Source organism: Streptomyces venetus, from assembly GCF_039540295.1.
GTDB classification, from domain to species: Bacteria; Actinomycetota; Actinomycetes; order Streptomycetales; family Streptomycetaceae; genus Streptomyces; species Streptomyces venetus.
Map to the genome: position 1 here is coordinate 228,710 of NZ_BAABET010000001.1, position 56,344 is coordinate 285,053.

The window sequence follows — 56,344 nt, forward strand, 5'->3', positions numbered from 1 at the left end:
CACGCGGGCGATCTCGTCGTGCCGGAGGGCGATGCCGTCCTTGATCCGGCCCACGACCTCGATCCGCTCGTCGAGGCTCATCCGCGGCCAGGGCCCCTCGTCGAAGGCCCGCCGCGCCACCGCCACGGCCCGGTCGACATCGGCCGTCGAGGCGTGCGGGACGCGCCCGACGACCTCTTCCGTGTGCGGCGAGATCACCTCGATGACGTCCTGGCCCAGGGGGTCGGTCAACTCCCCGCCGACGAACAGCTGTCCGTGTTCCACGAGCTCGGTCATGGCCGACTGCCTCCCCAGGAGCGCGTCTCTGACGAACCATCAGATATGCCCACTGATACCAGCCCCGACCCGAGGAGTCCACGGACGCACACCACCCGGAGACGGCCGTCGTCCTTCCGGGATCCCATTGGAACCGGTTCTAGTTATAGTGACGGGGACGCGGCGACAGGGGAGCCCATGACACAGGTGACCGACCACGGCGGAGGCGTCCGCTCCCTCCGCGTCCCCATCCCGGACAATCCCCTCGGCCACACGCTCGTGTACGTCGTCGACACCGACCGCGGGCCGGTCCTGATCGACACCGGCTGGGACGACCCGGAGTCCTGGGACACCCTCGCGGACGGCCTCGCGGCCTGCGGCACCTCGGCCGCCGAGATCCACGGCGTGGTCGTCACCCACCACCACCCGGACCACCACGGCCTCTCCGGCCGGGTGCGGGAGGCCTCGGGCGCCTGGATCGCCATGCACGCGGCGGACACCGCGGTCGTACGGCGGACCCGTGAGGCCCGGCCCGCGCGCTGGTTCACGTACATGACGGCCAAGCTGACCGCCGCCGGTGCGCCCGAGGAGCACATCGCGCCGCTGCGCGCGGCCCGCCCCCGTACCCTGCCCGGCCTCTCCCCCGCCCTGCCCGACCGCGACATCGTCCCCGGCGAACTCCTCGACCTGCCCGGCCGCCGCCTGCGCGCGATCTGGACCCCGGGGCACACGCCCGGCCACGTCTGCCTCCACCTCGAAGAGACCCATCCCGCACAACTCCCCGGCCACGGGCGCCTGTTCTCCGGCGACCACCTGCTGCCCGGGATCACCCCGCACATCGGCCTCTACGAGGACCCCGACGACACCACCATCACCGACCCGCTGGGCGACTACCTCGACTCCCTCGAACGCGTGGGCCGCCTCGCCCCCGCCGAGGTGCTCCCGGCCCACCAGCACCCCTTCCCCGACGCCGCCGCCCGCGTACACGAACTCCTCACCCACCACGAGGCCCGCCTCACCGGCCTGCTGACCCTCCTGGCCGAGCCGCTCACCCCCTGGCAGCTCGCCGAACGCATGGAGTGGAACCGTCCCTGGGCGCAGATCCCCTACGGGTCCAGGAACATCGCCGTCTCGGAGGCCGAGTCGCATCTGCGCCGCCTGGTGAAGCTGGGCCGGGCGGAGGCGGTTCCGGGGAGCGACCCGGTGACGTACGTGGCGGTGTGAATTCGGGTCGTGGGCCGGGGCCCCGGGTGCCGCGCACGACTCGGACGCTCCACCTGCCCTTCGGCGGCCCCACCCCGCGCGTGAACGCGCCTTTGGCATAGACCGGATGGTGGCGGGGCAAGGCCCCTAGGATGAATGCGCCGCGACTCTTCAGCGCGTGCGGAGTTGCGTTCCACCGCAAGGAGACATGCCCATGGGCACCGAAGAGGCCGCTCGCACATCGCCCTTCAACGGAGTCCTGGACGGGAGGTCGGCCGGGCCCATGGTGCCGCGGCTGGCGCTGGGGGCGCGGTTGCGCCGGCTGCGGGAGGAGCGCGGCATCGGCCGTGCGGAAGCGGGACACGTCATCCGCTCCTCCGCGTCCAAGATCAGCCGGATGGAGGGCGGGCGCCACGGATTCAAACTGCGGGACGTCGAGGACCTGCTCACGCTCTACGACGTCACGGACGAGGCCGAGCGCGCCACGCTGATGGTGCTGGCCGAGGAGGCCAACACCCACGCCTGGTGGCAGTACTACAGCGACGTGGTGCCCGCCTGGATGCAGACCTACCTCGGCGCCGAACAGGCAGCGAGCGTCATCCGCTGCTACCAGGTGCAGCGCGTGCCGGCGCTGCTCCAGACCGCCGACTACGCGCGGGCCGCCGTCCGGCTCGCCCATCCGGACGCCGGTGCGGAGGAGATCGACCGCCGGGTCGCGCTGCGGATGACCCGGCAGCGGGTGCTGCACCGGCGGCCCGCACCACAGCTGTGGGCCGTGATCGACGAGGCGGCGCTGCGTCGCCAGGTGGGCGGCCCCGCGGTGATGCGCGACCAGCTGAGGCATCTCATCGAGGTCTGCCGGCTCCCCCAGGTCACGGTCCAGATCCTGCCGTTCCTCTCCGGCGGTCACGCCGCGGAGGGCGGCCCGGTCACCATCCTGCGCCTGCCGGGCGGCGAGCTGCCGGACGTGGTCTACCTGGAGCAGCTCACCACCGCCCTGTACCCCGACAGGACGGCCGACATCGAGCGCTACTGGGACGCCATGAACCGGCTGGTGGTCGAAGCCCAGTCACCCGACGAGACTCCGACCATCCTGCACCGCGTCCTCCAGGAGACCTGAGCGGGGCCGCCGCACGGCTCGGCGCTTCAGCGCTTGAGGGCGACCCCGCCGTACTGGTGCACCTCCGCCGGCAGGCCCAGGGCCTCGGCGTCGGGGCGCCAGCGCGAGCACGACGTCACGCCCGGCTCCAGCAGCTCCAGACCGTCGAAGTAGCGGGCGATCTGCTCGGGGCTGCGGAGGATGTACGGGACCGAGCCACCGTCGTTGTACTGCTGGATGGCCCGGACGTACTCCTCGCTGGTGTCGGTGCTGTCGTACTGCACGAGGTAGCTGCCCGGGGGCAGGGCGTCCACCAGTTGCCGCACGATCGCGCGCGCCTCGTCGTGGTCCTCGATGTGGCCGAGGATGCCCATCAGCATGAGGGCGACGGGCTGGTCGAAGTCGAGTGTCTTCCCGGCCTCCCGGACGATGGTCTCCGGGTCGCGCAGGTTGGCGTCGACGTAGTTGGTGACGCCTTCCGGGGTGCTGGTGAGCAGTGCGCGGGCGTGGGCCAGCACCAGCGGGTCGTTGTCGACGTAGACGATCCGGCTCTCCGGTGCCACCCGCTGGGCGATCTGGTGGGTGTTGTCCACGTTCGGCAGGCCGGTGCCGATGTCCAGGAACTGGCGGATGCCCTCTTCGGCGGCCAGATGACGGACGGCACGGGCGAGGAAGTAGCGGGCGGCGCGGGCTCCGGTCTCGATACCCGGGAAGATCTCGCGGAACGCGTCACCGGCCACACGGTCGACTTCGTAGTTGTCCTTCCCGCCCAGCCAGTAGTTCCAGATCCGGGCCGAGTGCGGAACCGAGGTGTCGATCTTGGTGAGCGGCTCCTGCCCGGAGTTCTCCGCCTGATCAGTCATGGACGCTCCTGCGTGTGGTCGTGGAGGCCCACGTTAGCTTGTTTGCCTGAGAGACAGGATCAACTCCCCGGCCGCATCGAGCAGTTCGACCGGGGACCGAAGCTACCCTCGGCCGCTTCGTTACGTGCGGGTACAGTAGGCGGGTCGTCATCACCCGTACGGGGGGAAGCCGGTGCAATTCCGGCGCTGACCCGCAACCGTGAACCGCCGCCAAGGTGGTGAGCCGGATCGCCCCGCACGGTTCGTGACCGGCTCGCGTGCCCGGCAGCCCGCCGGTGCGCGGCACCGTCGAGGTATACGGAGCCGAGCCGCCGGGGTGTCCGGTGCTGCCCGGCTCCCCGCAGGGAGAGGCACCCGCCGATCATGAACGTCCGCCGCAGCGCCGCGGTCCTGGCCGCCGTCGCCGTGATCGGCGCCGCCACCCCGGCCGTCGCCGAGCCGTCACCTTCTCCGTCCCAGGCGTTCCCGTCCGCGCTCTACGGCGACAAGGATCCCAAGTTCGACGGCGTCTGGCGGCAGTCGCTCGCGCTGCTCGCCCAGGACACGGTGGGGGTGCGGCCCGCGCCGAAGTCCGTCGAGTGGCTGGCGCGGCAGCAGTGCGCGGACGGCGGGTTCGCCGCCTACCGCGCCGACCCCACCACCGCGTGCGACGCCAAGACCATGCTCGACACCAACGCCACCTCCGCCGCCGTCCAGGCCCTCGCCGCGCTCGGCGGACACGACACCGCCACGGACAAGGCCGTCGGCTGGCTCAAGTCCGTCCAGAACCAGGACGGCGGCTGGGGCTACGCGCCCGGCGGCGCCAGCGACACCAACTCCACGTCCGTCGTCATCGGCGCGCTCACCGCAGTCGGCGAGAAGCCGGACCGGGTCGAGAAGGACGGCAGGTCGCCCTACGACGCCCTGCTGAAGCTGACCCTGGGCTGCGACGGCGACGGCGCGGGCGCGTTCGCCTTCCAGCCGGACAAGAAGGGCGAACTGGCCGCCAACGCGGACGCGACGGCGGCCGGTGTACTCGGCTCACTGGGCGAGGGCATGGTGGTGAAGCCCGGCAAGAAGTCCGGCCAGGCCTGCGCGAAGGCCGGTACGCCGGAGCAGGCGGCGTCCAACGGAGCGGCATACCTCACCTCCGCCCTCGCCAAGGACGACGGCCACCTCACCTCCGCCCTCGCCGGTTCCGACCCCCAGCCCGACTACGGCAACACCGCCGACGCGGTCGTCGCCCTGGCGGCCCGGGGCGAGACCGCCCAGGCGGAGAAGTCCCTGCGCTGGCTGGAGAAGAACTCCGCGACCTGGGCGGCCCAGAGCGGTCCCGCCGCCTACGCCCAGCTGATCTTCGCGGCCCACGCGACGGGCGCGAACCCGCGTGCCTTCGGCGGCGCGGACCTGGTGAAGCAGCTGAACGCGACGGGCCCGGCCCCGCGCACGGCCGCGAAGGCCGGAACGGCGGAGGAGAAGAGCGACTCGGGCTCGGACTTCTTCGGCGTCTGGTGGTACGTCGGCGTCTGCCTCGTCGCCGGTGCCGGCATCGGCTTCCTCTTCAGCGGCGGCCGCAGGAAGAAGCAGCAGCCGTGATCCGCCGAGCCGTTCTCCTCCTCCTGGCCCCGCTCCTGCTGTGCGCGGGTGCGGGCCAGGCCCAGGCGGCCGGTTACCGCTACTGGGCGTTCTGGGAACGCGACGGCGACCACTGGGTCTACGCCACCCAGGGCCCCTCCACGTCCCGCCCCTCGGACGGCGACGTCCAGGGCTTCCGCTTCGCGGTGAGCGAGGACTCCGCGGACGCGGCCCGACCGCGTGGCGAGGCCGACTTCGGCACGATCTGCGCGAAGACGCCCGCGCGGGACGGCAAGAAGCGCGTGGCCCTGCTCCTCGACTTCGGCACGAAGACGGACGCCCCGCCCGGCGAAACCCCACCCCCCACCCGCACGGCCTGCGCCCAGCTCTCCCCCGACGCGACCACGGCCGAGGCCCTGGCATCAGCGGCCAAGCCCCTCCGCTACGACACGAACGCGCTGTTGTGCGCGATCGCGGACTACCCGGAGAAGGGCTGCGGAGAACAGGTGAAGTCCAAGGAGCAGCCCTCGACCACCCCGAAGCAGCACAAGGGCCCGTCCCTCGGCCTGTGGACAGGAGCCGCCGCGATAGCCCTCCTGGCAGCAGCAACAACCTGGCAGGTACGCCGACGTGGTCACTCGTCCTAGCTGCGGGCAGTCGTGCCGCCCCAGCTGCGGGCAGTCGTGCCGCTGGGGCGATGGGGGTCCCCCTTGCTCGAGCGAAGCCGAGAGCTTGGGGGAGGGTGGGCGCAGCGGCACCCCGCAGCGCCGGGCTGCGCAAACGCCCCGACCCCAGCACCAGCGCCGAGGACAACTGCACCCCGGCGCCTGGTGGCTCTGGTCCCTCTCCCTCGGCACCGCAGCCACCCGCACCACCAACCCCCTCCTCCTCACCCTCCTCATCACGGTCTCCGCCTACGTCGTGGCGACCCGCCGCCCGAACACCCCCTGGTCCCGCTCCTACGGCGCCTTCGTCAAACTCGCCCTCGCCGTCCTCCTCATCCGCCTCCTCTTCGCAACCGTCCTCGGCTCCCCCATCCCCGGCACCCACACCCTCCTCACCCTCCCCGAACTCCCCCTCCCCGCCTGGGCCCAGGGCATCCGCTTCGGCGGCGAGGTCACCGCCGAAGCGCTCAGCTTCGCCTTCTACGACGGCCTGAAACTGGCCACCCTCCTCATCTGCGTCGGCGCCGCGAACGCCCTCGCCAACCCCTCCCGCCTCCTCAAGTCCCTCCCGGGCGCCCTGTACGAACTGGGCGTCGCCGTCGTCGTGGCCCTCACCTTCGCGCCGAACCTCATCGCCGACGTCCAGCGCCTGCGTGCCGCCCGCCGCCTGCGCGGCCGTCCGGACAAGGGAGTTCGCGGGCTGCTGCACGTGGGCCTGCCGGTCCTGGAGGGCGCGCTGGAGCGCTCGGTGTCGCTCGCCGCCGCGATGGACGCCCGCGGCTACGGCCGCACCGCCCAGGTCCCCGCCGCCGTCCGCCGCACCACCGCCGCCCTCACCCTCGGCGGCCTGCTCGGCGTCTGCGCCGGAACGTACGGCCTGCTCACCGCCGAGGCCGGGACCTACGGCCTGCCGGTGCTGCTCACCGGCCTCACCGCCGCCCTGGCCGGTCTCCGGCTCGGCGGACGGCGCTCACCGCGCACCCGGTACCGCCCGGACCGCTGGGACGTGCGCGCCTGGCTGGTCGTCGCCTCCGGGGTCGCGGTCGCCGCACTCCTCACGATCGCCGCCACCCGCGACCCCGCGTCCCTGCACCCGGGCGTCGTCCCCCTGGTCGCCCCCACCCTCCCCCTCTGGCCCGCCGCCGGCGTACTCCTCGGCCTGCTGCCGGCGTTCGTCGCCCCCGACCCCAAGGAACCGTCGTGATCCGCTTCGAGGATGTATCCGTGACCTACGACGGTGCCGCGGAACCCACCGTCCGGGGCATCGACTTCGAGGTGCCGGAAGGTGAACTGGTCCTGCTGGCCGGCCCGTCCGGCGTCGGCAAGTCGACCGTCCTGGGCGCGGTCGCCGGACTCGTGCCGCACTTCACCGGCGGCACCCTGCGGGGCAGGGTCACGGTCGCCGGCCGCGACACCCGCACCCACAAGCCGCGCGATCTCGCCGACGTCGTCGGGACCGTCGGCCAAGACCCGCTCTCCCACTTCGTCACCGACACCGTCGAGGACGAACTCGCCTACGGCATGGAGTCGCTGGGCCTCGCCCCGGACGTGATGCGCCGCCGCGTCGAGGAGACGCTCGACCTGCTCGGCCTCGCCGCCCTGCGCGACCGCCCGATAGCCACCCTCTCCGGCGGCCAGCAGCAGCGTGTCGCGATCGGCTCGGTCCTGACACCGCACCCGAGCGTCCTCGTCCTGGACGAGCCGACCTCCGCGCTCGACCCGGCCGCCGCCGAGGAGGTCCTGGCGGTGCTCCAGCGACTCGTGCACGACCTCGGCACGACGGTCCTCATGGCCGAACACCGCCTGGAACGCGTCATCCAGTACGCCGACCAGTGCGTCCTCCTGCCCGGCCCGGGCGAACCCCCGGTCCTGGGCACCCCGGCCGAGGTCATGGCCGTCTCCCCGGTGTACCCCCCGGTGGTCGCCCTGGGCCGCCTGGCCCACTGGTCCCCCCTGCCCCTGACAGTCCGAGACGCCCGCCGCCGAGCCACAGACCTACGGCAACAACTGGAGGCACAAGAGACCATCGCCCTCAAGGGGCGCGGGGAACTGCGCGATCAGCCCCACACAGCCCGCACCCGCACGGACTCCGAACCCCCCACCCCCGTGGGCGAACTACGAGCCCTCTCAGTAACCCGCGCCCGCATCCAAGCCCTGCACGACATCACCCTCACCATCACCCCCGGCGAAACCATCGCCCTCATGGGCAGAAACGGCGCCGGCAAGTCCACCCTCCTCAACTCCCTGGTCGGCCTCGTCACCCCCAGCTCCGGAACCGTCCGCCTCGGCGAAGCCACCCCCCACCGCACCGCCCCCAAGGACCTCGTCCGCAAGGTCGGCCTGGTCCCCCAGGAACCACGCGACCTGCTCTACACCGAAACCGTCGGCGCCGAGTGCACCGCGGCCGACGAGGACGCGGGCGCCGCACCCGGCACCTGCCGCGCCCTGGTCTCCGAACTGCTCCCCGGCGTCACCGACGACCAGCACCCCCGGGACCTCTCGGAGGGCCAGCGGCTCGCCCTCGCGCTGGCCGTCGTCCTCACCGCCCGGCCCCCACTGCTCCTGCTGGACGAACCGACCCGCGGCCTGGACTACGCGGCGAAGGCCCGCCTGGTGATCGTGCTGCACGGCCTCGCCGCCGAGGGGCACGCCATCGTGCTGGCCACGCACGACGTGGAGCTGGCGGCCGAGATCGCCGACCGGGTGGTGCTCCTGGCCGACGGGGAGGTGATCGCCGACGGGCCGACGGCGGACATCGTGGTCTCCTCCCCGTCCTTCGCCCCGCAGGTCACCAAGATCCTGGCCCCGCAACACTGGCTCACGGTCTCCCAGGTCCGCGCGGCGCTGCGCCACGCCCCTCACTCACGGGCCGACTCGTGAACACCCGGAAGCAGGCCCGGGCCGTCCGCCTCGGCCCTCGCTCCCTCGCCGCCCTGGTCCTCGTCAGCGCCGTGGGTGTGGTCGGCTTCGGCTGGCCGTTCCTGACCCCGCCCGGCTCGCGGCTCAGCGCCCACGCGCAGGACGCGCCCTGGCTCTTCGCCGGTCTGCTGGTGCTGCTCGTGGCGGTGGTGGCCGCGGCGATCTCGGAGTCCGGTCTCGGCCCGAAGGCGGTGGCGATGCTCGGCGTCCTGGCCGCCACGGGGGCGGCGCTGCGGCCGATCGGGGCGGGTACCGCCGGTATCGAGCCGATGTTCTTCCTGATGGTGCTGAGCGGGCGGGTCCTCGGTCCGGGCTTCGGATTCGTCCTCGGCTCGGTGACGATGTTCGCGTCCGCGCTGCTCACAGGCGGGGTGGGGCCGTGGATGCCGTTCCAGATGCTGGCGATGGGCTGGTTCGCGATGGGCGCGGGCCTGCTCCCCGGCCCGGACCGGCTGCGCGGCCGTGCGGAGCTCGTGATGCTCGCGGCCTACGGCTTCCTCGCCGCGTTCGTCTACGGCACGGTGATGAACATGGCGGGCTGGCCGTTCATGAGCGCCCTCGCCTCGAACGTGGCCTTCGACCCGCATGCGGCGGTCGCCACGAACCTGGCCCGTTTCCTCGCGTACTGCCTGGCCACCTCGCTCGGCTGGGATCTGGGCCGGGCCGTCGTCACGGTCGTGCTGACGCTGCTCGTCGGCCCGGCCGTGCTCAGGGCGCTGCGGCGGGCCACGCGCCGGGCGGCCTTCGAGACGCCGGTCACGTTCGAGGCGCCCCGGCAGTGAAGCCCCCCACATGACCCACGTCACGTACGAAGCGAGGTCGTAGGAACAAGTCCCCGGTCACACGGGTGGAGCCGCGCCCGACATGCGGCCCGGCCTAGTAAAGGGGGGCTTTGCGGGCACGGGCCGGCCCTGTTTCTCTGGTCGGCAAGGCGGCGGCCCCCCGATCCCCGGGGCCGCCGCCTTTCCCCTGTCCGCCGCTCTTCCCCCTGTCCGGCCCGGTACGTCAGCCCGTGCTCACCCGGAGTTCCTTCACGCCGTTGATCCACGCCGACCGCAGCCGGCGCGGGTCCTCGACCAGCCGCAGACCCGGCATGGTGTCGGCGACGGCGTTGAAGATGAGGTCGATCTCCAGCACGGCGAGGGACTTCCCCAGGCAGTAGTGCGGGCCGCCCCCGCCGAAACCCAGATGCGGGTTGGGGTCGCGGGTGACGTCGAAGCCGTCGGGCTCGTCGAACACCTCGGGGTCGTGGTTGGCGGAGGCGTAGAACAGGCCCACCCGGTCGCCCTCGCGAATCAGCTTGCCGCCGAGCTCGGTGTCCTGGGTGGCGGTGCGCTGGAAGGCCGCGACCGGGGTCGCCCAGCGCACGATCTCCTCGGCCGCCGTCGCCGGGCGCTCCCTCTTGTACAGCTCCCACTGTCCGGGGTGGGTGAGGAAGGCGTGCATGCCGTGGGTGATGGCGTTGCGGGTGGTCTCGTTGCCCGCGACGGCCAGCATCAGCACGAAGAAGCCGAACTCGTCGGAGCTGAGATTGCCCTCGTCCTCCGCCGCCACGAGCTGACTGACGATGTCCTGGGCCGGGCACTGCTTGCGGTCGGCGGCCATGTTCATCGCGTAGGCGATGATCTCCGTGGCCGACTCGGCGCCGACCTCCTCCGTGATGGCGTACTCAGGGTCGTCGTAGGCGATCATCTTGTTGGACCAGTCGAAGATCTTGTCCCGGTCCTCCTGCGGGACGCCGATCAGCTCGGCGATCGCCTGGAGGGGCAGTTCGCAGGCCACCTGGGTGACGAAGTCGAAGGGCTCGGTGTGCGCGCGGGCCTTCTCGACGATGGCGTGGGCGCGGTTCCGCAGCCTCTCCCCGAGGGCGCGGATCGCCCGGGGCGTGAACCCGCGCTGCACGATCTGCCGCACCCGCGTGTGCTCCGGCGGGTCCATGTTGAGCAGGATGAACCGCTGGGCGTCGATGGCGTCGCGCTCGATGTGCTCGTTGAAGCGGATGATCGCCGTGTTGAGGTACGACGAGAACAGCTCCGGGTGCGTGGAGACGTACTTGACGTCGGAATGCCGGGTGACCGCCCAGTATCCCTCGTCCTGGAAACCGGCGAGACCTCGCGGCTGCGGCACCCAGCAGACCGGCTCCACCCGGCGCAGCTCGGCGAACTCCGGCAGGGGCACGCGGTGGTGCAGCAGGTCGGGGTCGGTGAAGTCGAACCCGTCGGGCAGCGCGGGACAGGGCATGGGCGGCTCCCACCACTCGTACCGACTCTGAGTCTGACGGCCCATCAGCTGTGCGGAGTTGCGGTGACGGTAGTAACGGGTTCTACAAGTAGCAAGAGGCACGAGCCTCCCAATTGCCCGCACAACCCTTGCGATCGACGAGCAGCCCTCAGCACACTGCTGACAGAACTAGAACGCGTACTAGTTCCGCTGAGCCTCCCGGAGAGGACCCGCACCCATGGCTGCCGAACCCGTGATCGTCGAAGCCGTACGCACCCCGATCGGCAAGCGCGGCGGCGCGCTCGCCAACCTGCACCCCGCCTATCTGCTGGGCGAGACGTACCGCGAGCTCCTCGGCCGCACCGGCATCCCCGCCGACTGCGTCGAGCAGATCGTCGGCGGCACGGTCACCCACGCCGGCGAGCAGTCCATGAACCCCGCGCGCACGGCCTGGCTCACGATGGGACTCCCCTGCGAGACGGCCGCGACGACCGTCGACGCGCAGTGCGGGTCCTCGCAGCAGGCCTCGCACATGGTGGCCAACATGGTCGCGGCGGGCGTGATCGACGTCGGCATCTCGTGCGGGGTGGAGTCGATGTCGCGGGTGCCGCTGGGGTCGGGCTCGAAGCACGGGCCGGGCAAGCCGTTCCCCGACGAGTGGAACGTGGACCTGCCGAACCAGTTCGAGGCGGCGGAGCGGATCGCCCGTCACCGGGGCCTGACGAGGGAGAACGTCGACGCCCTCGGGCTCGCCTCCCAGGAGCGGGCCGCGCACGCCTGGGCGGAGGAGCGTTTCAAACGAGAGACGTTCGCGGTCCAGGTCCCCACGACCGAGGAGGAGCAGCACGCCGGGCAGGGCATGTGGCGCCTGGTCGACAGGGACGAGGGCCTGCGCGACACGACGGCGGAAGCGCTGGCGTCCCTTAAGCCGATCATGCCCACGGCGGTCCATACGGCCGGCAACTCCTCGCAGATCTCCGACGGGGCGGCGGCGATCATGTGGGCGTCGAAGAGGATGACCAGGGCCCTGAAGCTGAGGCCCCGGGCCCGGATCGTCGCCCAGGCGCTGGTCGGTTCCGACCCCCACTTCCACCTCGACGGCCCCATCGACGCGACCAGGGCGGTACTGGGCAAAGCCGGGATGTCCCTGAAGGACATCGACCTGGTGGAGATCAACGAGGCGTTCGCGTCGGTCGTGCTGAGCTGGGTGCGGGTCTTCGAGCAGGACCTGTCGAAGGTGAACGTCAACGGCGGCGCGATCGCACTCGGGCACCCGGTGGGAGCGACCGGGGCCCGTCTCATCACGACGGCACTTCATGAACTTGAGCGCACGGACAAGGAGTTCGCGCTGATCACCATGTGTGCGGGGGGCGGGTTGGCCACCGGCACGATCATTCAGCGGTTGTAGATGTCCAGTTGATGAAAGTGGTGAAGGCGGCGGGATCGAGGGTGAGGATCGGTCCCGCCGGGGTCTTGCTGTCGCGTATGGCGACGGTGGCGTGCGGGGATTTGGCGATCTCAAGGCATTCGCCACCTTGGTCACTGCTGTGTGCGGACTTGCGCCAGGGCAAGGTGCCGATCGCCGCGCATTCCACGCAGTTGCCGCCCTGGTCGCTGCTGTAGCTGGACTTACGCCACTGGATCCCCGTCGGAAGCACGTTGCTCTCCATAGCGTTCCTCCATTACCCGCCGAATCAGCACCGCCGAGTCCCTGAGGGAGAGGGCGGCGGCTTGGAGATGATCGTAACGGAGCGAGCAGTCCTTGACGGTGTCTGGGTTGGCGGTGGGATGCGCGCTTCCGTAACCCTCCGTATAGACAATGGCGGGGTCACTCGCGAAGCGATAGAGGTCGAATGAGCCTGTCAGCCCGGCGTGCGCTCCAGCAGAGAACGGCAGCACCTGGATGTTGATGCGGGGAGTGCCCTCGAACGCCAACAGGTGGGCCAGTTGCTCCCGCATGGTTTGAGAGTCACCAATCTTCTGACACAGAGCAGCTTCGCTGAGGATCGCCCAGAAGACAGGGGGATCATTCTTCTCGAAGATGCGCTGACGGGCCAGGCGAACTGCAACGCGGTCGTCAAGGTCGGTCTGGTCAACCAAGCCGAGCACCGCACGGGCATACGCCTTGGTCTGGAGCAGCCCATGAATCATCTGCGGCTCGAAGGAGTAGATCTCGCCGGCCCGCGCCTGAAGTTCTGCCACCTGCTGGAACCAGGCCGGAAGCCGACTCCGCAGCACCAGTTCCACGAGTCGGGAGAACATGCCGTCCGTGCCCAGCGCCGCGTCGGCCCGTTCACTGAACTCCGGCGTCGGGATTTTGCGAGCCGTCTCGATCTGGCCCACCAACGAGCCCGTGTAGTTGACGACTTCCCCGAACTGCTTCTGTGTCAGCCCGGCCGCCTCTCTGTGCCGCCGCAACTCGAAGCCGTAGTAGTCGAGCGGAGATGCACCCGGGTCAAGGGCGTTGATGTGGGTCACGGCAGAAGCCCCTCTCACGCAACGCGGCCCACAACGAGACCGGTTGTATCCGTTCTGTAGCCGAGAGTAGTCACCGCACGTCAGCCTCGTCTCGTGAACGACTACATTCCCGCCCAGTACACGATGCGCCTCACCGTCGGCGAGCACGCCCCTCGGCACGTCCGTCGTATCGTCCGGTCCTTCCTCGAAGAGTGGCGCATGCCCGAGCTGTCCGACGCCGTCGAACTGGGCGTGACGGAGCTGCTCGCGAACGTCGTACGGCACGTACCGGACCGGCGCTGCGCGCTGCTGTTGCTGCGGCAGCGAAACGGCGTACGGGTGGAGGTCACGGACGGCAGCGATGAACTCCCCCGCACGCCCGCCACGCCGGACCCGGACTCCGAGAACGGACGGGGACTGCTCCTGCTCGACGCGATGGCCGACAAGTGGGGCGTGTGCCTGTGGTCGGGGGGCGGGAAGACCGTGTGGTTCGAATGCGGAGCCGAAGCCGTCGCTCTAGAGTGAACAGTCCAGTTGGGCTCGGGGGACGGGTGCGATGGCGCGGATCGTTGGTGTGCACGGGGTGGGGAAGCAGCGGTTGGGGAGCAACACGCTGCTGAAGGACTGGGAGCCGGCGCTCGCCGACGGCCTGGACCGGGCGGGCGGCCCGAAACCGGCGCCCGGTGACCTTCACATGGCGTTCTACGGGGACCTGTTCCGGCCCGCCGGGCAGACGCTGGGCGTGGGCGACCCGATGTTCACGGCGGACGACGTGGACGGTCCGGAAGCCGAGTTGCTGCTGGAGTGGTGGGCGGCGTGCGCCCGGGTGGATCCGGCCGTGCCGCCACCCGGCGGCGACACGCTGGCCCGCTCCCCGCGTGCCGTGCAGACGGCTCTGCGGGTGCTCCAGCACTCCCGCTTCTTCGCCGAAGTGTCCCTGCGGGCCCTGGTCTTCGACCTGAAGCAGGTCCACCGCTATCTGACGGACGACGATCTGAGGGCCGCAGCCAGAAGCCGTGTGGAGGAGGCGATCGGCCCCGACACGCGGGTCGTCGTCGCGCACTCGCTCGGCTCGGTCGTCGCGTACGAGGCGCTGTGCGCGCTGGACGGGCACGGCGTGCGGGCGCTGGTGACGCTGGGGTCGCCGCTGGGGATGCGGATGGTGGTCGACCGGCTGCGTCCCGGGCCGGAGACGTGGCCCGGGACGTCGTCGTGGACGAACGTCGTCGACGAGGGCGATGTCGTCGCCGCGGTGAAGGACCTGTCCCTGTTCTTCGGGACGCGCGTGGTCGGGAAGGTCGTGCACAACGGGTCGCACGCGCACGACGCCACCTTCTACCTGACGGCGAAGGAGACCGGCGAGGCGGTGGCGGGGGGCCTGGCATGAGCGGGACCGAACCCCGGCGCTTCCTCATCGCGACCGCGGTCAGCCACTACACGCACGCTCCCGAGTGGGACCGCCCTGGCCTCGTCGAGGCGCGCCGCAACGTGGTGGAGTTGTTCACCGGACAGCTGGGGTACCAGCACGTGTCCGACCTCGGAGCCAACCCCACTCAACAGCAGCTCCTGTGGGAGCTGAGGGAGTTCAGCCGGGCACCCGACCGCCGCCACGACGACATCGTCGCCGTGTACATCGCCGGACACGGCGAGGTCGTCGACGCTGACTACGTGCTGCTCACCTCCGACACCGACCCCGACGATCTGCATGACGCGCTTCAGCCGAGCACGCTGGCGCGCAAGATCCTGGCCGGAACCAAGGTGCGCAAGCTGCTGCTCATGCTGGACACCTGCTACTCGGGGCAGGGGGGCAACGAACTCCTCGCCACCATGGCGAGGCTGAAGAACGAGTGGCGCGAGGGAAACGGCGGCCTCGCGGTGATCACGTCGGCACAGCCGCTCCAACTCGCCGAGACGGGCGCCTTCCCGGAGCTGCTGTCCGAGGCGGTGACCAGCCTGGCCACGGCGGGTTACACACCGGAGACCCTCGCCCTCGACGCGGTCGTCAACGCGACCCTCAACAACCCCAAACGGCCGGATCACCAGCACATCGGACTGGAGATCATCGGCCTGACCGGCGAGGTCCCGCCCTTTCTGCCCAACGCCAAGCACAGCCCGCAGCTGTCCCACACGGACATGGCGTTGCAACAGGCCGCCGAGTGGGATCAGCAGGACCAGCGACGGGACGTGGAGTTCCGGACGCGATTGCTGCGCCGGGCCATGGGGCACCGTGAGGAGGACCGTGTCGGCTGGTGGTTCTCCGGCCGCCATCAGGCGCTCGAGGACATCACCGGCTGGCTGAACGAGCTGCCCGACGCCCGGAAGACCCTGGTCGTCACCGGAGCCCCGGGCTCGGGCAAGACGGCCGTTCTCGGTCTCGTCGCGGCGGTGAGCGATCCGGAATACCGCCGGACGGTGCCGCTGAGCAGCCTGGGCCTGTCGGGACGGCAACTGCCCGAGGAACGGGCGATCCGCACCGCGATCTACGCGCAGAGCCTGACCGATGAACAGGTCGTGCGTGCTCTGGCCGCGGCACTGCGGTTACCGGTCGCCGAGTCGGTGGCGGACCTCCTGAACCACCTCGGCAAGGGGCCCGTACCGAGCCGCCCCCATGTCGTCCTGATCGACGGCCTGGATGAGGCGGTGACTCCGACCACGCTGTGCAGCCAGGTTCTGCGCCCCCTGGCCGAGCTGGCTCCCCAGCGCCTCCGTTTGATCCTGGGCACCCGCCCTCACCTCTTCACGCCGCTCGGGTTGCAGCGTGCCGACCACATCGATCTGGACGCGCCCCGCTACGCCGACCCCGAGGCCGTGCTGGCGTACACGGTCCGCAATCTCCTCGACGCACATCCCGACTCCCCGTACCTCCACTGTCCCAACACCCTGCGGATCGGGGTGGCGCGTGCGGTGGCGGCGGCCGCCGGACACTCGTTCCTGGTCGCCCGTATCACGGCCGGTACCCTCGCGGCCACGCCCACGCTGCCCGACCCCCAGGACTCCGACTGGCTCCGGTCGCTGCCCAGCGCCGCCGCTGACGCGATGCACCGGGACTTGGAGCAGCGCTTCGGAGCGGGCGCGCAGCGGATCCTCGATCTCCTGCGTCCGCTCGCCTACGCGCAGGGCCAGGGCCTGCCGTGGGAGGACGTGTGGGCCCCGCTGGCGTCGGAGATCTCCGGCCGTCGGTACACCAACCACGACCTGCACCGTCTGCGGCGCGAGGCGGGGGCGTACGTGGTCGAGGCCGCCGAGGACGGCCGGTCGGTCTATCGGCTCTATCACGAGGCGATGGCGGAGTTCCTTCGCCGCGACCAGGATGCCGAGGCGGTGCACCGGGCCTTCACCACAGCTCTGCTCCGGACGGTGCCGTACAGCCTGGACGGCTCGCGCGACTGGGGGCGCGCCCATCCGTACGCCCTGCGGCATCACGCGACGCATGCCGCACGAGCGGGCGAGCTCGACGTGCTGATGAACGACCTGGAGTACCTGGTGCACGCGGAGAGCGACACCTTGACGCTCCACCTCTTGCAGTGCCGCGACCGCATCGCGCGTCTGCATGCCGCGATCTACCGCACCTCGATCGATGTGCACCGCCGGCTCGACCCGGCCGGCCGTCGGCAGGTCCTGGCCCTGGACGCCGCGCGCTTCAACGTGCCCGAGGTTCTTCAGGCGCTCAACGGCAGGGCGGGCAAGCGGGCTTGGAAGCCGGTCGCGGCGTCCGGCTCACGGGTCTCGGGCAACCTGCGCCACACCTTCACCGGTCACACCGGCCACGTCGAGGCCGTCGCCTGCACGGTGCTGGACGGCCGCGCCGTCGCCGTCAGTGGCGCGGAGGACGCGACGGTACGGATGTGGGACCTGGCCACCGGCCACCGCAGCGAGCCACTGACCGGCCACACCGGGCCCGTAGAGGCCGTGACGTGTACGGAGCTGGACGGCCGTCCGGTCGCGGTGAGCGCTTCGGCCGACGGGACCGTGCGGGTATGGGATCTCGCCCCCGGCCGGCCCGTCGGAGCACCGCTCACCGGTCACACCGCCGCTGTGCACGCGGTGGCCTGCGTCGAGCTGGACGGTCGCCCCGTCGCTGTCACGGGGTCGGACGACAAGACGCTGCGGATCTGGGATCTCGCCACGGGCACGCCCTCCGGACCCCCGCTGCCCGTCGACAGCGGCGTGGTGGCGGTGGCGTGCGCACGGGTGGGGGACCACGTCAACGCCATCAGCGCGGGACGGTCCGGGCTGGTCGTGTGGGATCTGGTGACGCTGAGGGAACGGGGGCGGCTGGAGCGGACGGTGCAGAACCAGATTCTGGCCGTCGCCTGCACGACGCTGCACGGCCGTCCGGTCGTCGTGGGAAGCTGCGCTCGCGGCCGGCTGCATCTGTGGGATCTGGACACGCTGCGGCACCTCGCCGAGTGGGAGGGGCACGGCAATTACTGGACTCCCGCGCTGGTGTGCACCGAGCTGGACGGCCGACCGGTCGCCATAACGGGCGCCCACGACGGCGCACTGGTGATCTGGGATCTCGTGGAACGTCGGCCGGTGGGAAGGCCCCTCACCGGTCACAGCAGTGGAGTGCTGTCGGTGGCGTGCACCTCACTGTCCGGTGGGCCGATGGCCGTCTCCGGCTCGTTCGACCAGACGGTCCGCGTCTGGGACCTGTCCGCCAGTCAGGTCTTCGGTCACCCTCTGATCGGCCACACGAAGCCGGTGTCCGACATGGACCTCACCGTGGCCGACGGTCGGCCGGCCCTCGCCACGTCCTCCGCCGACGACACGGTCCGCGTCTGGGACCTGGCCACGGCTCAGCCCGTGGGGACGCCCCTGCGAGGGGAGGGCGACATCCGCAAGATGGCGTGCACGGTGTTCGAGGACCGGCAGGTCGCCGTGAGTGTCACGCGGAGCGGGGCGGTGTGGTCCTGGGATCTCGGAACGGGCCGGCCCATGGGACCGCCCCTGCGCAGACTCGGAGAGGCCAGGCCCAGCCTCTCCGCCGGCACCCTGGGACGGCGGTTGGTCTGTGCCGCCAGTGCCCCGCGCGACGCGGTGCAGGTCTGGGACGTCGCGAGCGGCCTCGACCTGTACCCGCCGCTCAAGGGCCACACCAAGCCCGTGTCGGCGGTGGTCTGCACCGTGCTGGACGATCTCCCGGTGATCGTCTCCGCTTCGAAGGACGAGACCTTGCGGGTCTGGGACCTGGGCAGCGGGAGACCGCTGCACCGGATCCCGCTCGGGCTCTCTCCCACGGTCATGGCGTGCACGGAGGTCGACGGCCGCCAGGTGGCGGTGACCGGCTTTCGCGACGGGCCCCTGCGTCTGTGGGATCTCGCGACGGGCCGGCCGCTCAGGAGAGCTCTGAAGGGCCACACCGAGTACGTCCTCTCCGTGACGTGCGGTGTACTCGACGGGCGGTCGGTCGCCGTCACCAGTTCCCTGGACAACACGGTCCGGATCTGGGACCTCCTGCGTCGCTCCGTCATCGATGTCCTTCACGTGCCCGGAGCGAGCGCGGCGTTGATCTCCTCGGACACGGGTCTCCTGGCCTGCGCCTTCGGCAACGACGTGGCCGTCTTCAGCCGGGAGTGACACCCCGGCGGACTGCGGCCGGTTCCCGGTCGGGTCCCGCCGCGGTGGCCGTGACGGCACGGGGACCGGACAGCAGGTAGGTCAGCGCGAAGCCCGCACCCACCACCACCGCTCCCCCGGCCGCGTCCAGCACCCAGTGGTTACCGGTCGCCACGATCGAGCAGCCGGTGAGCAGCGGGTGCAGCGCCCCCAGCGCCTTCAGCCACCACCGGCGTGCCAGGACGGCGATCACGACACCGCACCACAGCGCCCAGCCGAAGTGCAGGGACGGCATGGCCGCGTACTGGTTGGTCAGGTGGGTGAGGGTGCCGTAGTCGGGCTGGGAGAAGTCCTGGACGCCGTGGACGGTGTCGACGAAGCCGAGTCCGGGCATCAGGCGCGGCGGGGCCAGGGGGTAGAGCCAGAAGCCGGCCAGGGCGAGCAGGGTGGCGAAGCCGAGGGCCGAGCGGGCCCAGCGGTAGTCGGCCGGGCGGCGCCAGTACAGGCCGGCGAGGACGGCCAGCGGGACGACGAAGTGGAACGACACGTAGTAGTGGTCGAGGAGCTCCCGCAGCCAGGCGGTCCCGGCGACCAGGTGGTTGGTCCAGCGCTCGACGTCGATGTGCAGGGTTCGTTCCAGGTGCAGGATCTGGCGGCCGTGCTCCTCGGCCCCGGCCCGGCCGGCGAAGTTGCTGCCGCCGGTGGCGGCGAGCCGGATCTCGGAGTAGGCGGCGTAGGCGACGCGGAGGAGGAGCAGCTCCAGGAGGAGGTTGGGCCGGTCGAGAACCCTGCGCAGGAACGGCACCAGCGGCACGTGGCGGAGTCGGGCCGGGGCGGGTGGGGCGTACTGGGCCGGCAGGGGCGACCGGTAGTACGGCGACGCGCGGGAGAGGAACGGCACGGCCACGGCGGCGGCGACGGCGGCCAGCAGGACGAGGTTGTCGCGCAGCGGGTCCAGAGACGACATCTCGGGCAGCAGCATGCCGGCCGGCAGAGTCATGACCAGGACGACGGCGACCGGCCACACGTACCGGTCGCAGGCCCGTCGGCCGGCCCGGCCGACGACCGCGAGCAGCAGCCACAGCAGCTGGTGCTGCCAGGCCGTGGGCGAGACGACGATCGCGGCGCAGCCGGTGATGGCGACGGCGAGGAGCAGCTGGCCGTCGTCGAAGCGGCGCACGGCGCGGCGCAGGGCCAGGACGGCGACGCCCGTGCCGAGCGTCAGGAAGAGCGCGACCTCCAGGGGGCCGGTCAGGCCGAACCGCAGCAGGGCGCCGTGCAGGGACTGGTTGCCGAGGCCGTCGGCCCGGCCGCCGAGGCCGACGCCGGCCAGGTGGTGGACCCAGTAGGTGTGGGAGTCGTGCGGCATCGCGGCCCAGGCGAGCGCGGTGCAGGCGGCGAAGGTGACGCCGGTGGAGAGGGCGGCGCGCCGGCGGCCGGTGCACCACAGCAGGGGCGCGAAGAGCAGCAGGGTGGGCTGGAGCGCGGCGGCGACGCCGATGAGCAGTCCGCTGGTCCGCTGGCCGTGGGCGACGAAGCAGCCGAGCAGGACGAGCAGGACCGGGATGATGCTGGTCTGGCCGAGCCACAGGGTGTTGCGCACCGGCAGGGACAGCATGAGCAGGCCGATGGCGACGGGGGCGGCCAGCAGGGCGGTGCGGCGTCCGACGGGCGGGGGCAGTGCGCGGGCGGCGATCAGGCCGAGGGCGGCGACCAGCAGCAGTGTGCCGAAGGTCCAGCCCCAGCCGAGGGCCTGTTCCGCCGAACGGGTGAGGGGTTTGAGGACGAGCCCGCTGAAGGGGGTGCCGGTGAAGCGGGTGGAGTCGTAGAGCGAGCCGTTCACGTGCAGCACGCCGTTCGGCCCGACCCAGGTCTCCAGGTCCGTCAGCCGCTTCCCGCGCGGGGTGCCGAGGACGACGGCCATCTGCCGTGCGGCGAGGGCGGCGACGGCCAGCCACAGCCCGAGGCAGACCGCGCGCAGGCCTGTGCGGGCTCCGCCGACGGCAGTCGCTCCGAGGGCTTCCGCCGGCCGTCCGCTGCGCTCCGCATTCGTCACACCCCGTTGGCCTTCTACCCGGTATGACCCCCTTCGTCCGGTTGACGATAGTGCGCGCGGCGTGCGGTCGCCTCCCGTGAACGCGAGAAGGATCACATCAAGATCATGTGGGAACCATTCCCGGCCGGGCATACGTGCCTGCACAACCGGCGTTTAGATGCACCCTGCAACGAGAGATATACCGCCCGTGAGCGGGCATTCTCCGCCTATCGTCGCTTTTTCGGCCCGTACGACAGCGCCGCCGCGCGGACCGCGTCCCTGTCCCCGTCGAAAGGTAGGCGAGCGAGTCTTGTGACTGCCTCAGTCATCGCTCCTACGTCCCTGATCAAGAGCCGCACCGCGAAGGCCCACGACCCCACCGTCACCGATCCCGCGCTCGTCAAGCGCGCCGTGAAGGCGGCGGCGCTGGGCAACGCGATGGAGTGGTTCGACTTCGGCGTCTACAGCTATATCGCGGTCACGCTGGGCAAGGTCTTCTTCCCCTCGGGCAACCCCACCGCGCAGCTGCTGTCCACGTTCGGCGCCTTCGCCGCGGCCTTCCTGGTCCGTCCCCTCGGCGGGATGGTCTTCGGCCCGCTCGGCGACCGCGTCGGCCGCCAGAAGGTCCTCGCGCTCACCATGATCATGATGGCGGCGGGCACCTTCGCGATCGGTCTGATCCCGTCGTACGCGACGATCGGTGTCGGCGCGCCGATCCTGCTCCTCGTGGCCCGACTCGTGCAGGGCTTCTCCACCGGTGGCGAGTACGCGGGTGCCTCCACGTTCATCGCCGAGTACGCCCCCGACAAGCGGCGCGGCTTCCTCGGCAGCTGGCTGGAGTTCGGCACCCTCGCCGGTTACATCGGCGGCGCGGGCCTGGTCACGCTGATGACCGCCCTGCTCTCCGCCGACGACCTGACCTCCTGGGGCTGGCGCATCCCGTTCCTGATCGCGGGCCCGATGGGCATCATCGGCCTCTACCTGCGGCTGCGCCTGGAGGAGACTCCGGCGTTCGCGGCCGAGGTCGAGAAGGCCGAGACCGAACGGCCCAAGGTGCCGCTGCGCGAGATGGTCACGGGCCAGTGGCGCGCGCTGCTGCTCTGCGTCGGCCTGGTGCTGGTCTTCAACGTCACCGACTACATGCTGCTGTCGTACATGCCGAGCTACCTGACCAGTGAGCTCCACTACGACGAGACGCACGGTCTGCTCGTCGTCCTCGGTGTGATGGCGCTGATGATGATCGCCCAGCCGTTCGTCGGCGCGCTGACCGACCGGATCGGCCGCCGCCCGGTGATCGCCACCGGCTGCGCGGGCTTCCTGCTGCTGTCCGTCCCGGCCCTGCTGCTGATCCGCCAGGGCAGCCTGCTCGCCGTCGGCCTCGGCATGGGCGCCCTCGGCATGCTGCTGGTGTGCTTCACGGCGGCGATGCCCTCGGCGCTCCCGGCGCTGTTCCCGACCCGGGTCCGCTACGGCTCGCTCTCCATCGGCTTCAACGTCTCCGTGTCCCTCTTCGGCGGCACGACGCCGCTGGTGGTCACGGCCCTGATCGGCGCGACCGGGAACATGATGATGCCCGCGTACTACATGATGGCGGCGGCCGTGATCGGCGGTTTCGCGGTGTGGCGCATGGCGGAGTCGGCGGGACGTCCGCTGCCGGGCTCGGCGCCCTCCGTGGAGCAGTGAGACACGCCGGGTGAAAACCCGCTGACAGTCGACGCGCGCACCAACTATCTTCGTCGGCGCCACTGGTTAGGGAAGCTAACTATGCGTACGAAAGGTACAGGTGCATGAGCGAGTCGCACGTCTGGGACGAGGTCGACGCCTACTTCACCGCTCACCTCGCCCCGGACGACGAAGCCCTGGCGGCGGCCCTGCGTGACAGCGACGCCGCCGGGCTTCCCCACATCAACGTCGCGGGCAACCAGGGCAAGCTCCTTCAGCTCCTGGCCCAGATCCAGGGTGCCCGCCACATCCTGGAGATCGGCACGCTCGGCGGCTACAGCACCATCTGGCTGGGCCGTGCCCTGCCCGCCGACGGGCGGCTGGTCTCCCTGGAGTACGACCCCCGGCACGCCGAGGTCGCCGTCCGCAACATCGCCCGCGCCGGCCTTGACGAGCTCGTCGAGGTGCGGGTGGGACCGGCCCTGGAGTCGCTGCCCAAGCTGGCGGACGAGAACCCGCCGCCGTTCGACCTGGTCTTCATCGACGCCGACAAGGTCAACAACCCGCACTACGTGGAGTGGGCCGTGAAGCTCACCAGCACGGGCAGCCTGATCGTCCTCGACAACGTCGTACGGGGCGGCCGGGTCGTCGACGCGGCCAGCACCGCCCCGGACATCACGGGCACCCGCACCGCGATCGAACTGATCGCCGACCACCCGAGGCTGAGCGGCACGGCGATCCAGACGGTCGGCATGAAGGGCTACGACGGCTTCGCCCTGGCACGCGTCCTGGCGTGACGCCGGCAGCCACCGTCGGCCGTCCCCGGCGGTCACGCCGAAGGCCTTCCACGTCCGTCCGCCGCGCGGGCTGTCGCGCTGCGGGCGGTACGCCGAAGGCCCCCGCGCCGCAGGCGGCCACACCGAGGCCTCGCGCCGCGACCCATCACGCCGCAGGCGGTCACGCCGACGGCCGTCACGCCGCAGGCTCTCCGCGTCAGGCTCTCGCGCCGAAGGCGGTCACGTCTCGTGGAAGAAGCCCACGTTGACGCTGCGTGGGGCGGTGCGGTCCTGGATGATGATCTCGCCGCTGCCGCCCCTGGGCAGTGGGACGGTGCCGCCGTAGGTCAGGGGCTGGGCGTACTCCCCGATCGTCAGCCGGACTTCGGAGGACGGGTCGGGCTGGGAGCCGCGCAGCCAGGTCAGCTGCCAGGTCCCGTCGGGGCCGCACAGGAACTCCAGGTGGACGCGGGAGACGAACAGCCAGTCGTCCGGCGTGGTGAGCCGGCACACCGACTTGTCGCGGCCCACCCGCAGCACGGCGCCCGGCTCGCTGGGCGCGTCGGCCATGAGCATGCCGGCCGTGGCACCCTCCTCCGCCGCGGACACGGCGGCCATGGTGAGTTCGAGCACGTGCGCTCCTCCTGAGACGTCCCGATAGGTCTGCGAAGCCCGCCGCATGATAGAACGCCCGGCCGGGCGGTGTCCGGCACAATGGCCTCATGACCGAGCGAAAGCCACCCGGCGTCGACTTCGAGTCCTGGGTCGACCGGCAGATCCGGGCCGCGGAGGCGCGCGGGGAGTTCGAACGGCTGCCGGGAGCGGGCGAGCCACTCCCGCGTGACGTGGAGAGCACGTACGACGAACTGTGGTGGGTCAAGCGGAAGATGGCCCGCGAGGGCTTCTCCGTGCTCCCGCCCGCACTGGCGTTGCGCAAGGAGGCGGAGGACGCGCTGGAGGCCGCCTACGCGGCCCCTTCCGAGCGGATCGTCAGGAAGATCATCGGCGAGGTCAACGACAAGATCCGCGAGATGATGTTCAAGCCGCCGCCCGGCCCCCCGCTGGGAAAGAAGCCGTACGACGTCGAGGACGTCGTACGGCAGTGGCGGGAGCGCCGGGCGGAGCAGCAGCCGGGTGGTTCGCCCCGGTCAGACGTGTAGCAGTCGTTCCGCCAGTTCCCGGTAGTCCTTCAGGGCCAGCCGCAGCTGCTCGGTGTCGGCGCTCGACACGGGCTTGCCCTCGCCGCTCTCGACGGACTGCCAGGAGTGGCGCAGGGTGCGGCGGCGCTTCGTCACGGCCTCGGTGAAGCGGGCCGCGATCTCCTCCAGCACGTGGTCGGCCTCCTCGACGGCGGCCCGGGGCCCGTCGACGAACCCGGCGACGGCGTGCTGCAACTGCGAGCCGAGTTTGTCGGTCTCGTCGTGGGCGAGGAGGTGGGAGCCGGTGGCGCCCTCCGGGCCGGTGCCGTAGGAGTCGCGGCGGGGCGCTTCCGTACCGTGCAGGTCCGTGGCGTGCACGTCCGTGCCGTGCCTGCCGGTGCGGTCCGTGTCCCTGCCACGGTCCGGGCGCGGTTCCGCCGTGCCGTGGCCGGTGCCCAGGGCGGTCTCGCCGCGGGCGTCAGGGGCGATGGGGTCGCCGGCGGCGGAGGCGTCGCCGGGCTGGCGGGTCAGGTCGGACATGGCTCAACTCTCCTTCGCCTGGCGTCGGTGGAGCGCCCACGGCATGTGCCCGCCGCGGGCGGACGGGGCCTTGCGGCCGCCGTTCAGTCCGGCACGGTGCCGTCCGCTGTCCTCGCGTCCGTCCTCGTGCCGTACGCCGGTGTGGCCTCCGCCGTCGTGGCGGGCCGGCCGGACCAGCTCCTCGAACAGGGCGCGGGCCGCCACCATGGCCTCGCGCATGTCTTCCGTACCGGTGCCGCCGTCCCGGGCGTCCTCCACCCGCAGATGCGCGACACGGTGGACCCGCCGGTAGCCGTCGACGTGGTGGGCGTGGTGCACGGACAGCGCGGCGAGCTGCTCCTCGTACTGCCCGCCGTCCGGGAAGCCCCGGGCGCCGGCCAGCTCGGCGAGCAGCCGGTCCGCCTCGGCGACCGCCTCCCGCGGCGAGTCGACGAACCGCTCCTGAGCGGCCGTCCAACGCGCCTCGTACCGCTCGCGCTGCGCCGGCTCCAACGCCCGTTGGCGCAGGTCGCCGTGGCGCTGCACACGCTCGGTGAGTTCACGTTCGGCGGCCTGGGCGTCGCCGTCGTGCCGGGCGACGGCCCGGTCGTACTCGGGTCCGAAGCGCCGCTTGAGGCTCGGCCCACGCCGAGGCCCTCGGGCGCGCAGGGTCATGGCGGCCGCGATGATGACGACGACCGCCGCGATCACGATCAGAGCAATGATCAGGCCAGTGGACATGAATGCCTTCCGGGTTCTCGGCCCAACCGGCTGTCCTCGCGAGCCGGTTCGCCGATCGGGTAGCCCGGAAGCCCGCCTCCAAACGGCATCCGCGCCCCGCACGCGGCCCGCCCGCGCCCGAACACCCCCTGGTTTATTCGGTTGCGGGCGCGGTACGACGGCCGCCGAGAATGCCGGGCATGATCTGGACCGTGGCCCCGGAGCCGTACGACTCTCCCGTCGCCGCCGCCCTCTGGCGGGCGTACTACACGGAGGTCAGCGACCGCTGGTACCTGCTGCACGAGGGGCGCCGCACCGACCCGGACGAGCTGGAGCGGGAGATCGCCGCCCGGCCGGGCACCGATCTCGCGCCGCCGCGCGGGCGGCTGCTGGTCGCCCGGTACGGCGGTGAGCCGGCCGGCACCGCGGGGGTGCGGCTGCGGGACGGCTCGACCGGCGAGCTCACGCGGGTGTTCCTGCGCCAGCCGCTGCGCGGCAAGGGCGGCGCCGCGCTCCTGGTCCGGGCCGCCGAGGACGCCGCCCGGGCGCTCGGCGCCACCCGGATGGTCCTCGACACCCGCGGCGACCTCGTCGAGGCCCGTGCCCTCTACGCCCGCCTCGGCTACACGGAGACCGAGCCGTACAACGACGACCCGTACGCCGAGCACTGGTTCGCCAAGCACCTGGCCTGAACGCGGGCGCCTCAGCCGAAGCGTTCCGCGGCGGGCGGCTCCTGCGGGCGCTCCTGCCTCGATCCGCACAGTTCGCCGCTGAGCTCGTGGACGAGCTGCACCAGGTCGGTGGGCCGGTCGGGCCCCCACCAGTCGCCGAGCAGCTCGGCGAGCGACTCCTCACGGGTCCGCGCCAGCCGCTCGGCGACCTCGCGCCCCTGGCCGGTCAGGACCAGGTCGACCCCGTCGCGTACGACGAGCCGGCGCTCTTCCACCTGGCGTACGGCGTCCATGATCACACCGAGCGGGACGGGCATGCGCTCGGCCAGCTCGCTCGGCTCCACCGAGCCGCGCCACCGGATCCGCAGCAGCAGCCAGCCGGCCGCGGGCAGCAGGTCGTAGCCCGCCCTCGCGGTGATCTGCTGATAGATGTCGCGCCGCCCCGCGCGGGTGCCGAGCACCGAGAGCGCGCGGCACACCTCGTCGTAGGAGGACCGCTCCACGGGGTTGCTGGCCAGGGTCTCGGTGCCGTCGGGCGCGGTGACCGAGCCGCGCAGCCGGTCCTCCTTCAGGAACCAGGCCAGTACGAAGCCGAGGAGCGCGACCGGGGCGGCGTACAGGAAGACGTCCGTGATGGAGACGGCGTAGGCGTGCAGGGCCGGCGGGCGCAGGTCGGGCGGCAGGGCGGCGATGCCGCGCGGGTCGGCCTCCAGCGCGTCCACGGAGGCTCCGGGCGGGAGCCGCGCGCCCCGGAAGGCGTCCGTGAGCTGCTCGCCGAGCCGGCCGGCGAAGATCGTGCCGAAGACGGCGACGCCGAACGAGGCGCCGATGGAGCGGAAGAAGGTCGCGCCGGAGGTGGCGACGCCCAGGTCCTCGTACGGGACGGCGTTCTGCACGATGAGCACGAGGACCTGCATCACCAGGCCGAGACCGAGCCCGAAGACGAAGAAGTAGCCGCTCAGCTCGACGCCGGGACTGTGTTCGTCGATCTGGTGCAGCAGGAGCAGACCGAGGGTGGTGACGCCGGTGCCGATAACCGGGAACACCTTCCAGCGGCCGGTCCGGCTGACGATCTGCCCGGAGACCGTCGAGGCCAGCAGCAGGCCCAGCACCATGGGCAGCATGTGCACACCGGACATGGTGGGGCTGACGCCCTGCACGATCTGGAGGAAGGTCGGCAGGTAGGTCATCGCGCCGAACATGGCGAAGCCGATGACGAAACTGATCACGACGGCGAGCGTGAAGGTGCGGACGCGGAAGAGCGTCAGCGGCAGGACGGGTTCGGCGGCCCGGCGCTCGACGGCCACGAAGGCGACGGCGAGGACGACGCCCAGGACCGCGAGCGCGACGATCCGCGCGGACCCCCACCCCCAGGTGGTCCCCCCGAGGGAGGCGACGAGCACCAGACAGGTGGCGACGGCGGCGATGAGGAACGTGCCGAGGTAGTCGATGACGTGCCGCTGGGTCCGGCGCGGGATGTGCAGCGCGGTCGCGATCACGGCGAGCGCGACGACGCCGACGGGCAGGTTGACGTAGAACACCCAACGCCAGCTCAGATGCTGGGTGAACACCCCGCCGAGCAGCGGCCCGAGCACACTCGTCGCCCCGAAGACGGCCCCGAACAGCCCCTGGTAGCGCCCTCGTTCACGCGGCGGGACGAGGTCGCCCACGATCGCCATGGACAGCACGATCAACCCGCCGCCGCCGAGGCCCTGCACGGCCCGGAAGGCGATCAGCTGGGCCATGTCCTGCGCGGTGCCGCACAGCGCGGAGCCGGCCAGGAAGATCACGATCGCCGTCTGGAAGAGCCGCTTGCGCCCGTACTGGTCGCCGAGCTTGCCCCACAGCGGGGTCGCGGCGGTCGCGGCCAGCAGGTAGGCGGTGACCACCCAGGACAGGTGCTCCATGCCGCCGAGGTCGCTGACGATGGTGGGCAGCGCGGTCGACACGATGGTCTGGTCGAGGGCGGCGAGCAACAGGCCGAGAAGCAGGGCGCCGATGGAGACCAGCACGTCCCCGGAGACCCGCTCCTGAGCGGGGGTGCCCTGGTCAGGCGGTGTGGCGGCGCGCGCGTCCTCGTCCTCGAAGACCTCGTCCCCTGCCATGCGTCCTCCCAGGGCTGATGTGACGTTTTCCATCGTGACCGGTGTGACCCGCTATGGCCTGCCGAGCCCCTTTGGAAGCGGTCATTCCGGGGGCTCGCCGGCCGCGCTGTGGAGAAGATCTGGATAATCTCTGGAGTTCACGAGGGGAGGGAGTGACGCGTGGACCAGCCGAACGGCCACCCGTGCCCGGAGTGCGGCGCGCCCAGACGCCCGGACAACACCCCCTCCTGCGCCTGCACCCACCGCGCCGCGGAGGCCCTCCGCGACGCCCGTACGGCCCAGGCAGCGGCGGCGGAGGACTTCGACCCCCTGCGCATCCGGCCGTACGTCGAACTCGACCCGAAGACGGGGCCCGACCGGGCTACGGCGGACGGGGCCGCGCCGCGGCACCCCGCCGGGGACGGCCCGGCCGTCTCCGCGCGCGAGGAGCCCCCGGGCTCCGCACGTCCGGCAGGCCCGGCGCCCGAAGACGCCACGCGGCGCACACGGGTGGCCGGCCGGCCCGCACCTCGGCGGGCGGAGACCTCCCACGCCGGGCGGACCGCCGGAGACTCAGCGGGCCCCTCCGGCAGCGACGGCCTCACGTCGACGCCCGAAGGCTCCCAGCCGCCTCCTCGGGCGGACGCCCCGGCCGCGCCCCCGCACGCAGCCCACCCGAACGGCTCCGCCACACCTTCGCGCACGGAGCGCACGACGGAGCGCACCAAGGAGCGCGCACACCCGCGGGGACCCGCGCGGTCGCTGTCGGCGGAGGGCGGGGCCGCACCGCAGCACGTACGAACCTCGCCCGGCGAGGGTTCCGCCCGAGCGGCCGAAGGCGCCCCGCACCCGTCCCACCCGAACGGCCCCGCCACACCTCCGTCCGCGGAGGGCCCGCGCGCGGACGGTCCGGCCCGGACCCCCGAAGGCGGCCCCCAGGGGACCGTCGCGAACCCTGCCGACGCCTTCCGCGCCGAGGGCGCCGCCGCCCCGCCGCCCTCCCCCGCCGACACGACCATGCCCCTGCGCCCTGTCGACCCGGATGCCACCACCGTGCTCCCGGCCGCGCAGGACACCACCGTGCTCCCGGCCGCGCAGGACACCACCGCCCTGCCGGTCCCCCCGGACACCACCGTCCTGCCGACACCCCTGGCGCCCGCCGCGAGCGAGCCCAGCGTGACCGACCTGCGGCTGTTCGACGGTGCGGGGGCGTCGGAGGACGGCGCCCCAGGGGCGGCCGAGCCCGGCGGCGGGTCTGGTGGTCGGCGTCGTGGCGTGCTGCTCGCCGCTGCCGCCGCGGCCTGTGTCGCGGTCGTGGCGGTGGCCGGGTACGCGAGCGGGCTGTTCGCCTACGAGGCGCCGTCGCGGGACACCGCGCTGCCGGACGACATCCGGGCGAGCGTGCCGGACGGCCCGTCGAGCAGCGCGGCGTCCACGCCGGCGGAGCGGAGCGCCCCGAGCACGCCGTCCGCACCCGCGGCACCGCCGCCGTCGCCGTCGGCCACCAGCAGCCCGTCCGCCTCCCCGTCGTCGTCCGCGCCGAGCGCCTCGCCGAGCCCGTCGCGGTCGGCCACCCCCTCGGCGCCGCAGACGTCCGCCTCGCCGACCGGCCCGGGGCAGGCTCCGCCGGACAACTCCCGGCAGAACGGCGGTCCCACCACCCTGCGGCTCGGCGACCGCGGCCCGGAGGTCACCGAACTCCAGCTCCGCCTGCGCCAGTTGTCCCTCTACGACGAGGACGACGACGGCACCTACGACGAACGGCTGGAGGACGCCGTCCGCACCTACCAGTGGGCCCGCGGCATCCAGGACGACGACCTCGGCGTCTACGGCCGGGGGACCCGGACCAGGCTGGAGTCGGAAACCAAGGAGCCGTAGGCCGCCCCGAAGCCGTACGGTGGCGCGATGACCACTCAGGTGATCGTTCTCAACGGCGGTTCGAGTTCGGGCAAGTCGGGGATCGTACGGTGCCTGCAACAGGTGCTGCCGGACCCCTGGCTTGCCTTCGGCGTCGACTCGTTCGTGGACGCCCTGCCCGCGAGGATGCACGGCTCGGACGAGGGCATCACCTTCGCCGCGGACGGCGGCGTGCGCGTGGGAGCGGAGTTCCGCGCCCTGGACGCGGCCTGGACGGAGGGCATCGCCGCCATGGCCCGCGCCGGCGCCAGGGTCGTCGTCGACGACGTCTTCCTCGGCGGACCGGCGTCCCGGCAGCGCTGGGAGAAGGCCCTGGTGGGGCTCGACGTGCTGTGGGTCGGCGTCAGATGCGACAGCGCGGTCGCCGCGGGGCGTGAGATCGCACGGGGTGACCGGGTCGGCGGTATGGCCGCGTCACAGGCGCATCTGGTGCACGAGGGCATGCGCTACGACGTGGAGGTGGACACGACCCACACCGAGTCCCTGGAGTGCGCGCGCGTCATCGCCGCCCACGTCGGCCGGGGCTGACCGGCCTCGGACCACGGATGCGGGCGGCCGTCACCCCACGTGCAGGCGGACCGTTCCGTCCCCCACGGCCTCCACGCGTACCTTCGTGAGGTCCGCCACGACCACGTCGGGCTCGTGGGCCGCGGCGCGCGGCCCGACGCCGACGACCGTCATCCCGGCGGCGCGCCCCGCGGCGATCCCGGCCCCGGAGTCCTCGAACACCACGCAGTCCGCGGGTGCCACGCCCAGCTCGGCGGCCCCCTTCAGGAAGCCCTCGGGGTCGGGCTTGCTCGCCCCGACGGACTCGGCGGTCACCCGCACCTCGGGCTGCTCCAGCCCGGCGGCGGCCATCCGCGCCGTCGACAGGGCGACGTCGGCGGAGGTCACGAGCGCATGGGGCAGCCCCCGCAGCGAGGCCAGGAACTCCGGCGCCCCGGGGATCGCGACGACACCCTCGGTGTCGGCCGTCTCCTCGGCGAGCATCCGGGCGTTGTCGGCGTAGTTCTGCTCCATGGGGCGGCCGGGCAGCAGTAGTGCCATCGAGGCGTATCCCTGCCGTCCGTGGACGACCTTCATGACCTCGTCGCCGTCCAGCCCGTGCCGCTCGGCCCAGCGCCGCCAGACGCGTTCGACCGAGGCGTCGGAGTTGACGAGGGTGCCGTCCATGTCCAGCAGGAGGGCGCGGGCGGTGAGCGCGGCGGTGGCCGTCATCGGCAGCTCCAAGGCTCAGGGCGGGAGAGGCGCGCGACGGGTTCCACGGCCCCCGGAGGGACAAGGCGGCCCCGCCCGCCGGTCAGGGAAAACGGGCGAGGGCCACTTTGTTCCCCCACGGTACAAAACAGAGCCGCGATTGCGCCAGAGGCCCCGGCAGACGTTCATCCACCGTTCAGCTCCCTCCGGGCCGGCCCACCCGGCGACGACAGCCGGCCCAGTCGGCTCAGCCGGCCCAGTCGGCTCAGCCGGTCACGGCCTCCCACAGGCTCCACACCCCGAGCCCGAGCATCACGAGCGCCGCGATCTGCGTGATCAGCCGCAGCGGCACCTTCTTCATCAGGGCCTTCCCGCCGACGATGCCGATCCCGGCCACCGCCCACAGCGCGAGCACCGCACCCAGGGCGACGGAGAGCGGGTCGTCGTAGCGGGCGGCCAGGTTCGCCGTCATGATCTGGGTGAGATCGCCGAACTCGGCGACCAGGATGAGCATGAAGCCCGCGCCCGAGACCTTCCAGAACGACTGGTTCTCCGGCTTGCGGACCTCCTCCTCGTCCTCGCTCTTCTTCAGCAGCAGCACCGCGGCCCCACCCAGGAAGAGCACACCGGTCAGCGCCTGCACGAGCTGCTGCGGCAGCAGCGTCAGCACACTGCCCGCCGCGACGGCGAGCGCGACGTGCAGCGCGAAGGCGGCGGCGACACCGGCGAAGACGTAGGAGGCGCGGTAGCGGGTGCCGAGGACGAGGCCGGCGAGGGCGGTCTTGTCCGGCAGTTCGGCGAGAAAGACGACACCGAAGACGACGGCCGTCACGGTCAGGCTGATCAAGGGTTCCTCAATCGGTCGGGGCTGCCCCACCGAGAGTGCTGAACATCACACAAGACACCTCGGCACGGCAGCACACTCGGACCCGTGCCGTGGGGCACGGGCGTGCACTGCTTGCCGAAGGTCTCGCTGGCAGGTCCTGGAAGGACCGGCCTCCGGGCGCCGGCTCAGGCTGGCTGAGCAGTATGTCGACGGTCCGGCGAAGAGCTACTCCCCTTCTGCGCCGTCCATGGTACGTGACGCGCCAGGAGTGAAAAGTTCCGGCTTGAATCTTGTCATGTCATGGCCGCGTCACTAACTTCTCACCGGACGCACACCTCCCCGCAACACGGCGCGGCGAGCATTCTCCCGCTCGTCGCCCAACACCCCCACCCCACAAGGGAGTTCGTATGCCGAAGTTCTACGCGCGTCGACGACTCAGCGTGCTCGCCGGTCTCACCGGCCTCATAGCCTCGGCCGGACTGATCAACGGTCCGGCCGCCTCCGCCGCCCTCCCCACCCCCGTGAGCGCCGCCACCGCCCGCTCCTACCTCTCCTCGCTCACCGTGGCCACCGAGGACCGCACCGGCTACGACCGCGACCTCTTCCCGCACTGGATCACCCAGTCCGGCGCCTGCAACACCCGCGAGGTCGTCCTGAAGCGCGACGGCACCAACGTCCAGCAGGACTCCTCCTGCGCCGCCACCAGCGGCAGCTGGTACTCCCCCTACGACGGCGCGACCTGGTCCGCCGCCTCCGACGTCGACATCGACCACCTGGTCCCGCTGGCCGAGGCCTGGGACTCCGGCGCCGACTCCTGGACGACGTCGCGCCGCCAGTCCTTCGCCAACGACCTGACCCGTCCGCAGCTCATCGCGGTCACCGACAACGTCAACCAGGCCAAGGGCGACCAGGACCCGGCCACCTGGATGCCCTCCCGGACGGCGTACCGCTGCACCTACGTGCGCGCCTGGGTCCAGGTGAAGTACTACTACGGCCTCTCGGTCGACTCCGCCGAGAAGTCCGCGCTGACGAACTACCTCGCGAGCTGCTGACACACAGGTGATTCCGGTCGGCGTCTCGCCGCCGGCCTCCGTCGTTCCGTACCGTACGGGGCGACGGAGAGGGGATCACCATGGCCGGACTGCGCCTCGGACCACTGCTGAGGTACACCGACGGCTCGTCCGCGACCGTATGGGTCGAGACGAGCCGTCCGTGCACCGCCGAGGTGCGCTGCGCCGACGGCTCCGGCGGCACGGCCCGCACCTTCCAGATCGCGGGGCACCACTACGCCCTGGTCCCGGTGACCGGCCTCACGGCCGGTACGAGCACGACGTACGAGGTGCTGCTCGACGGCGGTCGGGTGTGGCCGCTGCCCGGCTCGCCCTTCCCGCCCTCGGCGATCCACGCGCCGGGCCCGGAGGGCGGCTTCCGTGTCGCCTTCGGCTCCTGCCGCTGGGCCTCCCCGCCCGCGGGCGGGCACGACCCGGTCGGCCCGGACGCCCTGGACGCGCTGGCCACCCGTCTCGCCTCCGACCCCGAGGGCGAGCGGCCGGACGTCCTGCTGCTGCTCGGCGACCAGGTGTACGCCGACGAGACCTCCGACAGCACCCAGCGCTGGCTGGCGGGCCGCCGCGACCTGAACGACCCGCCGGGCAACGGGGTCGCCGACTACGAGGAATACACGCACCTCTACTACGAGTCCTGGCTCGACCCGCGTATCCGCTGGCTGCTGTCGACCGTGCCCAGCTTCATGATCTTCGACGACCACGACGTCATCGACGACTGGAACACCTCCGCGGCCTGGCTCGCCGACATGCGGGCCACCGACTGGTGGCGGGAGCGGCTGCTGAGCGGGCTGATGTCGTACTGGGTCCACCAGCACCTGGGCAACCTCTCTCCGGAGGAGCTGGCGGCCGACCCGGTGTACGAGCAGGTCCGGAAGCTGCCCGACGGCACCGACGTGCTGCGCACCTTCGCCGCCCGGGCCGACGCCGACCCGGCCCAGGTCCGCTGGAGCTACCGCCGCGACTTCGGGCGCGTACGCCTGCTGATGGTGGACAGCCGGGCCGCCCGCGTCCTCGACGAGCAGGGCCGCTCGATGCTCGACCCGGGCGAGGAGGCCTGGCTGCGCGAGCAGGTGCTGGACTCGTCCGGGGCGTACGACCACCTCCTCGTCGGCACCTCGCTGCCCTGGCTGCTGCCGCATCTGGTGCACGACGCCGAGGGGTGGAACGCGGCGCTGTGCCGGGGCGAACGGGGCGCCCGCTGGGCCCGGTTCGGCGAGAAGGTGCGGCGGGCCGCCGACCTGGAGCACTGGTCGGCCTTCCCCGAGTCCTTCGCCCGGCTGGCCGACCTGCTCGCCGAAGCCGGCTCGGGGCCGGACGCGCCGGCGACCGTGTGCGTGCTGTCGGGGGACGTGCACCACGCCTACGTCGCCGAGCCCTCGTGGCCCGGCGAGGGGCCCGGCGCCCGGGTGGTGCAGCTGGTCTGCTCCCCGGTCCACAACTCCGTCCCGCTCTCCATGCGGATGGCCTTCCGCATCGGCTGGACCGCCGTGTCGCGCGGCCTCGGCCGCTGCCTCGCCCGGCACGGTCGTCTCGCGCCACCGCCGGTCACCTGGCGCAAGACCGACGGCCCCTGGTTCGGCAACCAGCTCATGACGCTGACCCTGCGCGGGCGTTCGGCACGGCTGCGGCTGGAGCGGGCACGGGCGCGAGAGGGCGCGGGCCCACGGCTCGCGACGCTCCTGGACTCCGAGCTTTCCCCTTGACGTGCTCCCTGGCTTCATGTCCAGGGGATCCGGCCTGGGTCGGCTGACCCTTCCGGGGTCTTCCTGCTTCACCGCGCTGTGCCGGGACTTTCGCCCTGGTCTTACCGGGGCTCCACGAGGCGTCTGGCGTCTCCGCCCGTCCGGCGGCGACGATGCGGCGTCCTTCGAAAAGGACGTTGCGAGCTGCGTATTGGTCCCGGTCGGGCACGGCGCCGCACCCGCCGCACGTCCACCGGCGGACGTGCAGGGGCATGGGACCGTCCCGGAATCCGCAGGCCGAGCAGACCTGAGAGGACGGGAAAGCACGCTCCGCCCGGGCGGTCCGGCTGCTGGCCGAGACAGAGGCCACCGGCCAGTCGTGCACCCTCACCCTGGTCGATCTCGGGCTCGGGCGTCCCCACTTCCCCGAACCTGCCGTCGTCGGCGTCGGCCCCGAACTCGACAAAGCCCTGGACCAGCCCGTTCCGCTTCAGAACGTTCCCGAGGGCTCCGCCTGCGGTCGGTCACCACCACGGAGGGCGGGATCGACGCCCGCTTCATCGGCCGCTCGGTCACCTTCCGCCCGGACTCGTCGTCCGCCCAGGTGCCGTCAGTCGAGGTCGGGGAGGGGGCGCCGAGCGACCTCGTGGGCGTCGTCCGCCGGCAGCCCCAGCATGCGCAGGACCATCTCGGCGAGGTTCACCGCGGCCTCGTCGCCGTCCACCTCGGGGCGGGCGAAACGCAGCTCCACCAGGGACAGCAGGGTTCCGCCCAGCGCGGACAGGGCGACCGCTGGGTCGAGGGTGGTGAAACGGCCGGAGGCGATGCCGACCTGGAGATCGCGCAGCGCCCGGCGAACCAGTCCGTTGTCCGAGTGGATGTGCCCAAGGCCGCGGCGGCGCAGGACCTGCATCAGCTCCGGGCGGGAATCGGCCATCCGGGCGCTGAGCCGGAAGCCCGCCGCGACGAGCTCCGCCGGGTCGTCGATTCCCGCCAGGCGCTCGTCGAAGTTCTGGCCGAACTCCTCCAGGGCGTCCACCACCGCCGCCTCGAACAACTCCGCCTTGGAGTCGAAGTGGTTGTAGAAGGAGCCGAAGCCCACATCCGCGCGCTCGGCGATCGCCTGGATGCTGACGCTCGTGTCCCCGGTCTCGGCGAGTACCTGCCGCGCCGCTCGCACGAGAGCCCTGCGGGTCTCCGCGCGGCGCCGCTCGAACCGGTTGCTGGGCAGGGCTGACGTAGACATGCGCAGAGTCTAACCGTCGGGACGATGACGATCACAGTCCTGATGAATTCATCATTTCCGTCACGAACGCCTTGACGATGAAACTGTCATAGTTGATGATTTCATCATCACGGCAATGTCGCTCGGAGGGCACCATGTCTGAAACCCGCGTCAACGGGGCCGACGTCATCACGGCCCACCAGGACCTCCACAGCGAGCAGGGCGCCCTGCGCGGCGAACACCCCGGCCGCTCCCGGAACCCGGTGATCAAGGTGGCGGACCTGGCCTGGCTGGAGTTCGAGAAGCCCGACCTGGACCGCGCCGAGGTCTTCGCCCGGGACTTCGGGTTCGGCGTCGCCGCCCGCACCGAGCGGGAGCTGTGGCTGCGCGGCACCTTCGCCGGCTCACCCTGCATGGTGATCCGCAAGGGGCGCATCTCCCGCTTCATCGGCCCGGCGTTCCGGGCCGCCGAGCGGGCCGACCTGGACCGGCTCGCCCGTGCCACGGGGACGGCGGTACGGGAGAGCGACGTGCCCGGCGGCGGCAGGGTGGTCGACCTGCTCGACCCCTCGGGCTTCCCGGTGCGGGTCGTGCACTGCGGCGAACAACTCCCCGCACTGCCGGAACAGCAGCCGCTGCTGCTCAACTTCGGCACCGGTCACCGTCGTACGAACGCCACGCAGCGGCCTCCGCGCGAGCCGTCCCGTATCCAGCGTCTTGGGCATGTGGTGCTGGAGACCCGCGTGTTCGCCCGGGCCCTGGACTGGTACCTGGACACCCTCGGGATGATCGTGTCCGACTTCCTGTTCCTGGACGGCCAGCGCGACCGCGGCCCGACGATGGCGTTCATCCGCTGCGACCTGGGCAGCCTGCCGGCCGACCACCACACCCTGGCCATGCACCTGGGCCCGGGCACGGGCTACGTCCACTCCGCCTACCAGGTCACCGACCTCGACTCGATCGCCGCCGGTGGCGAATACCTCAAGGAGCGCGGCTACAAGCGCAGTTGGGGCATCGGCCGGCACATCCAGGGCAGCCAGCTCTTCGACTACTGGCGCGACCCCGACCGCTTCATGCTGGAGCACTTCGCCGACGGCGACCTGTTCACCTGCGACGTCGACCCCGGCTGGGCTCCGATGTCCACCAGCGGCCTCGCCCAGTGGGGCCCGCCCGCCACCCGGGACTTCCTGGGCACGAGCCCGTCCCCGCAGCGGGTCCGCGACGTCATCGAGGCCCTGCGCGGCGACAACGAGATGGACCCGGCGCGACTTTTCGGCCTGCTCAAGGCCGCCAACTCCTGACCCTACGCACAGAGAGCCATGTCATGAGCACCAATGTCCTGCGCACCGCCGACGGCTGGTGGGTCGTCCTCCCCCGAACTCTCGACTCCGCCCGAGCAGGGGGTACCCCCATCGACCGGGCCGTCCTCGTCGAGACCAAGGCCGACACCACCGCCGAACTGGTGGCCGACCGCGCCTCCGTCCGTGAGGCCGCCGCCTCCGGCGAGCCCGGCACGCCCGTGGCCGACCTGGTCGCGCTCTCGCCGGTCACCACGCCCTGCCGCGTGGTCGCCCAGATGGTCAACTACCGCAGCCACGCCCGCGATTCCGGCTTCACCGGCGACATCCCGCCCGCCTTCTTCCGCAAGGCGTCCGGCTCGGTCAGCGGCCCCGGCGACTCCGTCGTCCGGCCCCCGCACGTGAAGTTCCTCGACTACGAGATCGAGCTCGGCCTGGTCATGGGCGCGCCCCTGCCCGTCGGCACCCGGGTCGAGGAGCGCGAGCTGCCGTCGTACGTCGCCGGGCTCGTCATCACCAACGACATCAGCGCGCGGGATGTCCAGCTGACCAAGACGCAGTTCTACGAGAGCAAGTCATACCCCACCTTCACCCCGACCGGGCCGTACCTCACCCTGCTGGAGCCGGACGACTTCACCCATCTCCTCGACCTGCGGCTGAGGTTGTCCGTCAATGGCGAGCTGCGCCAGGACCGCACCCTCGCCGACATGATCGTCCGCCCGGCGCAGGCCCTGACCCTGCTGGCCCGCTTCCAGACCCTCGACCCCGGCGACCTGCTGCTGACCGGCACACCCGGAGGCACGGCGCTCAAGGCGCCGCCGAAGCCGGTCGAGAAGATCGGCGCGCTGCTGCCGCCCGCCGTGAAGTGGAAGGCGTTCTTCAAGTCCCAGGCGAAGAACCCGCGCTACCTGAACCCGGGAGACGTGATCACGGCGACGATCGCGACCCCCGACGGCCGGATCGACCTCGGCGAGCAGCGCACGCCCGTCACGGACGCGAAATAACACCCGAGGTGAGCCGCACATGACCGTCGATGAAGCCGCACGCGTGCCCGTCGTGATCGTCGGCGCCGGACCGGTGGGCGTGACCGCCGCCCTCCTCCTGGCTCGGCACGGAATCCGCTGTCTCGTCCTCGAACGCCACCAGGACGTCTACCCGCTCCCACGCGCCGTCGCCACCGACGACGAGGTGCGCCGCATCCTTCAAGCCGCGGGCGTCGGCGAGGAGTTCACCGCGATCGCCCGCCCGGCGAACGGGCTGCGGCTGCTGGACGCCCGGCACCGGGTGATGGCCGAGTTCCGCCGCACCGAGTGCGGCCTGCACGGCTACCCGCAGACCAGCATGTTCGACCAGCCCGAACTGGAACGCGTGCTGCGCGACGCCCTGGCGCGGCTCCCGGAGTGCGAGCTCAGGGGTGGCGTGGAGGTCACCGGCGTCGGCCCTGACACCGCGGGCCCCGTGCGCGTGACGTACCGCGACGACGACGGCGAGCACGAACTGTGGGCCGACGCGGTGCTCGGCTGCGACGGCGCGAACAGCCTCACCCGCGAAGCCGTCGGAGCCGTCTGGGAGGACCTGCGCTTCGAGGAACGCTGGACCGTCGTCGACGTCCGGACGGACGCCGACGTCCGCTGCTGGGAGGGCGTCGACCAGGTCTGCGACCCGCACCGGCCGACCACCTTCATGCGGGTGGGCGAGGACCGCTACCGCTGGGAGTTCCGGCTCCGGGACGAGCGGGAGACGGCCCGTGAGCTGGTCGCCCCGTGGCTGCCACCCTCGTTCGACGGCGACTTCGAGGTCGTCCGCGAGACGCAGTACACCTTCCGGGCACGCGTCGCCGACCGCTGGCGCAGCGGACGGGTCTTCCTGCTCGGCGACGCCGCCCACCTCACCCCGCCGTTCGTCGGCCAGGGCCTGTGCTCGGGCCTGCGGGACGCCTACAACCTCGCCTGGAAGCTCGCCCGCGTCCTCCGACATGGCGGCGACGAACGGCTGCTGGACACCTACGAGAGCGAACGCAAGCCACACGCCCGGCATGTGATCCGGCTCGCGGTCGCCATGGGCTGGGCCATGACCGGCGGCCAGGACGGTGCCGCCGCCCTCCGCCGCAGGGCACTGGCCGTTGCCTGCCGTATACCCGGCCTGGCCGAACTGGCCGGCCGCGACCTCAGCCCAGCCCTGACCGCCGGACCGCTCGTGCGGCGCGGGGTCCGCCGAGGCCTGGCGGGCACGCACTGTCCGCAACCGTGGGTGAGCGTCGACGGACGGCGTACCCGTCTCGACGAACTGCTCGGCGACTCCTTCACCGTTCTGACCGCCACCGAACCCGGTCCCTCACTGAGCGCGCTCGCCCACAGCCTCGGCATACGCGCGCGCTCCGTGACCGGCCTCGGCGACGACGGCACCCTCGCCGCCTGGATGCGCGCCGGCCGCGCGGACGCCGTACTGCTGCGCCCCGACCGCGTCGTCATGGACGTCGTCCCGGCCGGGGGACGCGACTTCACGTCGACCGCCGACTGGGCGGCCCTGCTGCACACCACACGAAGCCCTGTCCCTGCCGAACGGACGGCCTTGAAAAGCCTGTTGAGGAGTACGACGCGATGAGCACCCTTCTTCACACCCGGTCCGGAGACGGCGGCCGCCAGTCGCATCGCGGAGTTCGCCCGGCTCCAGGGCATGGACCCGGGCGACTACGCCGCCCTGCACCAGTGGTCGGTCACCGACCTGGAGGGCTTCTGGGGCGCGGTGTGGGAGTACTTCGACATCGACGCCGACACCCCCTACGAGCAGGTGCCGGCCGAGGAGAGGATGCCGGGCGCCCGCTGGTTCCATCGCCCTCGATGCTGCTCGGACTGGCTTGCGAGAGTACCGGCATTTCTCCCGTTACATCCGCTTGTTGCCACTACGCCCCACAATGATCGTGACGCATGCCACAGCGAGCGTCGGTCCTGTCCCACCGGCCTCGGTTCCGGCTCCCGACGGCGGCATGATGAGGCGGACCGTCCGCTTCCCGACCGGCGGACTTGCCGACACGCGCCCCACACGCCGGGAGTCCCACCCTTGTCTGCGTCGACCGAGGAATCCGTACCGGAACACCACCCCCCACCGTTCGCCGTCGCCCTGGTGGGCGCCGGGCCGCGCGGCACCAGCGTGCTGGAGCGTCTCTGCGCCTCCGCACCGGAGCTCCTCCCGGCCGGTGCCCGGCTGACGGTGCACGTGATCGACCCGGACCCGCCCGGCCCCGGCCGCGTCTGGCGCACCGGCCAGTCGTCCGAGCTGCTGATGAACACCGTGGCCTGCCAGGTGACCCTGTTCACCGACGACAGCGTGGACTGCTCGGGCCCGATCCGCCCGGGTCCGAGCCTGCACGAGTGGGCGGGCGGCACGCTGGGCCCGGACGAGTACCCGGCCCGGGCGGACTACGGCCGTTACCTGGAGTGGGTGTTCGCGCGGGTCGTACGGGACGCTCCGGCGGCCGTACGCGTCGAGACGCACCGGGCGCGCGCGGTCCGGCTCGACGACACCCCTGACGGCCACCAGGACCTCGCCCTCGACGACGGCCGCGTGCTGACCGGCCTGTCCGCCGTGGTCCTGACCCAGGGGCACCTGCCGACGACCACGGACAGGGACCAGCGGCGTCTGGCGGCCCACGCCGCGCACCACGGCCTGTGCCACGTCCCGCCCGCCAATCCGGCCGACGTCGACCTGTCCCGCGTACCGCCCGGCGAACCCGTCCTGCTGCGCGGCCTCGGCCTCAACTTCTTCGACCACGCGGCCCTGTTGACGACCGGCCGCGGCGGCCGGTTCGTACCGGACGCGCGGGGCCTGCGCTATCTCCCCTCGGGCCGCGAACCGCGGCTGTACGCGGGGTCGCGGCGCGGAGTCCCGTACCAGGCACGCGGCGACAACGCGAAGGGGCCCTACGGCCGGCACGTCCCGCTGGTCCTCACGCCGGAGGTGATCGCGGGCTTCCGCAAACGCGCGGACTCCGGGGAGGCGCCGGACTTCCTGGCGGAGGTGTGGCCGTTGGTGGCGAAGGAGGTCGAGGCGGTCTACTACGCCGCGCTGCTCCAGCGGCCGGGAGCACCCGGGCGGCGGCGGGGCCGCGAACTCGTCGAGCGCTTCCTGGCCGTACCGCACGGTGACCCCCAAGAGACCCTGCTGCTGGACGAGTTCGGCGTGCCGGAGGAGGAGCGCTGGTGCTGGGAGCGGCTCTCCCGCCCGTATGCCGGACGGCGTTTCGCGCACCCCGGCGAGTGGCGCGACTGGCTGCTGTCGTACCTGCGCGAGGACGCGGCGCAGGCCGCCCTGGGCAATGTGCGCGGCCCGTCGAAGGCGGCTCTCGACGTGCTGCGCGACCTGCGTAACGAGCTCCGTCTGATCGTCGACCACGGCGGCATCGCCGGCGCCTCCCGCCGGGACCATCTGGACCGCTGGTACACCCCGCTCAACGCCTTCCTGTCGATCGGCCCGCCCCGGCGCCGTATCGAGGAGCTGGCGGCGCTGGTGGAGGCGGGTGTGGTGCGGGTGCTCGGGCCGCGGCTGCGGGTGGCGGAGGTGGAGGGCGCCTGGACGGCGTACTCCCCCGACATACCGGGCTCGTCGGTCCGTGTGAAAACCCTCATAGAGGCCCGTCTTCCGGAGCCCGACCTGCGGCGCACGGCCGACGAACTCCTCGCGGGGCTGCTGCGGACCGGGCAGTGCCGACCGCACACCGTCGACGGTCACGAAACAGGGGGGTTGGATGTGACCCCGCGCCCCTATCATCTGATTGACCGTCAAGGTGCTTCCCATGCAAGGCGGTTCGCGTTCGGCGTGCCGACGGAGGGCGTGCACTGGGTGACCGCGGCAGGAGCCCGGCCGGGGGTGGATTCGGTCACACTTTCGGACGCGGATGCAGTGGCGAGAGCCGCTCTACGTGCAGCTAGGGGCGAGAGGGAGCCGCAACCAGAGGGAAACCAGTGGCCAAATGTTGAACTTGCAAGCATCAATTAGGCACACCTAACGTGGGTTACTCATCGGTTCTGTCCCCCGACCGGCCTTCCCCGGGCCGGCCGTCCGAAGGAGACCCCCACATGACCGCTCGCCTCAACGGCGCGCAGCCGTACGCTCTCGGACTGTTCCGGATCGTCATCGGCCTGCTGTTCGCCTGCCACGGCGCCGTCGCGCTCTTCGGCGTCCTCGGCGGCGCGGACGGCAAGGGCGGCACCGCGCCGACCGGCGCCTGGCCCAACTGGTACGCGGCCGTCATAGAACTCGTCGGCGGCATCCTGGTGCTGCTGGGCCTCGGTACCCGCGTCGCGGCCTTCATCTCCTCCGGCGCCATGGCGTACGCCTACTTCAAGGTGCACCAGCCGCAGGGTCTGTGGCCCATCGAGAACAACGGCGAGGGCGCGGCCATGTACTGCTGGGCCATGTTCCTGCTGATCTTCACGGGCTCCGGCGCGTTCGGTGTCGACCGGCTGTTCGCCAAGCGCACCTCGGCGCAGGAACAGCGGTCCGCGGACCACGCCCCGGTGGCTGCCTGACCGCCCGGCCGGCACCTCGCGCGACGGCGCCTTCCCGCATGTGCGGGGAGGCGCCTTCCCATGCGGGCCGAGGGCGCCTTCACACGTGGGCCGGGGGGCGCCTTCCGCGTCCGCGGGGGTGAACGAGCGGTACCGAACGTACGCACCCCCCGTGAACCGCCCGTCACACCCCGGGCGTACGCTGTATGGCTGTCATCGGCCGCCCCTGCCGCTCCCCCGCGACACCGCGGCACGGTCCGGTCCACGGGGGAGTCACGGGGAGTTGCGGTGCTGGAGCAAGTGGGGGCCTTGGCCACCAGTCCGTGGATCTACGGGGTGGTGACCCTGTCGGTCCTGCTCGACGTGTTCCTGCCGGTGCTGCCCAGCGGCGTCCTGGTGATCACGGCGGCCACGGCGGCGGCCGCGGGGTCGGCGACCGACGTGCCCGACATCCTGGTCCTGACCCTGTGCGCGGCGACCGCCTCCGTCCTGGGCGACCTGGCCGCCTATCGCCTCGCCTGGCGCGGCGGCGACCGCCTGGACCGGGCGATCTCCCGCTCCCGCCGCCTGACCACCGCGCAGGAACGTCTCGGCGCGGCCCTCGCCCGGGGTGGCGGCGCGCTCGTGGTCCTCGCCCGCTTCGCCCCCGCCGGCCGCTCGGTCGTCTCCCTCGGCGCGGGCGCCGCCCACCGCCGCGCCCGCGACTTCCTCCCCTGGTCGGCCCTGGCGGGTCTGACCTGGGCCGCGTACAGCGTCGCCCTCGGCTGGTTCGGCGCCCACTGGCTGGGCGCGAGCTGGGTGGCGACGGCGGTGTCGGTGGGGGCGCTGTTCGGTGCCGGGGCCGGGGCGGCGTACCTGATGCGCCCCCGGCCGCAGGCGTCGGAGGCGTCCTAGGCCTCAGCCGGGCCCAGGCCCAGGCCCAGGGATGTCCTAGCTAGCCTGCCGGGCGGCGGCTCCCCTGATCTCCAGTCCGTCCAGCAGTTCGGCCGTGGCCTGCGCGACGGCCTCCACGGCGCGTTCGAACACCTCCTGGTTGTGAGCGGCGGGGGCGCGGAAACCCGAGACCTTCCGCACGTACTGCAAGGCGGCGGCCCGGATGTCCGCTTCCGTGGCCTCTTCGGGCATCGCGGGCGGACGCAGGGTCTTGATACTCCGGCACATGCCCCCAGTCTCGCCCTTCCGGCCCCGCGACGACAGAGATTCCTGTCATGATCACTCAATGGCGGCCACCGTCCCGGGGCCGACCGGAGAGAGGAAACCGACATGGGAAACGAACTCACCGTGGCCGTCCTGGGCCCGGGCGGCGTGGGCGGCCTCCTCGCCGCCCTGCTCTCCCGCGCGGGCCACCGCGTGATCTGCCTGTCCGGCGAGGAGACGGCCGAGGTCCTGCGCGCCGACGGCATACGGGTCCGCAGCGCACACTTCGGCGACTTCACGGCCCGGGTGGAGGCGGACACCCAGCTGCGCGAACCGGTCGACGCGTGCCTGGTGACCGTCAAGCACACCGCTCTCGACACCGCCCTGGCACGCGTCCCCGCAGAGGCGCTCGCCGACGCCCTCCTCGTGCCGTTCCTGAACGGTGTGGAGCACCCGGCCGTCCTGCGCGCCCGCTACCGTCCCGACCGCGTGGCCCCCGCCGTCATCCGCGTCGAGTCGACCCGGGTCGCCCCCGGCATGATCGAACACGCCAGCCCCTTCGCCGAGATCGACCTGGCCGGTGCGGAGGTACCCCGGACCCGCCTCGACACCCTCGCGGAGGCCATCGCCGCCGCCGGTCCGGCGGCCCGCGTCCAGGACGACGAGACGGCGGCCCTGTGGGCGAAGATGTCGTTCCTCGCCCCGTTCGCCCTGCTGACCACCCGCTACGGACTCCCCCTGGGCGACGTCCGCACCCGTCACCGCGACGAGCTGACGGCCCTCGTGGAGGAGACGGCCGCGATCAGCCGCGCGTGCGGCGGCCCGGCGGACCCCGCCCAGGCCCTCACCCGCTACGACGCCTTCCCACCGGCGACGAAGTCGTCGATGCAGCGCGACGCCGAGGCGGGCCGCCCTCTCGAACTGGACGCCATCGGCGGGGCACTGCTGCGCGCGGCCGAGCGGCACGGCGTGGCGGCCCCGGTGGCGGCCCGGGTGGTGGGCGAGCTGGCGAAGGAACACCCGCCCACGTGAACCACGGGAAGGAACTCGCCACCCAAATTCGAACAGGCGTATCATTGGGTCGTGGCTGCGACCTACGACTTTCCGAGTGACCTCCTCGCCGGTCAGGAGGAACTCCATCAGGTCCGGGCCGAGCTGTCGGCCCTGCTGAAGCGGCTCCCCTGGTCGGTGGAGCCTCTGGACGGCTTCAGTGACGACAACGGCTGGCGGAAGGTGGAGCGCCCCGCCTCCCCCGGCTGGAGCGCGGACGAGCAGGCCGAGGTGGAGAAGCTGCGGCGGCGCGAGCACGAGCTCGCGGTGTTCGTCAGCACCCACCGCTACTGGTCCGAACTCACCGGCTCCGAGCGGGTGGCGGCCCGCTCGGAGCTGAAGCACGCCCACGAGGTTCCGCCGGAGGAGCCCGGCGGAACCTCGTAGCGGCCGGGGCGTCAGCCCTTGCCGAGGAGCTTGTTCATCTCGCTGATCTCGGCGTTCTGGGCGGTGACGATGTCGTCGGCCATGGCCTTGGCGGGACCGTAGCCGCCCTTGCTCTTCTCGACGGTGGCCATCTTCACCGCGCCCTCGTGGTGCTCGACCATCAGGGCCAGGAACTTGGTGTCGAAGGCCTTGCCCGAGGACTTCTCCAGCTCGGCCATGTCGGCCTCGCCCATCATCCCCGGCATCCCGTCGTGACCCGAGCCGGAGTGGTCCATGCCCTTCATCCCGTCCATGCCGCCTCCGGCCGCGGGGACGTCCTCGCCCCAGGACTTCAGCCAGCCGGTCATGGTCTTGATCTCCGGGTCCTGCGCCTTCTCGATCCGCGCCGCGAGGTCCTTGACCGCGCCGGAGGAGGCCCGGCCGTCGGCCAGCCGCGCCATCTCCAGGGCCTGCCGGTGGTGCGGGATCATGCCCTGCGCGAAGGAGACGTCCTGGGCGTTGTGGGCACCGGCCGTGGCTTCGGACGCGGAGGCGGAGGCGGAGGCGTGCGCCCCGTGCCCGCTGCCGCCGTTGTCACCGCTGCCCCCACCACATGCGGTGAGGACGAACCCGGCGCCGACCGCCGCCGCGACGAGGGCGGCCCGGCGGGTCAGGGTACGGATGCTGCTCATACGTGAACTCCTGCTTCTGCTGCTTCTGCTGATCCGGAACGGATCAGGAACGGATCAGCAAGGGATTCGGACACGGCGACGCACCGCACCGGCAGGGGCGCCGGCACGTTGCGCGGGGGTGTCTAGATCCGCAGAAGCTGGAGTTCGCTGAGGGAGGGCGGGGCACGCGCACCGTCCTGCTCCACTGCCGGGTGGTCCCGTACGACGTCCTGCCGTACGCCCACGGCGACCGGGTCGGCGACGAGCGCGGGCAACACCGGCCCACCCCCGACGGCCCCCGAGGCACAGGTCACGTCGGCGTGCTGGACGTGCCCGCCACCGCAGTGCCCGCCCTGCCCGCAACCGTCCTGGGCCTCGGAGTGCTCGGACGACTGCACCACGCGCGTCTGCGGCAGGTGCTCCTGCCGCGGCATGGCACCACCGGGCGCGAGGCCGTGCATCGCCAGCAACCCGGCCAACAGCCCCAGCACACACAGCACACGCCGGCGCCGGACGGCGGGGGGCGAGGTGCGCGGGACGGGGCTGTTCACAACGCACATCGTAGAGAGGTCCTTCGGCCGCCGTGGACGCGCATGCGGATAACCACCGGCTGTGCGGCTGCCGGGACCCGATCGGGTGAACTCGTTCGGCCTTCTGCAACTGCGCTCCGCCTCCACGGGTCATCCACCCGCACGACCCGAATGACCCGAGGGGAACCCATGAGCCAGCAGCACCCGCAGCAGCCGACCCAGCCCTTTCCGCCCCAGCCGCCGAAGAAGCGCGGCGTCGGCAAGATCGCGGGCCTCGGCTGCGCGGGCGTCATCGCCGTGTTCGTCGTCGCCGCCGTCGCCACCGGCGGTGGAGGCGGCGACAGTGAGGACACCTCCAGCAAGGACAAGCCCGTCACCGTCGACAGCAAGCCCAAGGACGCCAGGACCGAGAAGGCCGAGCCGGCCGACGCGAAGTCCCAGGCCGAGCGGTTCCGGGCCTGCGTCGCCAAGAACGGCACGGACACCGAGAAGGCCGCGGCCGAGCACGTCACGAAGGTGACCGGCGCCGACAAGCGCAACGACATCCTCGACTCGGCGGAGGTCTTCACCGACTTCACCGGCGGCCTGATGGGCCCCCACCAGGGCGAGGGCAAGCTCATCGCCTCCGCCTTCACGTCCTGCTACGAGTCGAAGAACGGCCTCGTGACCGTCTACGACAAGGACGGCGAACTGCTCGCCAACGCGAGCTACTGATCCCACGGAAGAGGCCTTCCGGGAATCTCCCCGGAAGGCCTCGGCACATCTGTGGGCGCGGACGGTTTCGAACCGCCGACATCCTGCTTGTAAGGCAGGCGCTCTACCCCTGAGCTACGCACCCGGCACCCGGACCAGCACGCCCAGGACGAGTCGACAGCCTACCTTGCCCGGGGCACGGTCCCGCAAACCCGTATCGCGGGTCCGTACCGGGGGTTATCCCCACCTCGGATCCGGGAGTGCTCCGGATCCCCCGGCCGGCCCCGGATCCCTACGGTCGTAGAGCGCCCGAGAGGCGTCCGTCGTCCGTTCAGGGGGAGATCGTCATGGCCCGCACCACCCGTACCGCCGGCACCGCACGCCCCGTCTCCGCCCGGGCGGTGGCCGTCGCCGGTGCCGTCGTGGTCCTCGTCGCCGGGCTCAGCGCGTGCGGGGCGTCCGCGGGGGACGACACCGAGCCCGACCACCGGTCCTTCGACCTGAAGGGCCGCACGCTCACCGTCGACTCCGACGACTCCGCCCTCGAGATCGTCGCCACCGACGCCGCCCGGGAGGGCCGGGTCGAGGTCACCCGGTGGTTCCAGGGCTCGGTGGTCGTCGGCAAGGACCCGAAGGTCACCTGGTCCGTGCGGGACGACCGTCTGGTGCTGCGGATGAAGTGCTCCGGCATCGTCGCCGACTGTTCGGCCAAGCACCGCGTCGAGGTGCCCCGGGGCACCACCGTCAAGGTCGAGGACGGCGACGGCAGCGTGCGGGCCCGCGGTTTCCGGGACCCGCTGAGCATCCGCACGGGCGACGGCTCTGTCCGCGTCACCGACACCACCGGGCCCGTCGACCTGCGCACCGGTGACGGCTCGATCCGCGTCGCGGACACCACCGGCCCGCTCAGCATGCGCACCGGCGACGGATCCGTCCGGGCGGACGTCTCCTCCCGTGACGTCCGTACCCGCACCGGCGACGGCTCGGTCCGTCTCGAACTCGGTGTCGTCCCCGACCGTGTGGAGTCCCGCAGCGGCGACGGCTCCGTGACCATCGCGCTGCCCGAGGCGGCCTACCGCGTGACCACCGAGACCGGCGACGGCGGCGTGGAGGTGTCCGTGCCCCGCGACGAGACCAGCTCCCATGTGGTGTCCGCCCACACCGGCGACGGCAAAGTCACGGTCCGAACGGTGAACTGACCGGCCCGTGTGTTCGTCCTCAACCGGTGGGAGAATGACACCGGGCAGGGTGGACCACACCACGGGAGAGGGATGTGACGGCGACACCAGCACAGTCGCATACGCCGTCGGTGCCGCGCGCACACCGCCCGCGCCGCCGCCTCCCCCGCACCCCGGCCCCGCTGCGCGACACGCTCACTCTGGTGGGACTGCCGCTGCTGGCCGCGCTGGCGCTGCCCGCGGCCTTCGCGGGCGGGGGCACCCGGCGCTGGTTCGGCGGCCGTGCCGAGAGCCAGCGCGCCGAGGCGCAGGCCGCGAAGGACGCCGCGGCGGCCGCCTTCTACGAGCTCGACACCGCGCAGCGCGACCTGCGCATCTCGATAGAGACGATCACCGCCGTCGACGACTCCCCCGCCGCCCGGCGTGCCGTCGCCGACTTCGACGCGCTCGGCCGGCGTATCGACGAGGCCAGCCACCGGTACATCGACGCCGTCGACGCCCACGACCTCGACCGTGACGACCTGGAGGCCTCGGTGGCCTCGCGGGCCCGCGCCGAGCTGACCGCCGCCAAGGAGGAACTCGGCCGGGTCAAGCAGGAGCTGGACGGGTTCGCCGACGGTCTCGGCCCGCTGCTCGGCAAGGCCGAGACCCAGCTGGCCCGCCTCGCCCCGGCGGTCGAGCGCGCCCGCCAGGCCCTGCTCGCCGCTTCCGAGGCGCTCGACTCGTCACGATCGTCGGGGCTGACGGCGGACGACCTCGCCGCGCGTCTCGCCGCCCTCTCCCCGGAGCTGACCAAGCTGAACCAGGGCGCCGGCCGGCACGGTGTGCCCGAGACCCTGGAGCGGGCCGAGCGCGTCACTCGCGAGGCGGTAGCGGTCCGCGTGGAGGCCGAGCGGCTCCCGGAGCGGGCCGCCGAGATCGACCACCGGCTGGTCTCCCTGCGGACCCGCGCGCAGGCCCTCACCACCCGCTCCGAGCAGGTGGAACCCATCCTGAGCGAGCTCCGCCGCCGCTTCACCGCCGCCTGCTGGCAGGACCTCCAGCACGTCCCCGACATCGCCGCGGAGAACGTCCGCCAGGCGGAGACCAAACTGGCCGAGGCGCGCACCGCCCGTGACGCGCAGCGCTGGCCCGACGCGACGGCCCTGCTGTCGACCGTACGGGCCCTGCTCAACACCACCGACGAGGCGGTCTCGGCCGCCGGCGACCGCCTGCACCGGCTGAACGCCGTGCAGAAGGATCCCCAGCAGGAGATCGACCGCACCCGCTTCGCCCTCCGCGACGCCCAGCGTCTGGCCATGTCGGGCCGCAACACCCCCGACCCGCGCCATGCCGGGCCCCTGGACGAGGCGGTGTCCCGTCTCGATCGCGCGATCGCCGGCCTGGAGGGCCGCCACCCCGACTACTGGCACTTCCTCACGGAGACGGAAGCGATCCGGCGGACGGCGGCCGGTGTGGTGGGCCGGATCCGTGAGGAGCGCGGGGCCGGACACTGAGCCCGGCCCCCGCCCGGTCCCAGGCCCCGGCCCCGGCCGGTATCAGGTGCGGTAGGCGTAGTAGTACGCGTTCGGGTACGACGCGACGAGGCTCGCCACCGACCTGCGGAGGGTGTTGTTGGAGTGGTAGGTCACGTACGGCACGCCGCCGCTCTTGTACGTGACGACCATCGTGTGGTCCTTGGACCCGTCCTTGTCGAAGTCCATCTGGAGGACGTCACCGACCTCGAGCTGGTAGACGTTGGCGAGCGGAGTGGTCCGCTTGGAGTTCTGGGCGAACCAGGACCACTCGTTGACGCCGACGAACGAGTCCGACTGGATCTCGGCGTTGCCGAACCACTTGGTGTAGTCGTAGACGTAGCCGGGGACGTGCTTCCAGCCGCCCGCCTTGAGGGACTGGCTGACGAAGTTGGTGCAGTCGCCGCCGGCGCCGTGGCCGTTGAAGTCCGGGTAGTCCTTGTTGTAGACGTTCCAGTACTTCTCGGCGTAGGCCGCCATGGCCTTGTAGTCGTAGGTCGTGCCGGTCTTCGGGACGGCGGCCGGGTTGCGGGTGGTCGCCGCGCGCGGGGCGTTCGGCATGGTGTCGTCGGCGGTGGTCGCCTTGACGGGGGCGGGCTTGGAGAGCGTGTTCACCGCGAGTCCGCCCTGGTCGGTGTCGCGGATGCCGGTCAGCTGCCAGTCGCCCTGCCGGTCGGCCCTGAAGGTCAGCTCGTGCCGGGCCTGGAAGCCGGTGGTCCGCGGCGCGTCGCCCCGTGCCCCGGCGTAGGTCAGGGTGGTGGTCTCGGTGACCGCCGCCTTGGCCGTACGGCCTGTCACTCGGGTGGCGTTCAGGGTGACGGTGGTGCTGGCCTTGCGGTACTTCTCGCCGGCCTTGGCCAGCTTCTCCTTGCGCTGTCCCAGCCCGGACAGGGTGGCGTCCTCGGAGCGGGCCGTGCCGGTGGAGAGTTTGACGTCGCCGGAGAAGCCGTCGGTCAGCGGCTTCTCGCGGTCCCCTTGCGCGCCGGTGACCAGGGCGTCGGTGCGGTCGGTGAAGACCGCGTCCGCCAGGCGCTGGAAGGTGGCCTTGGTCCGCGCGTCCACCGTCGGGTCGTCGATGACCGCCGCGCCGGCGCTCCAGTTGGGCAGCAGGGCGACTCCCGCGACGACCGAGGTCGCCGCGGCGCCCAGTATCGAGACGCGGCGGCGCGTCACGTTCAACTTCCGTGATTTCACTGGTGTTTTCCCCTCTTGCCCCGGCCAAAGGATTGCCGGGGGAGAAGATCTTCGCATGAAGTGTGTGGCTGTTGTGAAGGGTGGTGCCTCTGTTATTTCAGGGTGTCGTCTCCGTTACTTCACGACCGTCGACCAGTCGGGCGACTGCGCCGGGTCCAGGGTGCGCAGGCGTTGCAGCGTCTCGGGCTTCTGCACGTCGAGCCAGTCGGCCAGTTCCCTGAAGGACACACACTTGACGCCCTTCTTGGTGCACACGTCCTTGACGACCCGGTCGACGGCCCTCATGTAGATGCCGCCGTTCCAGTCCTCGAAGTGATTGCCGATGAACAGCGGGGCCCGGCTGCCGTAGTACACGCGGTTGAAGCCCGACATGTAGGAGGCGACGGTCTGCTCCTCCCACTGGGGGTAGTTCGCCGGGTCGCCCTCGGTCTCGCCGTCGGACTGGTTGTAGAGGTAGTTGAAGTCCATCGACAGGCCCTGGTACTTGCCGCCCTCGTAGGGGAGCATCTGCAGCGGGAAGTCCCAGATGCCGTTCTTCTTGCCGGGCCATATCTGGAAGTCGCCCGCGGAGCTGGCGTCGTAGCGCCAGTGGTAGCCCTCGGCGGCCTTCAGCAGGTTCTTCTGGCCCTCCAGGCAGGGCGCGCGGCCGCCGGTGACCTCCTTCCTGACGTCGAACGGCAGCGGGTCGACGTCCTGGAAGCCGGTGTTGGTCTTCCACTTCTCGACGAAGTCGTAGAACTGGTCGATCTCGCTCTTCCACTCGGCGACGCTCCAGTCGCCGCCGCCCTTCTTGCCGCAGAAGTGGCCGTTGAAGTGGGTGCCGATCTCGTTGCCGCCCTGCCACGCCTTGCCGAGCTCCTCCACCGTGGTGCGGATGTGCTCGTCGGTGGCGTAGCTGATCGCCGCCGAGCCCTTGGCGTGCCGGGGCGGGGAGTAGAGGTCCTTCTTGCTCTTGGGCAGCAGGTAGATGCCCGTGAGGAAGAAGGTCATGTGGGCGTCGTACTGCTCGGCCAGTTCCCGGTAGTGCGAGAAGAGTTCGTCGTCGCCCTGCAGCGCGCCGTCCCAGGAGAAGACCACGAACTGGGGCGGCTTCTCGCCCGGTTTGAGCGGCACCGGCTTCAACTGCCCTTTCTGCGGGCCGGTGTAGGAGGTGGAGCCGTCCCCGAGGACCTTGGTCCGGCCGTCCCACCGGGGTTCCTTGTCCCCCTTCTCCGCGGTTCCCTTACGGGCCCCGGAGGAGGCGGTGGGGGTGGTGGGGTCCGAGCGGTTCAGGGCCAGGTAGCCCGAGACCAGGGAGGCGACGACGAGCAGCGCCGCCAGGGTCAGTATTCCCGGGGGCGTGGTGCGGCGGGGTGCGCGGGGTCGGCGGCGGCGGCCGGACGGTGAGTTCATGCGCGGCTCATTCTGCGAGGGGGGTGGGGGTGGTGCGGTGGTGCCGGGCCCGGGGGTCAGCCGAGGCCCCGGGCACCGGACCAGACGCGGTACGGGACGCTGTCCTCGGAGGTGCCCGCGATCCCCTGCAAGGGGAGCGGTTCGAGGCTCTTGGTGAGGTCGATGCGGTAGGCCACGACGGCTGTCGACACGGAGTGCGCCGTGCCGACGTACCAGGACGCGGTGTCGTTCTGCGCGGTGCCGGTCTTCCCGGCCACCTCGGTGTCCGGGTCCGCCCCGGGGTGGGCGGTGCGGAAGGCGTCCGTGAGGGCGGACTGGACCGACGCGGCCACGCCGGCCCGCACCGCGCGGCGGGACGCCGGCTTCGCCATCGGGACCTCGGAGCCGTTGCGGGTGATCCGGGCCACCGAGTACGGCTCGGCATGCCTGCCGGCGGCGGCGAACGTGGCGTATCCGCTCGCCATGCGGATCGCGCTGGGCGTGGCGCTGCCCAGGGACATCCCGGGCACCTGCGGGCCGAAGCTGGAGGGGAGCAGGCCCGCCGCCTGAGCGGTGTCGCGCACCTTGTCCAGGCCGGTGTCCATCCCGAGCTGCATGAACGGCGTGTTCACCGACAGGGCGAGCGCCCGGCTCAGGCTGATCCGCCCGTAGGACCGCTTGCCGTCGTTGTGCGAGGTGACCCGTTTGCCGCCGCGGTCCCAGTAGGGCCCCTCGGGGGTCATGACGGGGATGCCGTCGTCCCCGTCGTACAGGGTCTGCGGGGTGACCTCGGTGGCGGTGCCGTCCCGGGTCTTGCGCACGCCGTGCTCCAGGCCGGCGGCGTAGACGAACGGCAGGAAGGCCGAACCGGCGGGCACGGTGGTCGCGTTCGACTCGTTGTAGCCCTGCGTGCGGTGGTCGGGGCCGCCGTACAGAGCCAGGATCCGCCCGTCGGCGGCCACCGAGGCGGCGCCGAAGTGCAGGGTCTTCGCCTTGGCCGCGTCGTCCTTCCGTGCCTTCTTGCGGGCCTCGGCCACGGCGCCGGTGAGCGCGGTCTCCTGCTTGCGGTCGAAGGTCGTGTAGATCTGGTAGCCGCCGAGGTCGAACTCCTTGGCCGAGATGTGCGCGGCCTTCTTGGCGTACTGGGCGGCCAGCTCCACGAGGTAGTCGCTCTGCTTGCCGGTGTCGTACCCCGGTGCCTGCTTCAGCGGCTCGGGGAACTCCGTGTACTTGGCCCGCTCCGACTTCGACAGCATGCCGTTGTCGACCATGCGGTCGAGGATCCACGACCAGCGCTCCACCGCCCGGGCGTGGTTGGCCTTGCTCAGGGCCGGGTCGTAGAGCGAGGCGCCCTTGAGGAGGGAGGCGAGGAACGCGGCCTCGCCCGCGTCGAGTTCGCCGACGTCCTTGCCGTAGTAGGCCTGGGCGGCGCGCTGGATGCCGTAGGTGCCGCGGCCGAACCAGCTCGTGTTGAGGTAGCCCTCCAGGATGTCGTCCTTGCTCATCCCGTTGTCGAGCTTGAGGGCGAGCATGGCCTCGGTGAACTTGCGGCCGACCGAGCGGTCCTGGCTGAGGTAGACGTTCTTGACGTACTGCTGGGTGATGGTGGAGCCGCCCTGGGTGTCTCCCTGGCCCACGGTGCGCCACAGGGCGCGGGTGAGGCCGCTGAAGGAGATGCCGGGGTCGCTGTAGAAGCTCGCGTTCTCCGCCGCCAGCACCGCGTCTCGGACGTCCTCGGGTATGTCCTTCAGCGGCATGGCCTGCCGCCGCACCCAGCCGGTGCGGGCCATGGGTGTCCCGTCGGACCAGTAGTAGACGTTGTCCTGCTGCGTGGCGTACGAGTTGAGGTTCTCCGGGATGTCGGTGGCGGCGTAGGCGACGCCCAGGAAGCCCAGGGCGAGGCCGGTGAAGGTCAGCGCGGCACCGAGCCACTGCCGCCAGGAGGGCGCCCAGCGCCGCCAGCCGGTGCGGTCGGCGTGCGGGTACCGGGGCCGGAGGCGACGGGCGTGGGGCGCCACGCGGGCGACGAGCGGGGTCAGCCGCGGGCCTGCGGCGGCGCGGAGGCGGGACAGCGGGGACGGCCGGGGGGCCCGGCGCCGGCGGCGCGACCTGCCGGACCCCTTCCCACCCGAGGCCGAACGCGAAGGCTCGGCCTCGTCCGCATGTTCCGGATGTTCCCCGTATTTCGTATGTATGGAAGCGGGAGCCTTCAACTGCATGGTCTCTTCCGGTTCCCACCCAGCCCTGGTCACGGCTGCGTCTCCCCTCCCCGCTTTTCGGTGGTGCTCGCGCGGAAGGGCATGTCCGCCGTGGTCAACGGCAGCGCGCCCCACATCCCCCGGCCTTACGGCTCCTCGCGACGATCGAAAGTTACCAGTGGCCTTTACATATTCTCCACACTGGTTCGGACAAGAATGGTCCAAAGGAATCCCGGAGGGCGGTTTTTCCGTACCCGGAGATTAATCTGTTCGCATGCCTCGCTACGAGTACCGCTGCCGCACGTGCGGCGACACCTTCGAACTGAGCCGCCCCATGGCGGAGTCCTCCGCTCCCGCGGTCTGCCCCACGGGCCACGACGACACGGTGAAGCTCCTCTCCACGGTCGCGGTCGGCGGCTCTGCCTCCGCCCCGGCCCCGGCACCCCGCGCGGGCGCCTCAGGCGGCGGAGGCGGCTGCTGCGGAGGCGGCTGCTGCGGCTGACCAGCCTCCTCAGGAGTCCTTCAGCTTCGTTTTTCTAGCGTGGCGGCATGACAGCCATCGCAGCGGACGCCGGGCCGCAGTGGGTCAATGACCTCATGGACGCGCTGGGCGCGCCGGGCGCCGGTCTCGCCATCGCTCTGGAGAACCTGTTCCCGCCGCTGCCCAGCGAGGTGATCCTGCCGCTGGCCGGGTTCGCCGCGAGCAGCGGCCGGATGAGCCTGCTCGCCGTCCTGCTGTGGACGACGGCCGGTTCGGTGCTCGGCGCGCTCGCGCTGTACGGAGTCGGCGCGCTGCTCGGCCGTGACCGGACGGTGGCGATAGCGGCCCGGCTGCCGCTGGTGAAGGTCTCGGACATCGAGAAGACCGAGGCATGGTTCCTGAAGCACGGCACCAAGGCCGTGTTCTTCGGCCGGATGATCCCGATCTTCCGCAGCCTGATCTCCGTGCCGGCGGGTGTCGAGCGCATGCGCCTGCCGGTGTTCCTGGGCCTGACCACCCTGGGCAGCGCGATCTGGAACACGGCGTTCGTGCTCGCGGGCTACTTCCTGGGCGCGAACTGGCACGAGGTCACGGACATCGTCTCCACCTACTCCAAGGTGGTCCTCGCCGCGGCGGCCGTGGCGCTGGCGGCCTTCATAGCGGTACGGCTGCTACGACGCCCCGAAGGGAGGCGCCCCAAAGGGGCGCGGGGAACTGCGCGACAAGCCACCGCGACGCCGCACCCGCACGACGACCAGGACACCCGCGCTCCCAGGCGCCCCGAAGGGGCGCGGGGAACTGCGCGACAAGCCACCGCGACGCCGCACCCGCACGACGACCAG

Annotated in this window: 51 protein-coding genes, 1 tRNA gene and 2 pseudogenes (1 of these 54 only partly in view); 33 read left to right on the forward strand and 21 right to left on the reverse strand. The window is 71.8% G+C overall.

Annotated elements, in window-relative coordinates:
• Positions 1–276 carry the 5' portion of an aldehyde dehydrogenase gene (locus ABEA82_RS00990; RefSeq protein WP_345659390.1) on the reverse strand. Its footprint begins 1,176 nt before the window's first position, so only the first 276 of its 1,452 coding nucleotides appear in the window; the start codon lies at positions 274–276; its stop codon lies beyond the left edge, outside the window.
• A gap of 177 nt (positions 277–453) precedes the next feature.
• On the opposite strand from ABEA82_RS00990, the gene ABEA82_RS00995 reads away from it, so the two are divergent.
• Positions 454–1,479 carry a Strvi_7410 family MBL fold metallo-hydrolase gene (locus ABEA82_RS00995; RefSeq protein ID WP_345659391.1) on the forward strand — a complete coding sequence of 342 codons (1,026 nt, stop codon included), beginning with the start codon at positions 454–456 and terminating at the stop codon, positions 1,477–1,479.
• Between the two features lie 193 nt (positions 1,480–1,672).
• On the forward strand, positions 1,673–2,578 hold the full coding sequence (locus tag ABEA82_RS01000; RefSeq protein WP_345659392.1) for a helix-turn-helix domain-containing protein: 906 nt from the start codon (positions 1,673–1,675) through the stop codon (positions 2,576–2,578).
• A 26-nt stretch (positions 2,579–2,604) separates the two neighbouring features.
• Here the strand turns inward: ABEA82_RS01000 and ABEA82_RS01005 are convergent, their stop codons facing one another.
• Positions 2,605–3,420, reverse strand: a complete 816-nt coding sequence (locus ABEA82_RS01005; RefSeq protein ID WP_345659393.1) for an SAM-dependent methyltransferase — start codon at positions 3,418–3,420, stop codon at positions 2,605–2,607.
• A gap of 363 nt (positions 3,421–3,783) precedes the next feature.
• Between ABEA82_RS01005 and ABEA82_RS01010 the strand changes: the two genes are divergently transcribed.
• The 5 genes from ABEA82_RS01010 to ABEA82_RS01030 all read left to right on the forward strand — a co-directional run bounded on the left by ABEA82_RS01010 (position 3,784) and on the right by ABEA82_RS01030 (position 9,340).
• Positions 3,784–4,995, forward strand: a complete 1,212-nt coding sequence (locus ABEA82_RS01010) for an SCO2321 family membrane protein (RefSeq protein WP_345659394.1) — start codon at positions 3,784–3,786, stop codon at positions 4,993–4,995.
• On the forward strand, positions 4,992–5,621 hold the full coding sequence (locus ABEA82_RS01015; RefSeq protein ID WP_345659395.1) for an SCO2322 family protein: 630 nt from the start codon (positions 4,992–4,994) through the stop codon (positions 5,619–5,621). Before ABEA82_RS01010 ends, ABEA82_RS01015 begins: the two co-directional genes overlap by 4 nt.
• An 85-nt stretch (positions 5,622–5,706) precedes the next feature.
• A complete protein-coding gene (locus tag ABEA82_RS01020) occupies positions 5,707–6,843 on the forward strand; it encodes a CbiQ family ECF transporter T component (protein ID WP_425588461.1) in 1,137 nt (378 codons plus the stop codon).
• Positions 6,840–8,519, forward strand: a complete 1,680-nt coding sequence (locus tag ABEA82_RS01025; RefSeq protein WP_345659396.1) for an ABC transporter ATP-binding protein — start codon at positions 6,840–6,842, stop codon at positions 8,517–8,519. The genes ABEA82_RS01020 and ABEA82_RS01025 overlap by 4 nt, the downstream gene beginning before the upstream one ends.
• Entirely contained in the window at positions 8,516–9,340 is an 825-nt protein-coding gene (locus ABEA82_RS01030) for an ECF transporter S component (protein ID WP_345659397.1), read from the forward strand. Before ABEA82_RS01025 ends, ABEA82_RS01030 begins: the two co-directional genes overlap by 4 nt.
• Before the next feature lie 223 nt (positions 9,341–9,563).
• Here ABEA82_RS01030 and ABEA82_RS01035 read toward each other — a convergent pair whose 3' ends face one another.
• On the reverse strand, positions 9,564–10,799 hold the full coding sequence (locus ABEA82_RS01035; RefSeq protein WP_345659398.1) for a cytochrome P450: 1,236 nt from the start codon (positions 10,797–10,799) through the stop codon (positions 9,564–9,566).
• Between the two features lie 217 nt (positions 10,800–11,016).
• Between ABEA82_RS01035 and ABEA82_RS01040 the strand changes: the two genes are divergently transcribed.
• A complete protein-coding gene (locus ABEA82_RS01040) occupies positions 11,017–12,186 on the forward strand; it encodes a steroid 3-ketoacyl-CoA thiolase (protein WP_345659399.1) in 1,170 nt (389 codons plus the stop codon).
• Here the strand turns inward: ABEA82_RS01040 and ABEA82_RS01045 are convergent.
• Both ABEA82_RS01045 and ABEA82_RS01050 read right to left on the reverse strand, forming a co-directional pair.
• Positions 12,170–12,448 carry a DUF397 domain-containing protein gene (locus ABEA82_RS01045; protein WP_345659400.1) on the reverse strand — a complete coding sequence of 93 codons (279 nt, stop codon included), beginning with the start codon at positions 12,446–12,448 and terminating at the stop codon, positions 12,170–12,172. The two genes, ABEA82_RS01040 and ABEA82_RS01045, sit on opposite strands and share 17 nt — an antisense overlap.
• Positions 12,408–13,256 carry a helix-turn-helix domain-containing protein gene (locus ABEA82_RS01050; RefSeq protein ID WP_345659401.1) on the reverse strand — a complete coding sequence of 283 codons (849 nt, stop codon included), beginning with the start codon at positions 13,254–13,256 and terminating at the stop codon, positions 12,408–12,410. Before ABEA82_RS01050 ends, ABEA82_RS01045 begins: the two co-directional genes overlap by 41 nt.
• Before the next feature lie 93 nt (positions 13,257–13,349).
• On the opposite strand from ABEA82_RS01050, the gene ABEA82_RS01055 reads away from it, so the two are divergent.
• The 3 genes from ABEA82_RS01055 to ABEA82_RS01065 are packed head-to-tail and all read left to right on the forward strand — an operon-like array spanning position 13,350 to position 18,815.
• On the forward strand, positions 13,350–13,760 hold the full coding sequence (locus ABEA82_RS01055; RefSeq protein ID WP_345659402.1) for an ATP-binding protein: 411 nt from the start codon (positions 13,350–13,352) through the stop codon (positions 13,758–13,760).
• 31 nt (positions 13,761–13,791) lie between these two features.
• Positions 13,792–14,622: a lipase family protein gene (locus tag ABEA82_RS01060; protein WP_345659403.1), complete on the forward strand. Its 831-nt coding sequence runs from the start codon at positions 13,792–13,794 to the stop codon at positions 14,620–14,622.
• Positions 14,619–18,815 (forward strand): caspase family protein, encoded by a 4,197-nt coding sequence (locus ABEA82_RS01065; protein ID WP_345659404.1) that lies wholly within the window; start codon positions 14,619–14,621, stop codon positions 18,813–18,815. Before ABEA82_RS01060 ends, ABEA82_RS01065 begins: the two co-directional genes overlap by 4 nt.
• Here the strand turns inward: ABEA82_RS01065 and ABEA82_RS01070 are convergent.
• Positions 18,802–20,850, reverse strand: a complete 2,049-nt coding sequence (locus tag ABEA82_RS01070) for a bifunctional glycosyltransferase 87/phosphatase PAP2 family protein (protein WP_345659405.1) — start codon at positions 20,848–20,850, stop codon at positions 18,802–18,804. The genes ABEA82_RS01065 and ABEA82_RS01070 overlap by 14 nt on opposite strands.
• A gap of 291 nt (positions 20,851–21,141) precedes the next feature.
• Between ABEA82_RS01070 and proP the strand changes: the two genes are divergently transcribed.
• Positions 21,142–22,512, forward strand: a complete 1,371-nt coding sequence (gene proP, locus ABEA82_RS01075) for a glycine betaine/L-proline transporter ProP (RefSeq protein WP_425588462.1) — start codon at positions 21,142–21,144, stop codon at positions 22,510–22,512.
• A 104-nt stretch (positions 22,513–22,616) separates the two neighbouring features.
• Complete coding sequence (locus ABEA82_RS01080) at positions 22,617–23,288, forward strand: O-methyltransferase (RefSeq protein WP_345659406.1); 672 nt, start codon at positions 22,617–22,619, stop codon at positions 23,286–23,288.
• A 219-nt stretch (positions 23,289–23,507) separates the two neighbouring features.
• Here the strand turns inward: ABEA82_RS01080 and ABEA82_RS01085 are convergent, their stop codons facing one another.
• Positions 23,508–23,900 (reverse strand): hypothetical protein, encoded by a 393-nt coding sequence (locus ABEA82_RS01085; protein WP_345659407.1) that lies wholly within the window; start codon positions 23,898–23,900, stop codon positions 23,508–23,510.
• 89 nt (positions 23,901–23,989) lie between these two features.
• Here ABEA82_RS01085 and ABEA82_RS01090 point away from each other — a divergent pair, with 89 nt between their 5' ends.
• Complete coding sequence (locus ABEA82_RS01090) at positions 23,990–24,427, forward strand: DnaJ family domain-containing protein (RefSeq protein WP_345659408.1); 438 nt, start codon at positions 23,990–23,992, stop codon at positions 24,425–24,427.
• Here ABEA82_RS01090 and ABEA82_RS01095 read toward each other — a convergent pair.
• Positions 24,416–24,946, reverse strand: a complete 531-nt coding sequence (locus ABEA82_RS01095; protein WP_345659409.1) for a hypothetical protein — start codon at positions 24,944–24,946, stop codon at positions 24,416–24,418. The two genes, ABEA82_RS01090 and ABEA82_RS01095, sit on opposite strands and share 12 nt — an antisense overlap.
• Positions 24,947–24,949: 3 nt before the next feature.
• A complete protein-coding gene (locus tag ABEA82_RS01100; RefSeq protein ID WP_345659410.1) occupies positions 24,950–25,666 on the reverse strand; it encodes a hypothetical protein in 717 nt (238 codons plus the stop codon).
• 179 nt (positions 25,667–25,845) lie between these two features.
• Between ABEA82_RS01100 and ABEA82_RS01105 the strand changes: the two genes are divergently transcribed.
• Positions 25,846–26,337: a GNAT family N-acetyltransferase gene (locus ABEA82_RS01105; protein ID WP_345659411.1), complete on the forward strand. Its 492-nt coding sequence runs from the start codon at positions 25,846–25,848 to the stop codon at positions 26,335–26,337.
• Positions 26,338–26,348: 11 nt separating this feature from the next.
• Here the strand turns inward: ABEA82_RS01105 and ABEA82_RS01110 are convergent, their stop codons facing one another.
• Positions 26,349–28,421, reverse strand: coding sequence for an MFS transporter (locus ABEA82_RS01110; protein ID WP_345659412.1), 2,073 nt, complete (start codon positions 28,419–28,421; stop codon positions 26,349–26,351).
• Positions 28,422–28,580: 159 nt separating this feature from the next.
• Here ABEA82_RS01110 and ABEA82_RS01115 point away from each other — a divergent pair, with 159 nt between their 5' ends.
• The gene (locus ABEA82_RS01115; protein ID WP_345659413.1) at positions 28,581–30,278 is read left to right on the forward strand and encodes a peptidoglycan-binding domain-containing protein; all 1,698 of its coding nucleotides are present in this window, start codon (positions 28,581–28,583) and stop codon (positions 30,276–30,278) included.
• 27 nt (positions 30,279–30,305) lie between these two features.
• Positions 30,306–30,845, forward strand: a complete 540-nt coding sequence (gene cpt, locus ABEA82_RS01120; protein WP_345659414.1) for a chloramphenicol phosphotransferase CPT — start codon at positions 30,306–30,308, stop codon at positions 30,843–30,845.
• 30 nt (positions 30,846–30,875) lie between these two features.
• On the opposite strand, the gene ABEA82_RS01125 is transcribed toward cpt, so the two are convergent.
• Positions 30,876–31,535, reverse strand: coding sequence for an HAD-IA family hydrolase (locus ABEA82_RS01125; protein ID WP_345659415.1), 660 nt, complete (start codon positions 31,533–31,535; stop codon positions 30,876–30,878).
• 244 nt (positions 31,536–31,779) lie between these two features.
• Positions 31,780–32,361, reverse strand: a complete 582-nt coding sequence (locus ABEA82_RS01130) for a TMEM165/GDT1 family protein (RefSeq protein WP_039932408.1) — start codon at positions 32,359–32,361, stop codon at positions 31,780–31,782.
• 386 nt (positions 32,362–32,747) lie between these two features.
• On the opposite strand from ABEA82_RS01130, the gene ABEA82_RS01135 reads away from it, so the two are divergent.
• Both ABEA82_RS01135 and ABEA82_RS01140 read left to right on the forward strand, forming a co-directional pair.
• Positions 32,748–33,392: an HNH endonuclease family protein gene (locus ABEA82_RS01135; protein ID WP_003989905.1), complete on the forward strand. Its 645-nt coding sequence runs from the start codon at positions 32,748–32,750 to the stop codon at positions 33,390–33,392.
• 80 nt (positions 33,393–33,472) lie between these two features.
• On the forward strand, positions 33,473–35,110 hold the full coding sequence (locus ABEA82_RS01140; protein WP_345659416.1) for an alkaline phosphatase D family protein: 1,638 nt from the start codon (positions 33,473–33,475) through the stop codon (positions 35,108–35,110).
• On the opposite strand, the gene ABEA82_RS01145 is transcribed toward ABEA82_RS01140, so the two are convergent.
• Together ABEA82_RS01145 and ABEA82_RS01150 are read right to left on the reverse strand one after the other, a co-directional pair.
• Positions 34,995–35,480 (reverse strand): zinc ribbon domain-containing protein, encoded by a 486-nt coding sequence (locus ABEA82_RS01145; protein WP_425588463.1) that lies wholly within the window; start codon positions 35,478–35,480, stop codon positions 34,995–34,997. The two genes, ABEA82_RS01140 and ABEA82_RS01145, sit on opposite strands and share 116 nt — an antisense overlap.
• 219 nt (positions 35,481–35,699) lie before the next feature.
• Positions 35,700–36,335, reverse strand: coding sequence for a TetR/AcrR family transcriptional regulator (locus ABEA82_RS01150; protein WP_345659417.1), 636 nt, complete (start codon positions 36,333–36,335; stop codon positions 35,700–35,702).
• A gap of 134 nt (positions 36,336–36,469) precedes the next feature.
• On the opposite strand from ABEA82_RS01150, the gene ABEA82_RS01155 reads away from it, so the two are divergent.
• The 7 genes and pseudogenes from ABEA82_RS01155 to ABEA82_RS01180 all read left to right on the forward strand — a co-directional run bounded on the left by ABEA82_RS01155 (position 36,470) and on the right by ABEA82_RS01180 (position 44,013).
• Positions 36,470–37,615: a VOC family protein gene (locus tag ABEA82_RS01155; RefSeq protein WP_345659418.1), complete on the forward strand. Its 1,146-nt coding sequence runs from the start codon at positions 36,470–36,472 to the stop codon at positions 37,613–37,615.
• A gap of 23 nt (positions 37,616–37,638) precedes the next feature.
• Positions 37,639–38,616 (forward strand): fumarylacetoacetate hydrolase family protein, encoded by a 978-nt coding sequence (locus ABEA82_RS01160; RefSeq protein WP_345659419.1) that lies wholly within the window; start codon positions 37,639–37,641, stop codon positions 38,614–38,616.
• 19 nt (positions 38,617–38,635) lie between these two features.
• Positions 38,636–40,216: a bifunctional 3-(3-hydroxy-phenyl)propionate/3-hydroxycinnamic acid hydroxylase MhpA gene (gene mhpA / locus ABEA82_RS01165; protein ID WP_345659420.1), complete on the forward strand. Its 1,581-nt coding sequence runs from the start codon at positions 38,636–38,638 to the stop codon at positions 40,214–40,216.
• A 72-nt stretch (positions 40,217–40,288) separates the two neighbouring features.
• Positions 40,289–40,429: pseudogene (locus ABEA82_RS38615) on the forward strand (acetyl-coenzyme A synthetase N-terminal domain-containing protein); the annotation flags it as partial.
• A gap of 243 nt (positions 40,430–40,672) precedes the next feature.
• Positions 40,673–42,607, forward strand: a complete 1,935-nt coding sequence (locus ABEA82_RS01170; protein WP_345659421.1) for an FAD/NAD(P)-binding protein — start codon at positions 40,673–40,675, stop codon at positions 42,605–42,607.
• Between the two features lie 80 nt (positions 42,608–42,687).
• On the forward strand, positions 42,688–43,140 hold the full coding sequence (locus ABEA82_RS01175) for a DoxX family protein (protein WP_345659422.1): 453 nt from the start codon (positions 42,688–42,690) through the stop codon (positions 43,138–43,140).
• A gap of 267 nt (positions 43,141–43,407) precedes the next feature.
• Entirely contained in the window at positions 43,408–44,013 is a 606-nt protein-coding gene (locus ABEA82_RS01180) for a DedA family protein (RefSeq protein ID WP_345659423.1), read from the forward strand.
• Between the two features lie 36 nt (positions 44,014–44,049).
• Here ABEA82_RS01180 and ABEA82_RS01185 read toward each other — a convergent pair whose 3' ends face one another.
• The gene (locus ABEA82_RS01185; protein ID WP_345659424.1) at positions 44,050–44,280 is read right to left on the reverse strand and encodes a DUF2277 domain-containing protein; all 231 of its coding nucleotides are present in this window, start codon (positions 44,278–44,280) and stop codon (positions 44,050–44,052) included.
• A 102-nt stretch (positions 44,281–44,382) separates the two neighbouring features.
• On the opposite strand from ABEA82_RS01185, the gene ABEA82_RS01190 reads away from it, so the two are divergent.
• On the forward strand, positions 44,383–45,288 hold the full coding sequence (locus ABEA82_RS01190) for a ketopantoate reductase family protein (protein WP_345659425.1): 906 nt from the start codon (positions 44,383–44,385) through the stop codon (positions 45,286–45,288).
• Between the two features lie 51 nt (positions 45,289–45,339).
• Complete coding sequence (locus tag ABEA82_RS01195) at positions 45,340–45,693, forward strand: hypothetical protein (protein WP_345659426.1); 354 nt, start codon at positions 45,340–45,342, stop codon at positions 45,691–45,693.
• An 11-nt stretch (positions 45,694–45,704) separates the two neighbouring features.
• Here the strand turns inward: ABEA82_RS01195 and ABEA82_RS01200 are convergent, their stop codons facing one another.
• Together ABEA82_RS01200 and ABEA82_RS01205 are read right to left on the reverse strand one after the other, a co-directional pair.
• Positions 45,705–46,364 carry a DUF305 domain-containing protein gene (locus ABEA82_RS01200; RefSeq protein WP_345659427.1) on the reverse strand — a complete coding sequence of 220 codons (660 nt, stop codon included), beginning with the start codon at positions 46,362–46,364 and terminating at the stop codon, positions 45,705–45,707.
• 122 nt (positions 46,365–46,486) lie between these two features.
• Complete coding sequence (locus ABEA82_RS01205) at positions 46,487–46,903, reverse strand: DUF6153 family protein (RefSeq protein WP_345659428.1); 417 nt, start codon at positions 46,901–46,903, stop codon at positions 46,487–46,489.
• Positions 46,904–47,062: 159 nt separating this feature from the next.
• On the opposite strand from ABEA82_RS01205, the gene ABEA82_RS01210 reads away from it, so the two are divergent.
• A complete protein-coding gene (locus tag ABEA82_RS01210) occupies positions 47,063–47,587 on the forward strand; it encodes a hypothetical protein (protein ID WP_345659429.1) in 525 nt (174 codons plus the stop codon).
• A gap of 52 nt (positions 47,588–47,639) precedes the next feature.
• Here the strand turns inward: ABEA82_RS01210 and ABEA82_RS01215 are convergent.
• Positions 47,640–47,711, reverse strand: a tRNA-Val gene (locus ABEA82_RS01215).
• Between the two features lie 202 nt (positions 47,712–47,913).
• Between ABEA82_RS01215 and ABEA82_RS01220 the strand changes: the two genes are divergently transcribed.
• Positions 47,914–48,765 (forward strand): DUF4097 family beta strand repeat-containing protein, encoded by an 852-nt coding sequence (locus tag ABEA82_RS01220; RefSeq protein WP_345659430.1) that lies wholly within the window; start codon positions 47,914–47,916, stop codon positions 48,763–48,765.
• 74 nt (positions 48,766–48,839) lie between these two features.
• Positions 48,840–50,240, forward strand: coding sequence for a hypothetical protein (locus ABEA82_RS01225; RefSeq protein ID WP_345659431.1), 1,401 nt, complete (start codon positions 48,840–48,842; stop codon positions 50,238–50,240).
• Between the two features lie 42 nt (positions 50,241–50,282).
• Here the strand turns inward: ABEA82_RS01225 and ABEA82_RS01230 are convergent, their stop codons facing one another.
• The 3 genes from ABEA82_RS01230 to ABEA82_RS01240 form a co-directional block, all read right to left on the reverse strand.
• A complete protein-coding gene (locus tag ABEA82_RS01230) occupies positions 50,283–51,452 on the reverse strand; it encodes an amidase domain-containing protein (protein ID WP_345659432.1) in 1,170 nt (389 codons plus the stop codon).
• A gap of 114 nt (positions 51,453–51,566) precedes the next feature.
• Positions 51,567–52,844, reverse strand: a complete 1,278-nt coding sequence (locus ABEA82_RS01235) for a polysaccharide deacetylase family protein (protein WP_345659433.1) — start codon at positions 52,842–52,844, stop codon at positions 51,567–51,569.
• A gap of 56 nt (positions 52,845–52,900) precedes the next feature.
• A complete protein-coding gene (locus ABEA82_RS01240; protein ID WP_425588475.1) occupies positions 52,901–55,042 on the reverse strand; it encodes a transglycosylase domain-containing protein in 2,142 nt (713 codons plus the stop codon).
• Positions 55,043–55,295: 253 nt separating this feature from the next.
• Here ABEA82_RS01240 and ABEA82_RS01245 point away from each other — a divergent pair, with 253 nt between their 5' ends.
• Both ABEA82_RS01245 and ABEA82_RS01250 read left to right on the forward strand, forming a co-directional pair.
• Positions 55,296–55,523, forward strand: coding sequence for an FmdB family zinc ribbon protein (locus tag ABEA82_RS01245; protein WP_345659435.1), 228 nt, complete (start codon positions 55,296–55,298; stop codon positions 55,521–55,523).
• Positions 55,524–55,570: 47 nt separating this feature from the next.
• Positions 55,571–56,275: pseudogene (locus tag ABEA82_RS01250) on the forward strand (DedA family protein); the annotation flags it as partial.
• Positions 56,276–56,344: the final 69 nt, after the last annotated feature.

Coding starts and splice junctions, on each gene's coding strand:
- ABEA82_RS00995 (WP_345659391.1), top strand. CDS start 454: ATGACACAGGTGACCGACCACGGCGGAGGCGTCCGCTCCCTCCGCGTC.
- ABEA82_RS01000 (WP_345659392.1), top strand. CDS start 1,673: ATGGGCACCGAAGAGGCCGCTCGCACATCGCCCTTCAACGGAGTCCTG.
- ABEA82_RS01005 (WP_345659393.1), bottom strand. CDS start 3,420: ATGACTGATCAGGCGGAGAACTCCGGGCAGGAGCCGCTCACCAAGATC.
- ABEA82_RS01010 (WP_345659394.1), top strand. CDS start 3,784: ATGAACGTCCGCCGCAGCGCCGCGGTCCTGGCCGCCGTCGCCGTGATC.
- ABEA82_RS01035 (WP_345659398.1), bottom strand. CDS start 10,799: ATGCCCTGTCCCGCGCTGCCCGACGGGTTCGACTTCACCGACCCCGAC.
- ABEA82_RS01040 (WP_345659399.1), top strand. CDS start 11,017: ATGGCTGCCGAACCCGTGATCGTCGAAGCCGTACGCACCCCGATCGGC.
- ABEA82_RS01045 (WP_345659400.1), bottom strand. CDS start 12,448: ATGGAGAGCAACGTGCTTCCGACGGGGATCCAGTGGCGTAAGTCCAGC.
- ABEA82_RS01060 (WP_345659403.1), top strand. CDS start 13,792: ATGGCGCGGATCGTTGGTGTGCACGGGGTGGGGAAGCAGCGGTTGGGG.
- ABEA82_RS01065 (WP_345659404.1), top strand. CDS start 14,619: ATGAGCGGGACCGAACCCCGGCGCTTCCTCATCGCGACCGCGGTCAGC.
- ABEA82_RS01080 (WP_345659406.1), top strand. CDS start 22,617: ATGAGCGAGTCGCACGTCTGGGACGAGGTCGACGCCTACTTCACCGCT.
- ABEA82_RS01090 (WP_345659408.1), top strand. CDS start 23,990: ATGACCGAGCGAAAGCCACCCGGCGTCGACTTCGAGTCCTGGGTCGAC.
- ABEA82_RS01095 (WP_345659409.1), bottom strand. CDS start 24,946: ATGTCCGACCTGACCCGCCAGCCCGGCGACGCCTCCGCCGCCGGCGAC.
- ABEA82_RS01100 (WP_345659410.1), bottom strand. CDS start 25,666: ATGTCCACTGGCCTGATCATTGCTCTGATCGTGATCGCGGCGGTCGTC.
- ABEA82_RS01105 (WP_345659411.1), top strand. CDS start 25,846: ATGATCTGGACCGTGGCCCCGGAGCCGTACGACTCTCCCGTCGCCGCC.
- ABEA82_RS01110 (WP_345659412.1), bottom strand. CDS start 28,421: ATGGCAGGGGACGAGGTCTTCGAGGACGAGGACGCGCGCGCCGCCACA.
- cpt (WP_345659414.1), top strand. CDS start 30,306: ATGACCACTCAGGTGATCGTTCTCAACGGCGGTTCGAGTTCGGGCAAG.
- ABEA82_RS01125 (WP_345659415.1), bottom strand. CDS start 31,535: ATGACGGCCACCGCCGCGCTCACCGCCCGCGCCCTCCTGCTGGACATG.
- ABEA82_RS01135 (WP_003989905.1), top strand. CDS start 32,748: ATGCCGAAGTTCTACGCGCGTCGACGACTCAGCGTGCTCGCCGGTCTC.
- ABEA82_RS01140 (WP_345659416.1), top strand. CDS start 33,473: ATGGCCGGACTGCGCCTCGGACCACTGCTGAGGTACACCGACGGCTCG.
- ABEA82_RS01150 (WP_345659417.1), bottom strand. CDS start 36,335: ATGTCTACGTCAGCCCTGCCCAGCAACCGGTTCGAGCGGCGCCGCGCG.
- ABEA82_RS01155 (WP_345659418.1), top strand. CDS start 36,470: ATGTCTGAAACCCGCGTCAACGGGGCCGACGTCATCACGGCCCACCAG.
- ABEA82_RS01160 (WP_345659419.1), top strand. CDS start 37,639: ATGAGCACCAATGTCCTGCGCACCGCCGACGGCTGGTGGGTCGTCCTC.
- mhpA (WP_345659420.1), top strand. CDS start 38,636: ATGACCGTCGATGAAGCCGCACGCGTGCCCGTCGTGATCGTCGGCGCC.
- ABEA82_RS01175 (WP_345659422.1), top strand. CDS start 42,688: ATGACCGCTCGCCTCAACGGCGCGCAGCCGTACGCTCTCGGACTGTTC.
- ABEA82_RS01185 (WP_345659424.1), bottom strand. CDS start 44,280: ATGTGCCGGAGTATCAAGACCCTGCGTCCGCCCGCGATGCCCGAAGAG.
- ABEA82_RS01190 (WP_345659425.1), top strand. CDS start 44,383: ATGGGAAACGAACTCACCGTGGCCGTCCTGGGCCCGGGCGGCGTGGGC.
- ABEA82_RS01200 (WP_345659427.1), bottom strand. CDS start 46,364: ATGAGCAGCATCCGTACCCTGACCCGCCGGGCCGCCCTCGTCGCGGCG.
- ABEA82_RS01205 (WP_345659428.1), bottom strand. CDS start 46,903: ATGTGCGTTGTGAACAGCCCCGTCCCGCGCACCTCGCCCCCCGCCGTC.
- ABEA82_RS01210 (WP_345659429.1), top strand. CDS start 47,063: ATGAGCCAGCAGCACCCGCAGCAGCCGACCCAGCCCTTTCCGCCCCAG.
- ABEA82_RS01220 (WP_345659430.1), top strand. CDS start 47,914: ATGGCCCGCACCACCCGTACCGCCGGCACCGCACGCCCCGTCTCCGCC.
- ABEA82_RS01235 (WP_345659433.1), bottom strand. CDS start 52,844: ATGAACTCACCGTCCGGCCGCCGCCGCCGACCCCGCGCACCCCGCCGC.
- ABEA82_RS01240 (WP_425588475.1), bottom strand. CDS start 55,042: ATGCAGTTGAAGGCTCCCGCTTCCATACATACGAAATACGGGGAACAT.
- ABEA82_RS01245 (WP_345659435.1), top strand. CDS start 55,296: ATGCCTCGCTACGAGTACCGCTGCCGCACGTGCGGCGACACCTTCGAA.